At 71.2% G+C, this 56699-nt stretch carries 55 protein-coding genes and 2 pseudogenes (2 of these 57 running past the window's edge); 30 read left to right on the top strand and 27 right to left on the bottom strand.

Annotated features, from left to right (window positions below; all coding sequences use genetic code 11):
- From ND450_RS16175 to ND450_RS16165, 3 genes are all read right to left on the bottom strand, one after another.
- A protein-coding gene (locus ND450_RS16175) for a protein kinase (RefSeq protein WP_253326945.1) crosses the window boundary here: on the bottom strand, positions 1-2021 show its 5' portion. It extends 988 nt beyond the left edge of the window; only the first 2021 of its 3009 coding nucleotides appear in the window; it begins with the start codon at positions 2019-2021; its stop codon lies beyond the left edge, outside the window.
- 194 nt (positions 2022-2215) lie between these two features.
- Positions 2216-2839, bottom strand: a complete 624-nt coding sequence (locus ND450_RS16170) for a flavodoxin family protein (RefSeq protein WP_253326944.1) — start codon at positions 2837-2839, stop codon at positions 2216-2218.
- Positions 2840-2917: 78 nt separating this feature from the next.
- Entirely contained in the window at positions 2918-3817 is a 900-nt protein-coding gene (locus tag ND450_RS16165) for an NAD-dependent epimerase/dehydratase family protein (protein ID WP_253326943.1), read from the bottom strand.
- Positions 3818-3995: 178 nt separating this feature from the next.
- On the opposite strand from ND450_RS16165, the gene ND450_RS16160 reads away from it, so the two are divergent.
- The 3 genes from ND450_RS16160 to ND450_RS16150 are packed head-to-tail and all read left to right on the top strand — an operon-like array spanning position 3996 to position 6070.
- A complete protein-coding gene (locus tag ND450_RS16160) occupies positions 3996-4760 on the top strand; it encodes an SDR family oxidoreductase (RefSeq protein WP_253326942.1) in 765 nt (254 codons plus the stop codon).
- Positions 4761-4805: 45 nt separating this feature from the next.
- Positions 4806-5432, top strand: coding sequence for a TetR/AcrR family transcriptional regulator (locus ND450_RS16155; protein ID WP_253326941.1), 627 nt, complete (start codon positions 4806-4808; stop codon positions 5430-5432).
- Positions 5429-6070, top strand: a complete 642-nt coding sequence (locus ND450_RS16150; RefSeq protein WP_253326940.1) for a DUF998 domain-containing protein — start codon at positions 5429-5431, stop codon at positions 6068-6070. Before ND450_RS16155 ends, ND450_RS16150 begins: the two co-directional genes overlap by 4 nt.
- 240 nt (positions 6071-6310) lie before the next feature.
- Here ND450_RS16150 and ND450_RS16145 read toward each other — a convergent pair whose 3' ends face one another.
- Entirely contained in the window at positions 6311-7150 is an 840-nt protein-coding gene (locus ND450_RS16145; RefSeq protein WP_253326939.1) for a DeoR/GlpR family DNA-binding transcription regulator, read from the bottom strand.
- A gap of 221 nt (positions 7151-7371) precedes the next feature.
- Here ND450_RS16145 and ND450_RS16140 point away from each other — a divergent pair, with 221 nt between their 5' ends.
- The 5 genes from ND450_RS16140 to ND450_RS16120 are packed head-to-tail and all read left to right on the top strand — an operon-like array spanning position 7372 to position 12142.
- A complete protein-coding gene (locus ND450_RS16140; RefSeq protein ID WP_253326938.1) occupies positions 7372-8493 on the top strand; it encodes an SIS domain-containing protein in 1122 nt (373 codons plus the stop codon).
- A 1-nt stretch (position 8494) separates the two neighbouring features.
- Positions 8495-9466, top strand: coding sequence for an N-acetylglucosamine kinase (locus ND450_RS16135; protein ID WP_253326937.1), 972 nt, complete (start codon positions 8495-8497; stop codon positions 9464-9466).
- The gene (locus ND450_RS16130) at positions 9463-10380 is read left to right on the top strand and encodes a DMT family transporter (RefSeq protein WP_253326936.1); all 918 of its coding nucleotides are present in this window, start codon (positions 9463-9465) and stop codon (positions 10378-10380) included. The genes ND450_RS16135 and ND450_RS16130 overlap by 4 nt, the downstream gene beginning before the upstream one ends.
- Entirely contained in the window at positions 10377-11297 is a 921-nt protein-coding gene (locus ND450_RS16125) for a 1-phosphofructokinase family hexose kinase (RefSeq protein WP_253326935.1), read from the top strand. Before ND450_RS16130 ends, ND450_RS16125 begins: the two co-directional genes overlap by 4 nt.
- The gene (locus ND450_RS16120) at positions 11294-12142 is read left to right on the top strand and encodes a class II fructose-bisphosphate aldolase (RefSeq protein ID WP_253326934.1); all 849 of its coding nucleotides are present in this window, start codon (positions 11294-11296) and stop codon (positions 12140-12142) included. The genes ND450_RS16125 and ND450_RS16120 overlap by 4 nt, the downstream gene beginning before the upstream one ends.
- 50 nt (positions 12143-12192) lie before the next feature.
- On the opposite strand, the gene ND450_RS16115 is transcribed toward ND450_RS16120, so the two are convergent.
- The 3 genes from ND450_RS16115 to ND450_RS16105 all read right to left on the bottom strand — a co-directional run bounded on the left by ND450_RS16115 (position 12193) and on the right by ND450_RS16105 (position 14038).
- Complete coding sequence (locus tag ND450_RS16115; RefSeq protein ID WP_253326933.1) at positions 12193-12492, bottom strand: hypothetical protein; 300 nt, start codon at positions 12490-12492, stop codon at positions 12193-12195.
- 92 nt (positions 12493-12584) lie between these two features.
- Positions 12585-13400, bottom strand: coding sequence for a hypothetical protein (locus tag ND450_RS16110; RefSeq protein WP_253326932.1), 816 nt, complete (start codon positions 13398-13400; stop codon positions 12585-12587).
- The gene (locus ND450_RS16105; RefSeq protein ID WP_253326931.1) at positions 13397-14038 is read right to left on the bottom strand and encodes a hypothetical protein; all 642 of its coding nucleotides are present in this window, start codon (positions 14036-14038) and stop codon (positions 13397-13399) included. The genes ND450_RS16110 and ND450_RS16105 overlap by 4 nt, the downstream gene beginning before the upstream one ends.
- A gap of 373 nt (positions 14039-14411) precedes the next feature.
- On the opposite strand from ND450_RS16105, the gene ND450_RS16100 reads away from it, so the two are divergent.
- Positions 14412-15062 carry an NAD(P)H-binding protein gene (locus ND450_RS16100; RefSeq protein WP_253326930.1) on the top strand — a complete coding sequence of 217 codons (651 nt, stop codon included), beginning with the start codon at positions 14412-14414 and terminating at the stop codon, positions 15060-15062.
- Positions 15063-15252: 190 nt separating this feature from the next.
- On the opposite strand, the gene ND450_RS16095 is transcribed toward ND450_RS16100, so the two are convergent.
- On the bottom strand, positions 15253-16104 hold the full coding sequence (locus ND450_RS16095) for a helix-turn-helix transcriptional regulator (protein ID WP_253326929.1): 852 nt from the start codon (positions 16102-16104) through the stop codon (positions 15253-15255).
- Between the two features lie 103 nt (positions 16105-16207).
- Here ND450_RS16095 and ND450_RS16090 point away from each other — a divergent pair, with 103 nt between their 5' ends.
- From ND450_RS16090 to ND450_RS16080, 3 genes are all read left to right on the top strand, one after another.
- A complete protein-coding gene (locus ND450_RS16090) occupies positions 16208-16375 on the top strand; it encodes a hypothetical protein (RefSeq protein ID WP_253326928.1) in 168 nt (55 codons plus the stop codon).
- Complete coding sequence (locus tag ND450_RS16085; RefSeq protein ID WP_253326927.1) at positions 16357-17316, top strand: endo alpha-1,4 polygalactosaminidase; 960 nt, start codon at positions 16357-16359, stop codon at positions 17314-17316. Before ND450_RS16090 ends, ND450_RS16085 begins: the two co-directional genes overlap by 19 nt.
- Positions 17317-17512: 196 nt before the next feature.
- Positions 17513-18589, top strand: a complete 1077-nt coding sequence (locus ND450_RS16080) for a BtrH N-terminal domain-containing protein (RefSeq protein ID WP_253326926.1) — start codon at positions 17513-17515, stop codon at positions 18587-18589.
- Between the two features lie 6 nt (positions 18590-18595).
- Here ND450_RS16080 and ND450_RS16075 read toward each other — a convergent pair whose 3' ends face one another.
- A complete protein-coding gene (locus tag ND450_RS16075; protein WP_089911606.1) occupies positions 18596-19264 on the bottom strand; it encodes a response regulator transcription factor in 669 nt (222 codons plus the stop codon).
- Positions 19261-20436 (bottom strand): sensor histidine kinase, encoded by a 1176-nt coding sequence (locus tag ND450_RS16070; RefSeq protein WP_253326925.1) that lies wholly within the window; start codon positions 20434-20436, stop codon positions 19261-19263. Before ND450_RS16070 ends, ND450_RS16075 begins: the two co-directional genes overlap by 4 nt.
- Positions 20437-20591: 155 nt before the next feature.
- Here ND450_RS16070 and ND450_RS16065 point away from each other — a divergent pair, with 155 nt between their 5' ends.
- Entirely contained in the window at positions 20592-21521 is a 930-nt protein-coding gene (locus tag ND450_RS16065) for an ABC transporter ATP-binding protein (RefSeq protein WP_253326924.1), read from the top strand.
- Entirely contained in the window at positions 21521-22360 is an 840-nt protein-coding gene (locus ND450_RS16060) for an ABC transporter permease (RefSeq protein ID WP_253326923.1), read from the top strand. Before ND450_RS16065 ends, ND450_RS16060 begins: the two co-directional genes overlap by 1 nt.
- Before the next feature lie 81 nt (positions 22361-22441).
- Here ND450_RS16060 and ND450_RS16055 read toward each other — a convergent pair whose 3' ends face one another.
- Positions 22442-23041, bottom strand: coding sequence for a hypothetical protein (locus tag ND450_RS16055; protein ID WP_253326922.1), 600 nt, complete (start codon positions 23039-23041; stop codon positions 22442-22444).
- Positions 23042-23090: 49 nt separating this feature from the next.
- Positions 23091-23813, bottom strand: a pseudogene (locus ND450_RS46050) (ABC transporter substrate-binding protein); the annotation flags it as partial.
- 467 nt (positions 23814-24280) lie between these two features.
- On the opposite strand from ND450_RS46050, the gene ND450_RS16040 reads away from it, so the two are divergent.
- The 3 genes from ND450_RS16040 (at position 24281) to ND450_RS16030 (ending at position 26770) form a co-directional block, all read left to right on the top strand.
- Positions 24281-25120, top strand: coding sequence for an oxidoreductase (locus tag ND450_RS16040; protein ID WP_253326919.1), 840 nt, complete (start codon positions 24281-24283; stop codon positions 25118-25120).
- Positions 25121-25365: 245 nt separating this feature from the next.
- Entirely contained in the window at positions 25366-25923 is a 558-nt protein-coding gene (locus ND450_RS16035; RefSeq protein ID WP_253326918.1) for a snapalysin family zinc-dependent metalloprotease, read from the top strand.
- A gap of 328 nt (positions 25924-26251) precedes the next feature.
- Positions 26252-26770: a hypothetical protein gene (locus tag ND450_RS16030; protein ID WP_253326917.1), complete on the top strand. Its 519-nt coding sequence runs from the start codon at positions 26252-26254 to the stop codon at positions 26768-26770.
- A 6-nt stretch (positions 26771-26776) separates the two neighbouring features.
- On the opposite strand, the gene ND450_RS16025 is transcribed toward ND450_RS16030, so the two are convergent.
- From ND450_RS16025 to ND450_RS16010, 4 genes are all read right to left on the bottom strand, one after another.
- Positions 26777-27079, bottom strand: coding sequence for a DUF3099 domain-containing protein (locus ND450_RS16025; RefSeq protein ID WP_253326916.1), 303 nt, complete (start codon positions 27077-27079; stop codon positions 26777-26779).
- Between the two features lie 20 nt (positions 27080-27099).
- Positions 27100-27966, bottom strand: coding sequence for a MerR family transcriptional regulator (locus ND450_RS16020; RefSeq protein ID WP_253326915.1), 867 nt, complete (start codon positions 27964-27966; stop codon positions 27100-27102).
- Positions 27963-28256 carry a WhiB family transcriptional regulator gene (locus ND450_RS16015; RefSeq protein WP_089912587.1) on the bottom strand — a complete coding sequence of 98 codons (294 nt, stop codon included), beginning with the start codon at positions 28254-28256 and terminating at the stop codon, positions 27963-27965. The genes ND450_RS16020 and ND450_RS16015 overlap by 4 nt, the downstream gene beginning before the upstream one ends.
- A gap of 109 nt (positions 28257-28365) precedes the next feature.
- Complete coding sequence (locus tag ND450_RS16010; protein WP_253326914.1) at positions 28366-28815, bottom strand: MarR family winged helix-turn-helix transcriptional regulator; 450 nt, start codon at positions 28813-28815, stop codon at positions 28366-28368.
- Positions 28816-28886: 71 nt separating this feature from the next.
- On the opposite strand from ND450_RS16010, the gene ND450_RS16005 reads away from it, so the two are divergent.
- Positions 28887-30149 carry an FAD-dependent monooxygenase gene (locus ND450_RS16005; protein ID WP_253326913.1) on the top strand — a complete coding sequence of 421 codons (1263 nt, stop codon included), beginning with the start codon at positions 28887-28889 and terminating at the stop codon, positions 30147-30149.
- A gap of 18 nt (positions 30150-30167) precedes the next feature.
- Here ND450_RS16005 and ND450_RS16000 read toward each other — a convergent pair whose 3' ends face one another.
- The 5 genes from ND450_RS16000 to ND450_RS15980 all read right to left on the bottom strand — a co-directional run bounded on the left by ND450_RS16000 (position 30168) and on the right by ND450_RS15980 (position 33428).
- Positions 30168-30860 carry an anti-sigma factor gene (locus tag ND450_RS16000; RefSeq protein WP_253326912.1) on the bottom strand — a complete coding sequence of 231 codons (693 nt, stop codon included), beginning with the start codon at positions 30858-30860 and terminating at the stop codon, positions 30168-30170.
- On the bottom strand, positions 30847-31434 hold the full coding sequence (locus ND450_RS15995; RefSeq protein WP_253326911.1) for an RNA polymerase sigma factor: 588 nt from the start codon (positions 31432-31434) through the stop codon (positions 30847-30849). Before ND450_RS15995 ends, ND450_RS16000 begins: the two co-directional genes overlap by 14 nt.
- A gap of 37 nt (positions 31435-31471) precedes the next feature.
- Complete coding sequence (locus tag ND450_RS15990; RefSeq protein WP_253326910.1) at positions 31472-31639, bottom strand: hypothetical protein; 168 nt, start codon at positions 31637-31639, stop codon at positions 31472-31474.
- A 143-nt stretch (positions 31640-31782) separates the two neighbouring features.
- On the bottom strand, positions 31783-32280 hold the full coding sequence (locus ND450_RS15985) for a hypothetical protein (protein WP_253326909.1): 498 nt from the start codon (positions 32278-32280) through the stop codon (positions 31783-31785).
- Between the two features lie 209 nt (positions 32281-32489).
- Entirely contained in the window at positions 32490-33428 is a 939-nt protein-coding gene (locus ND450_RS15980) for a LysR family transcriptional regulator (RefSeq protein WP_253326908.1), read from the bottom strand.
- A gap of 187 nt (positions 33429-33615) precedes the next feature.
- On the opposite strand from ND450_RS15980, the gene ND450_RS15975 reads away from it, so the two are divergent.
- The 4 genes from ND450_RS15975 (at position 33616) to ND450_RS15960 (ending at position 36779) form a co-directional block, all read left to right on the top strand.
- Entirely contained in the window at positions 33616-34428 is an 813-nt protein-coding gene (locus tag ND450_RS15975) for a DUF4397 domain-containing protein (RefSeq protein ID WP_253326907.1), read from the top strand.
- The gene (locus tag ND450_RS15970) at positions 34425-35069 is read left to right on the top strand and encodes a class F sortase (RefSeq protein WP_253326906.1); all 645 of its coding nucleotides are present in this window, start codon (positions 34425-34427) and stop codon (positions 35067-35069) included. Before ND450_RS15975 ends, ND450_RS15970 begins: the two co-directional genes overlap by 4 nt.
- Positions 35070-35323: 254 nt before the next feature.
- Positions 35324-35551 carry a hypothetical protein gene (locus tag ND450_RS15965; protein WP_253326905.1) on the top strand — a complete coding sequence of 76 codons (228 nt, stop codon included), beginning with the start codon at positions 35324-35326 and terminating at the stop codon, positions 35549-35551.
- A 457-nt stretch (positions 35552-36008) separates the two neighbouring features.
- The gene (locus ND450_RS15960; protein ID WP_253326904.1) at positions 36009-36779 is read left to right on the top strand and encodes a twin-arginine translocation pathway signal protein; all 771 of its coding nucleotides are present in this window, start codon (positions 36009-36011) and stop codon (positions 36777-36779) included.
- A 498-nt stretch (positions 36780-37277) separates the two neighbouring features.
- Here the strand turns inward: ND450_RS15960 and ND450_RS15955 are convergent.
- Positions 37278-37471, bottom strand: a pseudogene (locus ND450_RS15955) (IS1380 family transposase); the annotation flags it as partial.
- 286 nt (positions 37472-37757) lie between these two features.
- Here ND450_RS15955 and ND450_RS15950 point away from each other — a divergent pair.
- The 5 genes from ND450_RS15950 to ND450_RS15930 all read left to right on the top strand — a co-directional run bounded on the left by ND450_RS15950 (position 37758) and on the right by ND450_RS15930 (position 41126).
- Positions 37758-37958: a hypothetical protein gene (locus tag ND450_RS15950; protein ID WP_253326903.1), complete on the top strand. Its 201-nt coding sequence runs from the start codon at positions 37758-37760 to the stop codon at positions 37956-37958.
- A gap of 233 nt (positions 37959-38191) precedes the next feature.
- The gene (locus ND450_RS15945; RefSeq protein ID WP_253326902.1) at positions 38192-38890 is read left to right on the top strand and encodes an SAM-dependent methyltransferase; all 699 of its coding nucleotides are present in this window, start codon (positions 38192-38194) and stop codon (positions 38888-38890) included.
- Positions 38891-39451: 561 nt separating this feature from the next.
- Positions 39452-39970, top strand: coding sequence for a hypothetical protein (locus ND450_RS15940; RefSeq protein ID WP_253326901.1), 519 nt, complete (start codon positions 39452-39454; stop codon positions 39968-39970).
- A gap of 3 nt (positions 39971-39973) precedes the next feature.
- Positions 39974-40582: a TetR/AcrR family transcriptional regulator gene (locus ND450_RS15935; RefSeq protein WP_253326900.1), complete on the top strand. Its 609-nt coding sequence runs from the start codon at positions 39974-39976 to the stop codon at positions 40580-40582.
- A 184-nt stretch (positions 40583-40766) separates the two neighbouring features.
- Positions 40767-41126, top strand: a complete 360-nt coding sequence (locus tag ND450_RS15930; protein ID WP_253326899.1) for an STAS domain-containing protein — start codon at positions 40767-40769, stop codon at positions 41124-41126.
- Between the two features lie 140 nt (positions 41127-41266).
- Here the strand turns inward: ND450_RS15930 and ND450_RS15925 are convergent, their stop codons facing one another.
- The 5 genes from ND450_RS15925 to ND450_RS15905 all read right to left on the bottom strand — a co-directional run bounded on the left by ND450_RS15925 (position 41267) and on the right by ND450_RS15905 (position 48508).
- Entirely contained in the window at positions 41267-42361 is a 1095-nt protein-coding gene (locus ND450_RS15925) for a trypsin-like serine protease (RefSeq protein WP_253326898.1), read from the bottom strand.
- Between the two features lie 219 nt (positions 42362-42580).
- Positions 42581-42826, bottom strand: coding sequence for a hypothetical protein (locus ND450_RS15920; protein WP_253326897.1), 246 nt, complete (start codon positions 42824-42826; stop codon positions 42581-42583).
- 414 nt (positions 42827-43240) lie between these two features.
- Positions 43241-45511, bottom strand: coding sequence for an NB-ARC domain-containing protein (locus tag ND450_RS15915; protein WP_253326896.1), 2271 nt, complete (start codon positions 45509-45511; stop codon positions 43241-43243).
- A 76-nt stretch (positions 45512-45587) separates the two neighbouring features.
- Positions 45588-47870 carry an NB-ARC domain-containing protein gene (locus ND450_RS15910; RefSeq protein WP_253326895.1) on the bottom strand — a complete coding sequence of 761 codons (2283 nt, stop codon included), beginning with the start codon at positions 47868-47870 and terminating at the stop codon, positions 45588-45590.
- Positions 47871-48241: 371 nt separating this feature from the next.
- Positions 48242-48508 carry a DUF2625 family protein gene (locus tag ND450_RS15905; RefSeq protein ID WP_253326894.1) on the bottom strand — a complete coding sequence of 89 codons (267 nt, stop codon included), beginning with the start codon at positions 48506-48508 and terminating at the stop codon, positions 48242-48244.
- Between the two features lie 65 nt (positions 48509-48573).
- Here ND450_RS15905 and ND450_RS15900 point away from each other — a divergent pair, with 65 nt between their 5' ends.
- The 3 genes from ND450_RS15900 to ND450_RS15890 form a co-directional block, all read left to right on the top strand.
- Positions 48574-48741, top strand: a complete 168-nt coding sequence (locus tag ND450_RS15900; RefSeq protein WP_253326893.1) for a hypothetical protein — start codon at positions 48574-48576, stop codon at positions 48739-48741.
- A 251-nt stretch (positions 48742-48992) separates the two neighbouring features.
- A complete protein-coding gene (locus ND450_RS15895) occupies positions 48993-51230 on the top strand; it encodes an NB-ARC domain-containing protein (RefSeq protein ID WP_253326892.1) in 2238 nt (745 codons plus the stop codon).
- Positions 51231-51445: 215 nt separating this feature from the next.
- Positions 51446-56699, top strand: the 5' end (the start) of a protein-coding gene (locus ND450_RS15890; RefSeq protein ID WP_253326891.1) for a hypothetical protein. Its footprint extends 29960 nt past the window's final position; 5254 of the gene's 35214 nt are visible here — the first part of the coding sequence; its start codon is at positions 51446-51448; its stop codon lies off the right edge, out of view.

Here is a 56699-nt window from a genome sequence, read left to right as displayed (position 1 = left end):
GGCTCGCCCTCCTTGCGGTCCACGGGGGACAGCGCGCCCGCCGGGTAGCCGGAGTTGTAGGCCAGCATGGAACTCTCGTCGACGGTGAGCGCGGAGACGTAGGAGAGCCCCTGCCCCTGGCGTTCGGCGGTGCGCAGGTTGCGCAGGAAGTGCAGGCTGGTTTCGCCGTAGTGCACGATCGACTGCTCGATGCTCTGGACGAACCTCTGCGCGTTGACGTTGTCGACGTCGCCGTCCTCGAGCGGTCCGGTCGAATCGATGTTGGCGCGGAACGCGTGGAACGCGCCGATGGTCGCGTTGAGACCGGAGGTCGAGTAGTTGGGGTTCGTCTTCCCCAGCCGGAACGGGCCCCAGTCCTTCCCGTACCGCGCCCACCCCTGCGGGTCGGCCGCCAGGTCCGCGAGCGTCCTCCAGCTGACGTCCCTGGTGCTCGGCCAGCCGAGCGTCTCCGCCATGGGCTTCGGCATGGCGACCACCAGCGGTGACGTCACGACGGGTCCGCGGCTCTGCGCCTGCAGCGCGGCGAGCGCGTTCGAGCCGGGTGCGGCGCGGTCGCGGGCGATGTCGAGCCATTCGCTGGAGGCCGGGGACCAGACGTCGGGACGCGGGCCGTCCGACTCGGTCCACCCGCGCGCCAGCGTGTTCGCGGCGGTGCCGGAGTTCAGCTCGGTGATCCGGACTTTGACGCAGTGCCCGTCGGCCGACCGCGTGCCGTACTTGTCGGCGAACTCCTTGAACAGCTCGCTCTTGTCCGCGGACACTCCGATGTGGACGGTCGTGTCCGGTGGTGTGGAGCACGAAGCCAGTGCGGTGACCTCGGGGCTGGGGACGAGGAACGGCACGACGACGAACGCCAGCAACGCGACGACCGCCGCGAGCGCGGTCCACCGCGTCCTGACCTGACGCCACCACGGCACCGGGGGAGCCGACGCCTGGTCACGCGCGACCGCCATCGCCGCACCGAGCTCCGCGGCCCGGGCGCGGACCTCCGCGGGCGCGTCGCCGGCGAACGGCGTGCACACCTCGATGATCTCGTCCAGCGACGGGCGACGCGCCGGATCCTTGTCCAGGCACCGCCGCAGCAGCGCGACGAGTGCGCTGTCCCACCCCGCCAGCCCGCTCAGGTCCGGTTCGTCGGCCAGGATCCTGCGCACCGTGTCATCCGGGTCGTTGCCGAACGGCGGCGTGCCCGTGGCCGCGTGGACCAGCAACGCCCCCAACGAGAACACGTCGCTCGCCGCGGTGACCTCCTCGGTGCCGCGGGCCTGCTCGGGCGACATGAACGCGACGGTCCCGACGGCGCCGTGCCGGGTGAGGCCGGCGTCCTCCCGGTTCTTCGCGATGCCGAGGTCGATGATCCACAGGTCCTCGACGCCCAGCAGCACGTTGGCGGGCTTGAGGTCCCGGTGCACCAGGCCCTTGGCGTGGATGAGCCGCAGCTTCCGCGCCACCGCGGCCGCGAGCCACGCCACCGCCGCGGGCCGCCACGGGCCGGTGACCAGCTCCTGCAACGACCGGCTCGGCAGGTACTCGGTCGCGAACCACGGCCGCTCGGCGTCGGCGTTGGAGTCGAGCAGTGTCGGGAACTCGCCGCCCGCGGCCCTGCCGACCTCGTCCACGGACCGGATCTCGCGCCGGAACCGCTCCCGGCTCACCGGGTTCGCGGCCACCTCGGCGCCCATCACCTTGACGACCACGAGCTGCCCGAGCCGTCCGCTGGCGCCGAGGAACACGTTGCCCGTGGCGCCGGACCCCACCCGGCCGAGCAGGGTGTACTCGCCGATCTCGCGGGGATCACCGGTGTGCAGCGGGTCGAGCTCCAGGGCGTCGAGGAGCTTCCCGGCGTCCGGACCGGGCTTCGGCAGCACGAACCACAGACTCGTCAGCGCGACGAGCGCGCTGATGACGCTGGCCCACTTGTCGGCCCGGTCGAGCCCTTGCAGGGAAAGGAAGACGACGAGGGACACGGCCGCCACGAACGTGGCACCGGCCACGACGCGGCGTTTCGGCAAGTCGCGCAAGGAGAACCATCCCACCTGGAACTCGGGGAGGCGTGGACGCGGCGTCCCCGCACCACTCCGCACTGTTCGTTCGGTCCGAATCGACCAGGTGGTAGATCGCCTGACCGCTCCGGTCGCGTTACAGCGCACAGGTGGGGTGGAATTGTTTCTGCGCAACAGAAAGCCCACGCCGGAGCGTGGGCTTTCGCGCTGTGTCAGGACACGGGAGGGTACTGCTCGGCCCGCAGCAGCCGGGCGAGGTGCGCGGCGTTGCGGGCCGCCGTCGCGGTGGTGGACTTCACGGCGTCGGGCGTCTCGTCGAGGTCGTTGTAGTCGACGGTCTGCATCGCCTGGCCGTTCCAGTACGTGCACCCCTGCGCCGGGATGGAGAAACCGGTGTCGTTGAGGGCCTGGAAGAGGTCCGCGACGATCTTGTGGGCACCGTCCTCGTTGCCGACCACGGCGGCGAGGACGACCTTGCCGAACATCGCGGGGCGTCCCTCGTCGTCGGTCTCCGACAGCGAGGCGTCCAGGCGTTCGAGGACGCGGTGGGCGACGCTGGAGGCGTGACCCATCCAGGTCGGCGTGGCGATGATGAGGATGTCGGCCTCGCCGATGGAACGGCGCAGCGCGGGCCACTCGTCGCCATCGCCCATGTCCGCCTCGACGCCGGGTTTGACGTCGTGGTCGACGACCCGGACGACCTCGCCGACGACGTCGTGGTTCTTGAGCTCGTCGAGGAGCTGGTGCGCGATGAGGTCGCTGCTGGACGGGGCGGGGGACGGCTTCAGGCTGCAGACCAGAGCCACGGCGCGCAAGGACACGGTGAACCTCCACATGTTGCGTGCGCGCCGTGCTCGGGACCGCAGGGGCGCACTGTTGAGGGGACCCCGTTCCGGCCGCGGCCAAACCTGTCCTCAGTGGACGCGCAGGTCCTGCCGGATCCAGGCGGTGACGGAGGAGTGCCGCGGCTTCCAGCCGAGCTCCCGCGCCCTGGTGGCGCGCACCCGGCTGTTCGCGCCCAGCGCGTAGCGCGCGAAACCCTCGCCCCACACGCGTGCCGCCTCCTCCAGCGGCCACGGTTGCACCGCGCCCAGGCCCAGCCGGTCCGCGATCGCGGCACCGATCTCCGCGAACGACGCTTCACCGTTCTCCACGAAGTAGAACCCGCGGGCGGCGGGGTCGGTCAGCGCGGCGGAGTACAGCGCGGCCAGGTCGTCGACGTGCACGGTGGACCAGGTGTTGAGGCCCCGGCCGACCACGCGGACGACGCCGCCGGCGCGGGCCTGCGCGACGAGCGGCACCAGCAGGACCGTGTCGGGATGAGGTGCGCGGCCGGTGCCGTAGACGAGCGAGTTGCACAGCACGACGGACCGCACGCCGTCCGCGGTGACGACGTCGGTGTCGAGCGCGAACCGCGCCTGCCGGACGGGGTGGGAGCTCGCGACGACCTCGTGCGCGTCGTCGTGCACGGTGGGGGAGAGCGCCTCGCCCTGCGCGTCGTCGGCGATCAGGCTGGTGCCACTGGTGTGCACGAACGGCTTGCCGGAGCCGCGCAGGCCGCGCAGCAGGGCCTCCACCGCGCCCCGGTGGTCGCTGTTCGCCGCGTTGACCACGCCCTCGGCTCGGTGCGCCTCGGCCGTGAGCAGGCCGGCGTCGTCGAGGTCACCGGGCACGGGGGTGATCCCGGCCCGCCGCAGCAGGGCCGCGTGGTCCGGGTTGCGCAGGAGGCCACGCACCTCGTGCCCCTCGGCGACGAGCCGTTCGCCGACGACGCCTCCGATGAAGCCGGTCGCGCCGGTGAGGAAGACCTTCATGCTCCGGAAACTAGCCGCGAGCACCACCGGCGGCCGAGGAACGTTGCCGATCCGGCAATCCGCCGCCGGTTCCGAACTGTCGGGCAGCATCGCGAAGTGACCGTCTGAGAGGGGGTCCTGACAGGACCCCGGAAGATCAGGGACCTGGGACACCGGCCCTCCGCGGCGAAGACTGGCCATGTCAGCGAATGACATGGAGGAACTTCTCGTGGACCTGTCCAACCGCACCGTTTTCATCGCCGGCGGCACGTCCGGCATCGGCAGGGAGCTGGCCCGGCACCTGACCGCCGCGGGCAGCACCGTCGCCGTGGGCGGACGCAGCGCCGGGGACGGCGAGTTCGCCCTCGACGTGACCGACGGCGCGTCGGTCGAGGCCGCCCGCGACGCCGTGCTCGCCCGCTTCCCCGACCTGGACACCGTGGTGACCATGTCCGGGGTCATGCTGCTCGAGGACCTGCGCGACCCTGCGCACTTCGAAGCCGCGCAGCGCACCATCGACACCAACCTGACCGGCACGATCCGGGTCGTCGACGCCTTCACCCCGCACCTCGTCGGGCGCGGTGCGGGGACCATCGTCACCGTGACGTCGGGGATCGCGTTCCTGCCGTTCCCGCCGATGCCCACCTACGCCGCGTCCAAGGCCGCCGTGCACGCCTACTCCGAGGCCCTGCGCGCCCAGTTGGACGGGACGGGCGTCGACGTCGTCGAACTCGTGCCCCCGGCCGTGGCCAGCGCCGGGCAGGAGAAGGTCAACCCGCGGGCGGTGCCGGTGCACGACTACGTCACCGACGTCGTGAAGCTGCTGTCCCAGGAACCCACGCCGAAGGAAGTCCTGGTCGAGCAGGTCCTGATGCACCGCTGGGCGGAACGCGACGGGACCTACGACGAGCTTGTCGCCCAGCGCGCCCGGGCCCTGTCGATGCTCCCGGCCCGGCGCGCCTGAGCTGAATGGTCTACATTCCAATCAATCGATTGGTTGGAGTGGGCGTTGAGCGAGCAGTGGGACAAGGGCAGGCTGGCGACCGCGGCCGTCGTCCTGCCCGAGGGGACGACACCGACGGGCACGCAGGGCCGCGTGCTGCACGCCGCTCTCGGGCTGTTCGCCGAACGCGGGTTCCACGGCACCTCGATCCGCGAGATCGGCGCGGCCGCGGGCATCAACTCGGCGACCCTCTACGGCTACTACAGCTCCAAGGAACTGGTGCTGGCCGAACTCGTGCTGGTCGGGCACCGCGAGCTGCACCGGCGGCTTCTCGAGGCCGTCGACGGCCTCACCGACCCGGTCGAGAAGCTCACCGCGCTCGTGCGCACGCACGTGTTCGCCCACACCGACTTCCCGCTGCTGGCCGTGGTGACCAACAGCGAGCTGCACGTGCTCTCCGCCGAACTCGCCGCGCCCTCGCTCGCCCTGCGCGCCGCGTCGGAGCAGCTGCTGCTGGACGTGCTGGCGGACGGCGCGTTCGACGTCCCCGACGCACGCCTGGCGGCACGGGCGATCGGCGGCATGGGGCAGCGCGTCGGCAACTGGTTCGGCCCCGGCCAGGACCACACGCGAGAGCAGGTGGCCGACGCCTTCGTGCTGTTCGCGCTGCGCCTGGCCGGAGTCCGGGCGTGACCGGGCGGGCCCGCCTCGGCGCGGTGCTGTGGGTGCTGGTCGCGCAGTACTTCCTGTTGTTGTTCGTCGTCGAGGCGCGGTGGGAGGTCCCGTACAGCTGGGTGCGCAACGCGATCAGCGACCTGGGCGCGGCCACCTGCTTCCAGTCGGAGCAGGTCGAGCGCTGGGTGTGTTCACCGTGGCACGTCGTCTCGGGCGTGTCCTGGACGGTCGCCGGGCTGTGCCTGGCCGGGGGAGCCCTGCTGGTCAGGCCGCTGTTCCCGGACGTGCGGACGGCCCGCACCGGGCTCGCGCTCCTCGTCGTGACCGGGCTGGCGCTGACCGTCGTCGGCCTGAACCCCGAGGACACCAGCGCCACCCTGCACGTCGCCGGCGCGGTCGTCGCCATCCCGGTGGGCGAGGTCGCGATGCTGCTGACCGGGATCGCGCTGGCGGGCACCGACCGGTGGCGCGTCCTCGGTCGCGTGGGCATCGTCGCCGCCGTGGTGGCGATGGTCGCCCTCGTGCTGATGGTGGCCCAGGTCGGTGGTCCGGCGCTGTTCGGCCTGTGGGAACGCATCGCCGCGTTCCCGGTGCTGCTGTGGGCGGTCGCGTGCGGCGTGGCGTTGCCGGCGCGGCCCGCGGGGCGGTGCGCGTGACCTTCTCACCCTTGGCGGCGCGGATGATGGGACCGAGGACCGTGCCGTTCATGGCCCACGTCCAGGTGACCGGGCCGTCTGGGAACCGCGTCTCGCCCTCCTGGACGGCGAGGTCGAGCCCCTGATGTCGCCGGAGTCCGTTGTGGATGGTGCGAGCGGCGGGATCGCCGTCCTCGTGGTGAAGTCGACCTCGCCGGCAGTGTCGAGCCGACTCGGGACTCGTCCGGCCGGGCGGCTGAGTCACCCGTCCTTCGCGGTCGTCACCTCGACCACGGTGACGCGCACGCCCGCCGCCCGGATCGCCGCCACGGCCGCGGGATCGGCGGACAGGTCGGTGATCACCTCGTGCACGTCCTGGACGTCGGCGATGCGGGCGAGCGTGGCCTTGCCGAGCTTGCTGCCGTCGGCCATCACGATCACCCGCTGGGCGCGGCCCAGCATCGCGCGGTTGGTGCGCGCCTCGTTCTCGTCGTGCGTGGTGATGCCCGCCGCGGCGTCGATGCCGTCGACGCCGATGAACGCGGTGCCGATGCTGATCGACGCCAGCACGTGCTCCGCCCAGGGGCCCACCAGCTCGTAGGAACGCGGCCGGGCGACGCCGCCGACCACGACGAGCTTGTGCCTGGGGTGCATCGCCATCTCCATCGCGATGTTCAGCGCGTTCGTCACCACGGTCAGGTCCGCCCTGCCGGGCAGCTGCTTCGCGAGCTCGGTGGTCGTGGACCCACCGGTCAGGGCGATGACGTGCGGTCCGGACGGCAGCAGGCGCACCGCCTCGCGCACGATGGCCCGTTTCGCGTCACGGGACCGGCCTCCCCGGTACCGCACCGGCACCTCGTCGATCGCGCCGTGGGGTTTGGCCCCTCCGTGGGTCCGGATCAGCAGCCGTTGCTCCTCCAGCTGCGCCAGGTCGCGCCGCAGCGTCGCGGACGAGACACCGAGCCGCGTGCCGAGTTCACCGACCTGCAGAGAACCTGTTTCGCGGAGCGCTCGCAGTATTTCGGACATGCGTTCGGCCCGCGTCGTGAGCCTTTTCCGCGTGCGGCCCTTGGGTGCGGAGGAATCCGTGGGATCGGCCATGCAGCGGAGCCTACGACAGATCATTCCGGTGAGCGATTGTTCACGCGCAGCTTCCTCCGATGATCGTCCTGAACAGGGACGACGCGGCGAAGCGCTCACTCCGTTTGTTCATTTGAGCGCCGAACCTTGCCCCTCGCGCAGCGCCGGACGTACGAATGCACCACTCGGGGAATGCGCTCCGGAATGCGTTTCGAAGTGCGCCGGTAATCGGAAGGCGACACATGACTGTGACCGGGCTCGGCGACAGCTGGACCGCGCGGGAGATCTGGCAGCAACCCACCACCTGGCGGGCGGTGCGGGACGTGGTCGAGCAGGCCCGGCCGCGGATCGGGGAACTCCTCGGCGCTGCGCTGGCCGCGAACCCCAGGATCGTGCTGACCGGCGCCGGCACCTCGGCGTTCATCGGCGAGGTCGTGGCACCCGCTCTCGCGCGGCACCTCGGCAGGCAGGTCGACGCCATCGCGACCACGGAGATCGTCGCCGACCCGCGCTCGGTCGTCGTCGACGAACGCCCGGTGCTGCTGGTCTCCTTCGCGCGCAGCGGCAACAGCCCCGAATCGCTCGCGGCGGCGGAACTCCTGCACCGGCTCACGCCCGTGCGCCACCTGGTGATCACCTGTGATCCGCGGGGGAGGCTCGCCCAGCGGTGGTCCGGCGACGGGAACGCCGTCGTGGTCGCGCTGCCGGACGAGGTCAACGACCGCGGCTTCGCGATGACGTCGTCGTTCACCGGCATGGCGCTGGCGGCGCTGCTGGTCTTCGGTCTCGACGTCGACGTGGAAGCGCTGGTGCGGGCGGGAACCGCGGTCCTCGGCGAGGCGGCGGAACGGGCGTCGGCGATCGCCGGTGCGAAGCCGGGTCGCCTGGTGTACCTGGGTTCCGGCCCGTTGCGGGGACTGGCACGGGAGGCCGCGCTCAAGTCCCTCGAACTGACCCGAGGCCAGGTCGTCGGGATCGCCGAGTCGTCGCTGGGCTTCCGGCACGGCCCGAAGTCGGTCCTCGACGACCGCACGATCGCCGTCGTCTTCCTCTCCCCGGAACCGCATGCGCGCTCCTACGACGTCGACATCGCGCGAGAGCTGGTGGTGGCCCTCGGTCCCGAGCGCGTGGTCGTGGTGGGCGCGGCGGGCCCGGACGAGTGCGGGGGAGCGCAGGTGTGGCCGGTGCCGGCCACCGGGTCGCCGTCCGCGTGGGCCCTGGTGGCCGTGATCGCGGCCCAGACCACGGCGCTCGCGTGCTCTCTGGCGCTGGACCTGACGCCGGACAACCCGTTCCCCGGCGGCGAGGTCAACCGGGTCGTGCAGGGCGTGGTCATCCACGAGTTCCCGGAGGGAGTGGGCTGAGATGTTCCTGGGTGTCGACGGTGGAGGTACCAAGACGGCGTTCTGCCTGGTCGATCCGGACGCCCGGGTCGTCGCCGAGGCGCGCACCGCAAGCGTCTACTACCTGAGCGAGGGCATCGGGATCGTGGAACCCCTGCTGCGGCAGGGGATCGACGAGGTCTGCGCCACCGCCGGCATCCCGGTGGACGGCATCACCTTCGCGTTCTTCGGACTGCCCGCGTACGGGGAGATCAGCGCCGACGTGCCGGTGCTCGACGCGCTGCCCGCGAAGGTCCTCGGCACCGCGGACTACCGGTGCGGCAACGACATGATCTGCGGCTGGGCCGGGTCGCTCGGCGGCGTCGACGGCATCAACGTCGTCGCGGGCACCGGCTCGATCGCGTACGGCGAGAACGCCGGCAGGCAGTGGCGCGGTGGCGGCTGGAGCGAGCTGTTCGGCGACGAGGGCTCCGGCTACTGGGTCGCCGTCAACGGCCTCAACGCCTTCAGCCGCATGGTCGACGGACGGATGCCCGCCGGTCCGCTCGTCGAGGAGATGCGTGCAGCGCTGGAACTCTCCGCCGACTTCGACGCCATCGACGTCGTGGTCAACCGGTGGCACGGAGACCGCGGCAAGATCGCGAACCTGAGCAAGGTCGTCGTCCGGGCGGCGGACGCGGGGGACGCCGTCGCCGCGGACGTCCTCCGGCGAGCGGGCCAGGAGCTCGCACTCCTCGTCGACGTAGGCCGCGAGGCGCTGGAGTTCGAGGCCTCGCAACAGGTCCCGGTGTCGTACTCGGGTGGCATGTTCGGCTCGGCGCAGGTGCTGGCGGCGTTCCGCGAGTCGCTCACCCACGACTTCGACCTGCGCGCACCACTGCTGGAACCGCACGTCGGTGCCGCGCTCCACGCGGCACGCCTGCACGGACACCTCCTGCGGGCAGAGCACGTCCACACAGCCGCAGCGCTCTCCCCCGTGAGGAGCCGAAGATGACCGGACCAGGCGTGTCCACCTCCCTCCGCCCGACCAGCTGGATCCCGTACGCGGGGCTGCTGGTGCTGTTCTGGGGCGTCTGGGGAGCCTTCTCCGCCCTGCCCACCAAGCTCTACGCCTACCCCGACCCGATGATCTACGTCGTGTGGGCGTTCACGATGCTCATCCCGGCGTGGTTCTCGTTGCGCGGCAAGAGGTTCGACCGCAGCAGGACGGCCGCCGGGTACGGCCTGCTGATCGGGCTCACCGGCGCGGGCGGCCAGCTGGTGCTGTTCAAGGCGCTCACGATCGGACCCGCGTACGTGATCTTCCCCATCGTCGCGCTGTCCCCGGCGATCACCGTCCTGATGGCGTTCGGCCTGTTGCGCGAACGGCTCGGCGCCCTGTCCTGGACGGGCGTGGTGCTCGCTTTGGTCGCGGTGGTGCTGTTCTCCGTGTCCACCGGGGAGGCCGGTGACAGCGGGTGGGTCTACCTGCTGCTCGCGGTCCTGGTCTGCGTGGCCTGGGGCGTGCAGGCGTACTACATGCGCAAGGCGGCGGTGGCCGGGGTCGACGACGCCTCGACGTTCGGCTGGATGACCATCAGCGGCCTCGCGTTGATCCCGGTGGCGCTGCTCATGATGGGCGGCCTCCCGCTGGACTTCCCCTGGCAGGCTCCCGCCCTCACCGCCGGGACGCAGGTCCTGAACGCCGTCGGCGCGCTGTTCCTCGTGATGGCCATGAGCCGCGGCAAGGCCTCGATCGTCGCACCGGTCACCAACGCGCTGGCACCTGTGCTGACGATCGTGCTCTCGCTCATCGTGTTCGGCGCGCAGCCCAGCGCGTTCCAGATCGCGGGCATCGTCCTGGCACTCGTCGGCTCGACGTTGATGGTCTACCGAGCCGAGAAGAGCAGCGAAGCGGTTCCGGCGTGACCGACCGGATCATCACCGTCACGCTCAACCCCGCCATCGACGTGACCTACCGGGTGGACGCCCTGAGGGTCGGGGAGACGGTCCGCGTGCCGCAGGTGCGGTCGCGGGCCGGCGGCAAGGGCGTGAACGTCGCGGCCGTGGTGAACGCGTTGGGAGGAAACGGCTTCGCGCTCGCGCTCACCATGACCGCGGAACCCGACGAGTTCCGCACGGGCCTGGAGGAGCTGGGAATCGCTCACCGGCTCGTGCCCGCGCTGGCGTCGGTGCGGCGAACAGTGGCGGTGGTGGCCGAGGACGGCACCACGACCATGTTGCAGGAGAACGGTGCCCCGGCCTGCGATGGCGCGGAAGCGGTGATCACCGGCGCACTGCAAGACGAACTGGAAGCCGGAGCGGGAGCCGTGGTCATCTCCGGCAGTGTGCCGCACGGCCTGCACCCGGCAGTTCCCGCCCGTCTGGCCCGGTTGTGCGCGGAGTTCGGCGTGCCGGTCATCACCGACGTGTCGGGACCGGCCCTCCGCGCGGCCGCGGACAGCGGAGCGGTGCTGATGCCCAACTCCGACGAACTGGCCGAACTCGTCGGCGGTGCAAGGACTCTGCACGACCTGGTGGCAGGGGGAGCGCCCGCCGTGGTGGCGACGGCGGGCGCGGACGGTGCGGTCGCGGCGACCGCGGACGGCACCTGGCAGGCCCGCCCGGCGGAGGTCGTCACCGGCAACCCGACCGGCGCCGGGGACGCGGCCGCCGCCGCGCTGGCACTGCACCTCGCGGCGGGGCGCGACGTCGACTGGCCCGCCGCGCTCGCCGACGTGGTCGCCACGTCCGCGAGCGCGGTGCTGCGGCCGGTGGCGGGCGAGATCGACCTGGGGGCCAGAACCCGCTGGATTGCTCTGACGACGGTGAAGGAGACACGGTGAACTGGACGACGTTGCTCGGCGACCTGCGCGAGGAGCGGCGCGCGGTGGGGGCGTTCAACGCGATCCTGATCGAGCACGCCGAGGCCATCGTGGCCGGCGCGGAGCACAGCGGACTCCCGGTGATCCTGCAGATCTCGCAGAACGCCGTGCGCTACCACGGTTCCCTGGCACCGTTCGCGCTCGCGTGCCTGCGGCTCGCCGAGGACACCTCCGTGCCCGTGCTCGTCCACCTCGACCACGTGGAGGACGAGGACCTGATCCGCGAAGGGCTCGACCTCGGCATCACCTCGGTCATGTTCGACGCGTCCAAGCTGCCCTACACCGAGAACGTCGACCGGACCCGCGCCGTCGTGGAACGCTGCCACGCCACCGGATGCCTCGTCGAAGCGGAACTGGGCGAGGTCGGCGGCAAGGACGGCGCCCACGCGCCGGGAGTGCGCACCGACCCGGCCGAAGCGGCGGCGTTCGCAGCGGCGACCGGCGTCGACACGCTCGCCGTGGCGGTCGGTTCGTCACACGCCATGACGGACCGCAGCGCCGTGCTCGACGAGGACCTGATCGCGGCGCTCACCGACGCGGTTCCCGTGCCGTTGGTGCTGCACGGCTCGTCCGGTGTGTCCGACGACGGCCTGCGCGGAGCGGTGACCAGCGGGATCGTCAAGGTCAACGTCGGCACGCGCCTCAACCAGGTGCTGACCGAGGCGGTGCGCGCGGTGCTCGACGAGCGGGAGCTCCTGACCGACCCGCGCCGCTACCTCGCGCCCGGCCGCGACGCCGTGCGCGACGAGGTGGCGAGGCTGCTCACCGTGCTGGCCGGAGCGGACTCCACGAGCGCGGTGCGCTGAGGGGGTGCGGGTGATGGCCGGCGCTGGTGTTCGTGAGCCGGCGAAGGCTTCTACGCCGAACAGGTCGTGGTGCCCGCGGCGAGCGTGGTGGCGGCGCCGCGGGGATCTCGCTCACCGCGGCGTCCACCGTGCCGATGAACGCGCTGACCGCTTGGCTGGCGCTGGCCCGAGGAGCGTACCTCGGGGTCGCCGTGGCCGCCGGCGGCCACGCGGTCCAGCTCGCCCTGTCGGACGGGCTCACTGTTCTCGCCGACGCCGCACCATGCGATCGGGACCTCGCCGCCGCTGCCGGGGTGCTGACTCCGCGCGTGCACGCCGTGCTCCGGCCGGACCAGGCCGCGCACGCGCATCGGCTTCTCGCGGCCGGGGCTTGCGCGGCCGTCTGGTCCTGGACTTCTCCTGACGACCGACGAGCAGGCCTGCGGCCGGTACGGCGATCTCCTCACGCCGGCGGGTCGGTGATCCCGTCGCCGAGCCGGGCGGTGTACTCCCGGTGGTAGTCGTTGGGGTTGTTCCGCAGCACGGTGCCGTCGGGCATGAACTTGGCCCAGCCGGTGGCGGCCGTCGTGCGCAGCTCGAACGCCCTGACGGTGGTCGGATCGTCCCCGTCCGGGGTGAACTGGAGCTGCCACCGGACGTCGTCGCGATCGGTGACGGCGGCCAGGACGAGTCTCCTGTTCCCGCCGGCGGCGATCGGGATCTGGATGCCCGTCGCGGTCCGGTCCTGTCTGACAAGGCGCAGGCAGGCGGGTTCGGCGTCGAGCAGCACCTCGATCTCCGGCTTGAGCTGCATGGTGTCGTCGGTCAGCACGACGTCACCGGTCGCGGGCGGCTGCCGCTCCAGCACGTGGGGCCGGATCCAGACCTCCGCGGCCTCGGTTCCGGTCCAGGTCATGTCCAGGACCACCCGGTGCTTGCTGGGCGCCACGTGGTCGGAACGACGCGACACCGAGGGCGGCGGGGTCAGCAGCCAGTTCCGCGTCTCGACGCGAGCCCGCACCACCAGATCGCCCACTTCCACCACGTGCTCCCCGACCGGCCCGGAGGCCTGCGGCCGGAACCACACGCGAACACCGCGTCCCCGCGAAGGCGCGGGGACGAGCTTCGGCGGGGTGCGGTTCGCCCGATCGCGGCTGAACCACGCGACGGCGGCGACGACCAGGGTCGCTCCGATCCAGGCGGGCGGCGATGACGCCGCTCCGGTGACCAGCACACCGGCGATCACCACCAGGGCCGTGACCAGCACACGCGTGATCATTCGGTACCTCCGTCGAGTCCAGGCGGGAGCGGTGTGGTGCGGAACGGCTCGCCGTCACGGCCGATCCGTTCGGTGCCCGACCGCGCGCCGAGGCGCCAGTCCAGCTCCAGCCACCACCGGACCTCGCTGGTGGTGGTCAGCGCGGTCACCGCGAACAGTTCCGGGCCGCCGGCGGTGACCTTGTACGGAAACGGGGCCGCGGCGCCGTCGACGGGCCGCGGTACGGGTTCGCGCTGGTCCAGGTCGACCACGAACTTGCGCGGTTCGAGCACGTCCGCCGCGGCGGACGCCAGGTCCGGGCCGGGCGGGCTCCGCCGCTCGACCACGACGCGCAGGTCTCGCAGCACCACGGCCTGGCTGCTGCGGGTCTGCACCAGCACCGCCACCTGATGTCCGCTCACAGGGACGTGCTCACCGGTGGACCGCTCGAACACCGCGTCCTTGGCGGGCACTTCGACGGTGACCACGAGCGGGTTGGTGATGTGCTGGTACGCCGCAGCTGTCCCGGACTTGAGCGAGTCCTTGAGCAACCCGGCCGCGATCGCCCCCGCTCCGGCTGCGAGCCACCCCCACCCGGTCCCGGCCGCCGCGGCGATTCCGACACCGGCGCCGGCGACCGCCACGACGAACCCGGACACGACGGCGATCCGCCCGCGTCTTGACCGAGGCACCACTGAACGCATGACTTCCCTTCGGACTCACGACCGGTGGTCATGGCGAGCAGGAGCGCGACAACGCCGAGTCTGCGAGATCAACCCCGGTCAGGGCGCGCAGCGGCCTGCGCCGGACGTCGCCCACCCCCCTCGGCGACATCTTGCCGAGTCCGCGGACGACTGCGGTGCACGTGCGGCCTGCTTCACCCGAACGCCTCAAACCGATCCGCCCGTTGCGCCGCATCGGCGCGCGGCGCAACGCCCGTGCGAACGCGATGAGTGCTGCTCCGGTGGTGTTGGTGCGGCCCGCGGCTCAGCTCGGCGATCATCGAGCGGAGGAGGGCCTTTGATCGTCGTCATGGCTGCGTCCGGTGCGCTGGCGCGCCTGATCGTCGAGCGGCTGGCACCGCGCACCGAGGTGGTCGCGGCCGTCCGCGACCCGGCCCGCGCGCCGGAGGGTGTTGCCGTGCGGTACGGGGACTACGACTACCGGGCCAGTCTGCTGGCGGCCTTCGACGGCGCCGCCGAAGTGCTGCTCATCTCCTCACCCGAACTGGACGCGGCGAAGCGCGTGACGCAGCACCGCAACGCCGTCGACGCCGCCCGTGAGGCCCGCGTGGGCGCGACCGTCCACACCAGCTTCCTGGGTGCCGACACCACGGCGACGGGGCTCACCGAGGCTCACCACGCGACCGAGTGGGCCCTCCGGGACAGCGAAGTGCCGCACGCGGTGCTGCGGAACCCGTTCTGCAGCGAGGCGTTCGTGCCGGGGATCATCGACGGTGAACTGACGGGCAGCGCGGGCGGCCGCGGGCTGAACACCGCGTCCCGCACCGACCTCGCGGACGCCGCAGCCGAGGTGCTCCTCGACGGCGAGCACCTCGGCAGGGCCTTCGACCTCACCGGTCCTCTGTGGACGCACTCCGGGGTCGCCCGCGTTCGTCGCCTGCACGCCCTGGGTTCAGGGGTGCTGACGTCGGGACCCGGTAGGTTCGACGTGCCGACGTGACGGTCTCCGGGAGACCGCGATCAGCACCGACAACGTCACCGCCTGCGCGATCAGGACGAGCACGAACAGCGACCGGCTGCGGTAGCGGTCCACGAGCCGGCCGCCGACCGGGGTGCCGGGAACACCACCGACCGTGCCAGCCGCGAACAGGGCGAGGTCGTGCCTGCCGGGGGCTGTGGCGTCGAGGTGATCACCGTGCCGGCGAACGTGAAGTCCCTGAACGCGCCGAGCCGAGCGCCGAGCCCAGCAACGCGAGCTTCTCGGCGTGCTCCGAACCGGCGTCGGGGTGGTAGACGACCAGCATGATCCCGTCGGTGCCGGCGACGAGGTACTTCTCCCGGTTGAGGGTGATCTCCCCGAGCTGGGGGTGGGTGAACCGGACCGTGCCGCTCATCCGCGGACGCACGTCGTGTCGGGCCCAGAGCCGCTGGAACAGCGGGCTCGCCAGGGTGAGCTCGCCGACGAGCTCGATGAACCTCGGGTCGTCGGTGTCGGTGCCGACGGCCTGGCGGAACCCCGCGATCAGGTAGGCGGCGGCCAGCTCCCAGTCCTGGAACATCTCCTTCTCCTCGGGGTCGAGGAACACGTCCCGCAACCGGTTGGCCCCCGCGGTCAGCCGGGGCGACAGGGCCGTCGCCAACGGGTTCGCGGCGAGCACGTCGAGGTAGCGGCCCTCGACGAACGCCGGGAACGGCAGCACCGAGAGCAGGTTGGCCGTACCGGTGGGAACGACCTCCCGTCGCGCCCGCCTGCGCTTGCGGGGCTTCTCGGCGACGAGCCCGACCAGGTACTCGCGCGCGTCGTCGTCGAGCTGCAGCACGGTGGCCAGGGACTCCAGCACCTGCACCGACGGGTGGCGGTCGCGTCCGCGTTCGAGGCGCAGGTAGTAGTCGGCGCTGATGCCCGCGAGCATCGCCACCTCCTCGCGGCGCAGCCCGGGGACCCGCCGGACCCCGTGCACCGGGATGCCCGCCCCCTCGGGCGTGACGAGCTCGCGCCGGGCCCGCAGGAAGGCGCCGAGCAGGTTCGGGTCGTCGGTCATGCCTCCACCGTAAGGCGGTCCGGGGGATCGTGAGGGGCCCTGTCACTCCCCCCGGTCGACAAGGGTTCTGGCTGGGCGTCGCGATGCTGCCCGTGGCCGTGACGTGGCTGCCGCGCACGTGCTCGCGATGACCGCCCCCGGTGCGGCCGGCCGGCGGATCGTGGTCGCGAGTGGACAGTCGATCGCGTTGAACGTGGGCGCGCTGCTGAAGGCCGACGTCAACGCCGCGGCGCAGTGCGTGCTCCCAGGACGTTGCCCGACTTCGTGGTGAAGCTCGCCGCGTGGTTCGCCCCGGAGGACCGGTCGGTGGCCGCCGGCCGGAGCATGGTGGAGCAGGAACTCGTCCCGCGGCGGTGTGATGGAATGGACCAGGTGAGTGCCTCCGTTCGCCCGGCCTGGGCGGTCCTGGTGTCGATCGCGCTGCTGGCCGGGTGTTCGGGTCAGGAGGCCGCCCCGGCGCCGACCGCGCCCCGCGCCGACGTGGCGCTGCCGCCCTCACCCGCCGTGCTCGACTACCAGCTGGCCGCGGCCTACCCGCCCTCCGCGGGCGTCACGCTGGTCGCGCGCGACAGCACCGCCTCGCCGGCACCGGGTGTGCACAACGTCTGCTACGTCAACGGTTTCCAGACGCAGCCGCAGGACCGCGAGCTGTGGCTGACCCAGCGCGGGCACCTGGTGCTGAAGGACTCGGGCGGCGAGCCCGTGATCGACCCGGACTGGCCCGACGAGCTCCTCGTGGACACCTCGTCACCGTCCAACCGGGACGAACTGGCGAGGCTGGTCGGCGAGTCGATCACCCGCTGCGCCGACCGCGGCTTCCAGTCCGTCGAGATCGACAACCTGGACTCTTACTCCCGCTCCGGCGACCGCCTCACCGCCGAGCACAACCTCGCGTTCGCGGCACTGCTCAGCGCGCGGGCGCACGACCGCGGCCTGCCGATCGGCCAGAAGAACTCGGCGGAGATCAGCAGGCGCGCCCACGACGAGGTCGGGTTCGACTTCGCCGTCACCGAGGAGTGCCACGCCTTCAACGAGTGCTCGACCTACACCGACGTCTACGGCGCGCATGTGATGGACGTGGAGTACACCGACAACCTGCGCGGCACGTTCGCCGAGGTGTGCGCGGACCCGGCGACGCCGAGGACGACCACCCTGCGCGACCGCATGCTCGTCGGGCCGGAGAACCCGGATCACGTCTTCCAGCACTGCTGACCCGAGGTTAGGATGGCCACCGGCGTGTTCCACGCCCAACCTCCTGACCGGGTGCCCACGCCATCCGGCCACAGCGGAGGCAAAGGGGACCTGTGCGCCTCGGGACGCCCTCCTCGTCATGCCTGGAACCAAGGCTGTCGTGACATCGGGGCGCGTGGGGTTCGGATGTCGGACGCGACGGCCGAGGAGTTCGGTGATGACGTCACGCAAGCAGTTCAAGGCGCAGGTGCGGGCCCGCATGGCCAAGACCGGTGAGCGCTACACGACCGCGTTCGCCCACCTGAGCGGTGCCTCGCCGGACGGCGGCTGGGTGCTGCGCGGAGGCACGGACCCCGACGCGGCGGGACTGAACGCCATGCTCGCCGCCCGCGGCATCACCGGCCTGAACGAGGCGCTGGTGTTCGGCATCGGCGGCGGGATCGGCGCCGGCTACATCCTGTGGGAGTTCAAGCAGCACAACAGCCGCCACGTCACGATCGGCTTCACCAACACGTGGCAGTACGTCACCCGCCGCAGCGAGAAGGTCCTCGAACGCCTCGGCATCGCCCACGAGTGGCACCGTTCGGCGCCCAAGGCGGCCCAGGCGTGGCTGACCGCGCGCCTCGACGCCGGCGACGCCGTCATGGTGTGGCCCGACCGCTACCAGATCGGCTACTGGGACCTCCCCGAGGAGCTCGACGGCCACGGCGGCCACCCGGTCGTCGTCTACCGCGCCGCGGGGAACCAGGTCTACCTCGACGACCGCAACCAGGTCCCGCTCACCGTCGCGCGCGAGGACCTGGACCGGGCCGTGGCCCGCGTCGGCACCTGGAAGAACCAGGCACTCGTGATCACCGACTCCGACCGGGCGCCCGACGTCGAAGCCGCGGTGAGCGAAGGCCTGCGGGACGTCGTCGAGCACCTGTCGGCCAAGTCGGACTCGTTCTCCCTGCCGGCGTGGCGCAAGTGGTCGCGCATGATGACCGACACCAGGGCCGCCAAGGCGTGGCCGAAGGTCTTCGCCGACGGACAGGGCCTCGACCACGCGCTGCAGAGCGTGCGCGAGGGAGTGGACGGCCGCTACGGCGTCACCGGCGGCAACCTGCGGCCGTTGTTCGCGGACTTCCTCGAGCAGGCCGGGCATTCCGGGCTCGCGCCGCGGTGGCGGGAGATCGGCGCGATGTGGACCGCGCTGGGGGAGATGACCGAGTTCCCGGCCATGGGCGCGCAGCTCGCGGAGCTGCACGCGGCGGAGACCGACGCGATCGCGCGGTTGAAGGCCACCCTGCGCTGAGGCCCGTCAGGGCGCCGGGTCACCGGGCCGGACCAGGCCGTTGTGGTAGGCGATGACGACGAGCTGAGCACGGTCCCGCGCCCCCAGCTTGGTCATGGCCCGGTTGACGTGGGTCTTGGCGGTCAGCGGCGACAGCACCAGGCGCTGCGCTATGTCCTCGTTGGACAGTCCGTGGGCGACGAGGACGACGATCTGGCGCTCGCGGTCGGTGAGGTCGGCCAGCGCCGGCAGCGGCACGGGCTCGGGCTGGTTCAGGACGTGCTGGACGAGGCCCCTGGTGGCCTTCGGGGACAGCAGGGCGTCCCCGGAGGCCACGACCCGGACGGCGTGGATCAGCTCGTCGGGGCCCGCGTTCTTGCCGAGGAACCCGCTGGCGCCGGCGCGCACCGCGTGCAGCACGTTCTCGTCGTTCTCGAACGTGGTCAGCACGAGGACGCGCACGCCGGCGAGGTCGTCGTCGGCGGCGATGCGGCGGGTGGCCTCGATGCCGTCGACCTCGGGCATGCGGATGTCCATGAGCACCACGTCCGCGCGGGTGGCGCGGGCGAGGTGCACGGCGTCGCGCCCGTTCACCGCCTCGCCCACGACCTCCAGGTCCGGTTCGGCGTTGAGGATCATCTTGTAGCCGGCGCGGATGAGGGCCTGGTCGTCGGCGAGCAGCACCCGGATGGTCATGTGGTGGCCTTCTGCGTCGGGGCGGGGAGTTCGGCGTGGACCGCGAAGCGCCCGTCCGGCCGGGCGGTCGCGTCGAGGGTGCCGCCCGCGGTGGCCGCGCGTTCGGTCATGCCGAGGATGCCGTAGCCCGAGGTGACCGGCGCGCGATCCACGGCGATGGCGTTGACGACGTCGAGGACGAGGGAGTCTTCGGTGTAGGTGATGGTGACGCAGGCCGTTCCGGTGCCGTACTTGTGCGCGTTGGTCAGCGCCTCCTGCAGGATCCGGTAGGCCGCGAGGTCGACGACCGCGGGCAGGTCCCTCGCCTCGCCGGCCTGCCTGCGCTCCACCGTGAGGCCGGTGGCGGCGAGCGAGTCGATCATGGTGGTGAGCGCGGCCAGCCCGCGGACGGGTTCCCTGTCGTGGTCGTTGTTCTCCCGCAGCACCCCGACGATCGAGGCCAGTTCGCTCAGGACGGTGCCGCAGGCGTCGCGGATGTGGGTGAGGGCCCGGCGGGCCTGGTCCGGGTGGCGGACGAGGACGTGGCTCGCCGCTCCGGCCTGGACGTTGATCACCGCGATGTGGTGGGCGACCACGTCGTGCAGGTCCCGCGCGATGCGCACCCGTTCCTCGGCGACGCGGCGGGCGGCCTCCTCCTCACGGGTGTGCTCCGCGCGGCGGGCCCGTTCCTCGACCTCGGCCACGTAGGCGCGGCGGCTGCGGACGGCGTCCCCCGCGGCGGCGGCCGCGGCGATCCCGGCGAGCACGGCGAAGCTCCGGGGCGACCACGGGGACGACGTGTCCACGAAGGTGTCGACGACGTAGAGGCCGACGGCGATCGGGGCGGCCAGCAGCACCCCGGAACGGCGGCCGGTGGCGGCGGTCGTGGTGTAGGTGAGCACTCCGAGGGTCACGACCAGCACGGGCTGCAGCACACCCGTGGCCAGGACCATCGCCAGCGCGGCGACGGCGGTGCCGACCAGGTTCAGCGCGGGGCGCAGGCGGCGGGTGGACACCGCCACCACGACGACGGCCAGTGCCACGACGTCCCGCGTGGTGAGGGCCCCGTCGGTCTGGCCGCGCATCCCGCTGAGCTCACCGGCGACGCCGCCCGCCACGACGACGCACGTGAGAGCGATGTCGCGGAGCACGGGGTGGCTCGCCACCCACCTCCAGACCGACATCCGCGTCATGACGATCAAACTAGACGCCCCGGCGGCCCGGAGGCATCTCGCCGCCGTCGTACCGCGAACCGGGTGCCGTACCACGAACGCAGTACGGGCGAGTGTCCTATGTGTCCACGGCCGTACGACGCGCACGAGCCCGTGTCCGGAGCATCGTTCTCGGCATGATCGAGCTGCGGCACCTCACGAAGACCTACGGCACCAAAGTGGCCGTGGACGGCATCACCGCCACCATCCGGCCCGGAGTCGTCACGGGCTTCCTCGGCCCCAACGGCGCCGGCAAGTCCACGACCATGCGCATGATCGTCGGCCTCGACCGGCCGACCTCCGGCACGGCGCTCGTCAACGGCCACCCCTACGCCACCTCCCGGGCACCGCTCGCCGAGGTGGGCGCGCTGCTCGACGCCAAGGCGGTCGACACCGGCCGCAGCGCCCGCAACCACCTCCTCGCGCTCGGCGCCACCGTCGGCATCGGCCGCCGCCGGGTCGACGAGGTGCTCGGCCAGGTCGGGCTGACCGAGGTGGCGCACAAGGCGGCCGGGTCGTTCTCGCTCGGCATGGGCCAGCGCCTCGGCATCGCCGCCGCACTGCTCGCCGACCCGGCCGTGCTGCTGCTCGACGAACCCGTCAACGGCCTCGACCTCGACGGCATCCAGTGGATCCGCGACCTGCTCACGGAACTCGCGGGGGAGGGGCGCACCGTGCTGCTCTCCTCGCACCTGATGAGCGAGATGCAACTGGTCGCCGACCACCTGCTGGTCATCGGCCAGGGACGGATCCTGGCCGACTCGTCGATCGCGGACTTCATCGAGGAGTCCCCCGGAGGCAACGCGGTCGTCGTCGTCTCGCCGGACGCCGGCAGGCTCGCGGCACTGCTCGCCGGGGACGGCATCTCGCTGACGACCCGCGAGCCGGGCCGGTTCGAGGTGCGCGGCACGACCTCGGCCGCGATCGGCGACCTGGCCGCGGAACACGGGCTGCGCGTCCACGAACTGACCCCCGTCACCGCCTCGCTCGAGTCCGCCTACCTCGAACTCACGCGCGACAGCGTCGAGTACACCGCCACCGTCCCCACGCACGAACTGGCAGCCTGATGACCACCACCCTCCCCGCACCCGCGACCCGAATCCGCCCCCAGACGCTCACCAGAGCCGTCCACTCCGAATGGATCAAAACCCGCAGCCTGCGCAGCACCTGGGTGGGCATGGCCGCGGTCGCCGTGGTCATGATCGGCTTCGGGGCGATCGCCTCCGCGGTTTCCACCGGCTCCGTCGCGCCCCCCGGCCCGGGCGGCTCCGACGGAGGCGGCCCGTTCGGCGGTGGCGGACCCCTCGCGACCGTCCTCACCGGCTCCACGTTCGCCGTGCTCCTGATCGGCGTCCTGGGCAGCCTCGCCGGCGCCCGCGAGTACGGCTCCCGCATGATCACCGCGTCCGTGGTGTCCGTCCCCCGCCGCTGGCAGGTGGTGGTGGCCAAGGCCGTCGCCCTGTCCGCCGCCGTGGTCCCCACCGCGCTGATCGCCGTTCTGGGCTCCTACGCGGTGGGCACGGCCATCTTCTCCGCGAACGACGCCCCGACCGCCTCGCTCACCGACGACGACGTCCTCACCACGTTGTTCGGCATGGTCGGCTACATCACCGCGATCGCCCTGATCGGCCTGGGCCTGGGCATCCTGCTGCGCAGCGTCGCGGGCAGCATCGGCGCGGTCGTCGGCGGCATCCTGATCCTGCCCACCATCGCCGGCGCGCTGCTGCCCGACAGCTGGGACACGATCCTGCGCTTCCTGCCGAGTTCCGCCGCCTCCGCGTTCACCGCGGTGGCCGCCGCGGGCGACAGCAAGCTGGGTGCCGCAGCAGGTGTCACGGTTCTGGCCGGCTGGGTCGCCGCCGCTCTCGTCGCCGCGGTGGTCAGCCTGAGCCGCCGGGACGTGTGAGGCCTGCGGGCCGGCTGGGAGGGTGCGCCTTCCCGGCCGGTCACGAGCGTGTTGCCGGTCGTCGCCGTGCTCCCCCTGCGCTCACTTCGCCGACCTGACCAGCCGCAACCAGTTGTCCCCCACCAGGAACGTGTCGACCTGCGGGTCGAAGACGAACTCGTCGCGCAGCGCGATGCCGGTCTGCGGCTCGAACAGCGGGACGTAACCCAGTTGCTCGGCGTTGAGCGCCATCAGCGACCTCAGCTGTGCGAACCGCGCCTCCGCGCTGCTCGGCGCACCGATCTGGTCGACGACCTGGCGCACCTCGTCGGGGTGGAAGTTGGCGGTGTTGAAGCCGTTCGGCCTCGCCGAGTCCTCGTCGAACAACACCGACGCCAGCTCGCCCGCGTAGGGGGTGCCGCCCCCGGCGCGGATGATCTGGATGCCCAGGTCCTGGTGCGCGTAGATCTGTGCCACCCACTGCTGGCGCGGCATCGGCTTCGGGGTGAGCCTGATGCCGATCCCGGCCAGGTTGCGGGCGAGGTCCTCCAGGGTGAGCTGGGCCCACGGCTCGTCCGAGGCGTAGGGCGCGTCGACGGTGAACCCGTTGGGGTGTCTGGACTTCTTGAGCTCCGCCGCGGCCTTGCCCAGGTCGAACTCGGGCAGCGCGATCGACTCGGTGAGCTCGGCGGCGGTCCTCACCGACCGTCGCGGTCAGCTGCGCGGTCGTGAACGGGCTGGCGGCCAGGTCGGCCCGGCCACCGAAAGCGGGCACCAGCAACCCCTTCCGGTCGACCGAGTGCGCGATCGCGCGGCGCACGTGCTCGTCGTCGAACGGGGCCGTGGCCGTGTCCAGCGACAGGTACGTCGTGGTCGTGCTCCGCACGAACTGGGCGCGCACACCGCGGAGCTGTTCCCACTGCTGGGCGTGCTGCACCGGGAAGTCGATGGTGCCGTCCACCTCACCGGCCTGCACGGCGCGCCGCAGGGCCTCCGGGTCGGCGATGGGCTTGATCTCCGCGGAGACGACCTTCGGCTTCGCACCCCAGTACTGCTCGTTGCGGCGCAGCGCGACGCCGCCGGCCGAGGAGAACGACTCGACCGTGTACGCGCCTGAACCCATGCCCGGCCTGGCACCGGTGCCGAGCTCCTTGCCCGCGGCCTCCACATAGGACTTCTGCTGCACGAACCACGCCAGCGCGGGCGTGTACTGGAACGCGGCGTCCGGGTGGCTCAACCGGACGGTCACCTCGCTCGGCCCGCTCACCTCCACCGCCTTCACCGCCGCGAGCAGCTGCGCGGACTCCGAGGCGGTGGCCGGGTCGAGCTGCCGCGCCAGCGAGAACCGGACGTCCTGGGCGGTCACCGGCTCGCCGTTCCAGAACTTCACGCCCTGGCGGATCCGGTAGACGTAGGTGTGGGAGTCGGGGCTGGACCACGACTCCGCGAGCCCGGACTTGAGATTGCCCTTCATGTCGAGCGTGAGCACGGAGTCGAAGAGGGCCGCGATGGCCAGGTAGGACGTGCCGTCGAGGCTGTGCGCGATGTCGAGCGAGCGAGGTCCGGCGGCCACCGCCCACGTCGGCTTCGGGATGTCCGCGTCGTGCGCGACCGCGGACCGGTCGCTTTCCGCCGCACCGGAACAGCCCGTGAGCGCGGTGGAGACGGCGAGCCACGTCGCCGTGGTGCGGCTGAGGTTCCAGAGAACGCCCTTTGGCAGGTCGAAGGTGCTTTTGGCACGTGATCGCCGCAGCGTAGGAACTCGAACACGCGAAATCTTCGTGCGGAACAACGAAAGAACTCCGGCCGGCTTGTGTCGGCGGACCGTCCTCGACGGAGCACCGGCGCGGCAATGGGGGTGCACTGCACCCACGCCCGGCAGGCCGAACCTCATTACGGTCGTTCACACAGGCCCAACCGAACCACGGAGGAGACACGAGCATGACGCCGCGCAGATGGCTCATCACGGGATGCTCGGCCGGACTCGGCCGGGTCCTCGCCGAGGCGGTGCTGGACCGCGGTGACCAGGCCGTGGTCACCGCGCGCGACCCGCGGTCGCTGGAGGACCTCGTCGCCGCCCACCCCGGGACGTGCCGGGCGGTCGCGCTCGACGTCACGCGGGAAGGAGACGCCGCGGCCGCGATCTCGGTGGCGGAACAGGAGTTCGGCGGACTGGACGTGCTGGTCAACAACGCGGGCCAGGGCATGGTGGGTGCGATCGAGGAGGGTTCTCCCGAGGAGTACCGGCCGCTGTTCGAGACCAACGTCTTCGGCGTGATCGAGACGACCAGGGCCGCGCTGCCCGCCCTGCGGAAGGCGGGCGGCGGGCGGATCGTCATGATGTCCTCGGGTGCGGGGATCGCCGGGAGCGCCGGCAGCGGTTACTACAACGCCACCAAGTTCGCCGTCGAGGGCCTGTCCGAGGCGCTCGCGCAGGAGGTCGCCCCGTTCGGGATCGCGACGATCATCGTGGAGCCCGGCCCGTTCCGCACGGAGTTCCTCGGCCGCTCCATGCGGATGGCCGCGGCAGAGATGCCGGAGTACGCCGGCACGGCCGGGGGCCGCCGCCGCTACCGCGCCGAGCACGACGGACGGCAGCCGGGCGACCCGCGCAAGGCGATCGACGTCCTGCTGCGGGCGGTCGACGCCGAGCACCCGCCACTGCACCTCCCGCTCGGTGCAGGGGTCTACGCCGCCGCCAGGAGGAAGTTCGCGGGCTTCCTCCAGACGATGGACGAGTGGGAGCCGCTCGCCTCCAGGACGGCCTTCGAGGACGCCTGAACCGTCCTCGTACGCCTGGACCGGTATTGCGACAATGCACGAGCAGTGCGACACGCATCGTGACGAACATTCGCCCTCTTCCCGCGTGTTCGCCGCATTCGCCCGAATAGCGGGCGAAGTCAACGGTCAAGAGCGTTCGCCCGCTTCACGCCAATGGCGGGCGAATGGACGCGAACACCTTCCTTACGTTGAGTTGGCGGAACCGGAAAGTTCCATTCTTCGCACCCTGCAAGCGAGGAGAAATCATGTTCAGGAAAGCCGTCCTGGCCGTCGCGCTCGCCGCGGCCACGACCGTCGTCGCACCCCTGACCGGCCACGCGTCGGCCGGCGCCCCGCCCACCGCGGCGGCGGTCAACGTCTACTACGACACCAGCAGCGCACCCACGTTCGCGAGTGCCATTCGGCAGGGCGCGGCGAACTGGAATGCGCGGGTGTCCAACGTGAAACTGGTAGAGAACCGCAGCGCGGCCACTCTGCGCTACCGCGAGGGCAACGACCCGCGCGGTTCGTACGCCTCGACCAACGGCCACGGCAGCGGCACGATCTTCATCGATTACACGCAGGCGCGGCAGTACTACGTCACCCGCATCACCGCCCACGAGACCGGGCACGCCCTCGGTCTGCCCGACCACTACAGCGGCCCGTGCTCGGAGCTGATGTCGGGTGGTGGTCCGGGCACGTCGTGCACCGTCGCCTCGCCGAACGCCACCGAGGCGGCCCGGGTCAACTCCCTGTGGGCCAACGGGTTCGCCGGCACCTACGAGTGGAAGGTGATCTACGAGCAGGTCCCCGTCCACTCCTGAGCGCGCACGACCGCGAGGCCCGGGTCTCCAGTGGACCCGGGCCTCGCCCGTGCGCCGGGGAGTGGGCTTGCGGAGCGCGGTGGACGCTGCACATCACTCCATCGTGCGACCGCGGCCGCTGCTGATCACATTCGGTCGCCGCACGTGGCTCCTGCGTCGACTTGATGCCGCTCTCCGAGTGGTGGAGCGCCTCAGCGATCGAATCCGGTTGCTACACAGCGCTTCCGCGATCAGGCGTCAGGTCGCCCGGTTCGGGGACGTCTTCGCGGCAAGATCTACCATCGGCTGCGGCCAGACGGGTCGTCGAGCAGGAAGGTCCACACCGCACATGATCTCAGATCGGGACGACCTGCTGGCGGACGTTGTGTCGTCGAGCGCAACCACCACCCACACCGGTCCGCAACCGGACGGCGCGACCTGGGCGCGAGCGGCCATCGGCGCGATCAACCGGCGCGACCACGCGAACGCGATCGTCGCGGTGCGGATGGTGATGCAGGACGAGGCGTCCCGGATGGCCGCGCTGGACGTGCTCACCTCGGTGCTGGTGCACGGCCTCCCGATGGGCGGTCTCAGGCCGGACGCGCGCGTCCCGATCGGGATGACGGTGCTGAAGGAGGAACACCACTGCGCCAAAGCGGTCGAGCACGCCGCAAGCCTCCTGACCGCGGTGGCGAACAGCGACGTCGGCCTCGCCGGACCGGCGCTCGAAGCTCTTGCGGGCGACCACGGCTTCGACATCCTCATCGTCCTGGTCCGCGAGGCAGCGGCACGTCTCGAGCACTTCGTCGGCGTGGACGGCGACACCGCCGACGCCTACTACCTCGTGACCGGAGGCGGGCAGCTCTGATCCCCTCTACGGGTGCCGGTCGCCGCTGGTGATGGCGCGGCGGAACGGTCGCGGGCGCCGCGGTGTCTCCGCCTTGCGCGGAGGCCGGTCGTTGGCGATGAGGACGGCCATCCACGGCAGCGGAACCGACAGCAGGATCAGGGCGAGCGCCAGCCACCAGATCTTCGCGAACACCACGGCGAGCACGATGCACGGGATGCGCAGGCTCATCATGACGGCGTACCGGCGCCGTCTGGCCGCGAGCTGCTCCTGGTGGGACGGTGCCGCCGAAGTGATCAGCACGGGTTGGTCGCCGCGGTGCGGGTTCACAGTTCGACCTCCGCTCTCGCTCAGGGGGAAGTGCGGGCGAGCACCAGTTCGACGGCCTCCGTCAGCGACTCGGGCCGCTGCACGAACGAGGGCAGCGGTACCCCGGCCCAGCCCGGTCCCGCGACTGCGAGCAATGAATCAGAGTGCGCGTGCAGCTCGTCCAGGGGAACCGCTGCCGTCAGATCGGCGCGATGGGCCCAGATCAGCGTGACGCCCGGCCGCAGAGCGGCGACAGCGTCGCACAACGCGCGAGGAGGCACCCGAGCGCCGAGACTGCGCCACGGGCAGTCCTGTTCGGACAGCGCGGCTCCGAGGGCTTCCAGGGCCAGGACGTGTTGTTCCTCCGGTGCGGTCGACAGCAGTGCCGCAGGCGGGCCGGGCACGGTCGACCGCGGAACGCCTCGCATGGCCTGCAGAACGCTCGCGCTGGCCAGGTGCTCGATCTCGACCCCGCTGCCGCGGGTGGCGATCATGTCACCGATGTCGGTCAGGCAGGGGACGAACACCGAGTCCCACGCCGCGACGACGCCGTGGTCGGCGATGAGCTTGCCGGCCACGTCGAGCATCGACGACTCGTCGAGCCGGTTCGCGGAGGTGACGAACGCGAGCCGAGCAGTCCGCGCGCTGTCGTCGTCCAACGGCGACCGCGCCCGGAACGGTCCGCCATCGCGTTGCCGGCGGGCGAGTTCGGCCGCGGCCGCCGGTGTGACTCCCCGGGCGGTCAGCGCCATCATCCGCCGGATGAGCTCCACATCGGCGTCCTCGTAACGACGATGACCGCCTTCGCTGCGCTGCGAAGGACCCATGCCGTAACGCTGGTCCCACGTTCTGAGCGTGGTCGGTGCGATTCCCAGCATCGCCGCCACCGCGCGAGGCGTGTAGGTCACGGCCGCCTTCGGCGGGACTGCGCGGTGAGCATCGCCCGCAGTTCGCTTTCCCCCAGACCACCCCAGATGCCGAAGGTCTCCTGGACCTGGAGCGCGTGTTCGCGGCACTTCTGCATCACGGGGCACCTCTGGCAGATCGCCTTCGCCGCCGCTTCGCGTGCCTCTCGTGCGCTGCCCCGCTCGTTGGGTTTGTGGAAGAAGTAGGTGCTGTCCATGCCTCGGCACAGACCGGACAGCTGCCAGTCCCACGACTCGGTCACGGGCTGGGGCAGGCGGGAGAGCTCGGGCACGGTGCACGACCTTCGCTGACAGATGATCACGATGCGCTGGCTCCAAGGATAAATTCGACTCAGAAACGACGCAACTCGGGGTCGAGATCCCCGGGGCAGTGCGGTCCGGTCACGTCTCAGGCTGGTGCTGCTCGATCGTCGCGCGCACGACGCCGAGGTAGCGGGCGACCACGTCGAGCTCGTCGGCGGTGAAGCCGGACGTCGCGGTGAGCAGCGCGGTGTTGACCGAACCGAAGAACTCCCTGCCCTCGCTGAGCGCCGAGGTCGTGATCCGGAGGACGAGTCGCCGGCGGTCGGACGGGTCGGGAACGCGCTCGAGGTGGCCCGCCGCCACCAGGCGGTCGACCAGTGTCGTCGTGGCCGCGGTGGTGACGCGGAGCTGGCGCGCGAGCTGCGAGGGCCCGATGTCGTCCCCTGCGGCGCCGGCGTCCATGACCATCGCGAGTGCGGTCGCGTCGGTCCGGTTCAGGCCTGTGGCCTGGGCGAACGCATCGCCCAGGCGGGTGGTGACCGCTGCCACGGCCCGCACCTGGTCCAGCACTTCCTGGTGCAGGGACACGCCATCTCCCGTCATGCAGGCCCGGCCGGACCTAGTTAGATTTCCTAGTAGTCAATCTACGGGAGTTTTCGATGGTCGAACCACAAGAGGTCACCGAGGCGGAGTGCGTCGTCGTGGGCGGTGGTCCGGCCGGCGTCGTCCTGGCGTACCTGCTCGCCCGCGCCGGGCTGCGCGTCGTGCTGCTGGAAGCGCAGGCGGACTTCAACCGCAGGTTCCGCGGCGACACGCTCGCCCCGTCCGTGCTCGACTACCTCGACCAGCTCGGACTGGCGGACGAGATCCTGAACACCATCCCGCACACCAGGGCCCGAGCCTTCCAGTGGCACACGCCGAAGAAGACCTACACGATCGCCCGTTACGACAAGACCAGCGCGAAGCACCCCTACTACGCCCTGATCCCGCAGGCGTTGTTCCTGCCGCACATGGTGAAGCTGGCGGCGGTGTATCCGGGCTTCGAGGTGCGCATGCGAGCCAAGGTGAACCAGTTGCTCCGCGACGACACCGGCAGGGTGTGCGGAGTCCGGCACACCGGTGAAGGCGGGCAACGCGAAGTGCGCGCCCGCCTGGTCATCGCCGCTGACGGGCGCAACTCGAAGGTCCGCGTCCTCGCGGGCGCCCAGACGATCCAGCTCGGGGCGAGCCTCGACCTGCTGTGGCGCGAATTTCCCCGCCGCGACGGCGATCCGGCGCTGTCCGGCCTGCAGCTGTTCGGACATCCGCTCGGCACGATCGCCGTGCTCAACCAGGTCGACCACTGGCAGATCGGGTTCACCATCGAGGCGGGGTCGTTCCCGCGCCTGCGGGAAGGCGGTGCCGGCCCCGTCGTCGCCGCGCTGCGGACGAGCCTGCCCTGGCTCGGCGACCGGGTCGACGCCATCGCCGATCCGGCGGAGTTCACCCTGTTGCCCGTCCGCATCACGAAGGTCGACCGGTGGTACCGCCCGGGAGTCCTGCTCATCGGCGATGCGGCGCACGTCATCTCACCGGTCGGCGGCAACGGCATCAACTTCGCGATCTGCGATGCCGCGGAGACGGCGAACCGGATCGCGGGCGTGCTGCTCGAAGGCGGACCCGACGCCGAACTGGACGCGGCCTGCGCGGAGGTCGAGGCGCGCAGGAGGCCCCCGGTGCAGGCCGAGCAGGAACGTCAGGTGCGCATCGAACGCGGCAGCGCCGCGCGCGTCCGTCGCGGCCTCGCCAGTCCGGCGCCCGTGCTGCGGCTCGTCGCCGCGGTGAAACCTCTCGCCACCTTCTTCGGTTCGCTCAACGCCAAGGGGCTGATGGCGCCGGCCGCCCCTTCGGACGTCATCCTCCGGCGCCAAACCGAGGTGTGAAGCCGCGCGTGACGGCGGTCAGCCCAACTCACCCCGCAGCACGCTGACGCCGTGTTCCTGTTGCCCCAGTCGCTGAGCGGACACGTCGACCACCTTGAACCGGGTCAGGTCGACCTCCGCCGGAACCGGCAGCTCGACCTCGCCACCCGTCAGCACGCCGAGAGGGATCATCGTGTCGACGCCGTCGTAAAGCCACACCTGGTAAAGCCCTTGCGGTGCGGGCATTCCGGCGACGGCGACCCGCATCACCGCGTGGTCTCCGGCACGGACCACGCGCACGGTGCCCTGGGCGTCGCCGGGAGCCGTGCCGAACCGGGACAGCTGTGCTCGTGCCAGCAGTTGTTCCGCCGCCACCGGTGTGCTCGTGGCGGCTCTGTCCACGACGACCGCAGAGGCCGCGCCGATGGCCGCGGCCGCGGCGGCGACCGCGAGCAACGCCCGGACCCGGCGACGTGGCCGCTGCGGTGGGACCGCGACGACGGTCGTGTTCCGCCGGTCGACCTCGGCGGTGATGCGGTCCCAGACGGCCTCCGACGGCATGGGCAGGTCGAGTTCGACGTGGCTTTCCCTGCCCAGGGCCACCACTTCACGAAGCGACGCCAGTTCCGCACGGCACGGGGCACAGCCGCGAACGTGGTCCGAAGTGGACCTGTCGGTGGGTTGCTCGCCCAGGGCGACGAGCGTGAGCTGATCGGGGTCAGCGTGCGACACCGTCCACCTCCCACCGCTTCCTCAGCCTGGCCACACCGCGGCGCAGGTGGCTCTTCACCGTGCCCAGCGGCAGGCTGGTCACCGAAGCGATCTGTTCGTGCGTGAGATCATCGTAGAACGCCAGGAACAGGACGCGTTGTTGCTGGAGCGGGAGCTCGCCGATCGCCTCGAGCACGATCATGCGGTCCACGATCCGTTCGGGTCGCACGGCCTCGTCGGACATGGTTTCGGTGCTGCTGCTCCGAAGCGCTCTCACGGTGTTCGTCTGGCGGCTTCGCGTCCTGAGCTGGTCGAGGCTCCGGCTGCGCGCGATGGTGAGCAGCCAGACGAGCAGGCTTCCCCTCGCCGGGTCGAAGCTCCCCCTGGTGCGCCACGCCGTCACGAAGGTCGTCTGGACGATGTCCTCCGCGTCGGCGTGCGTCCCGAGGGTGGCCGCCGCGACCCGCAGCACCGCCGGGGCGTAGCGGTCGTAGACGGCGCGAAGCGCACCGTCGTCACCGGCGACGAAGGACTTGGCCACATCGTCGGCGGTGTCACCTGTGTCGTTCACGGCCGTGACCACCGCGGGCACCATCGGACCACCTGACCTGATCCAGAGCCTGCCGGCGGGCTCAGCGGAGTACGGGGTCGCCGACGATGGCGAAGCTGATCGCGGACCCGTTGGTGCGCGCGAGGAACGGCTTGACCTTCACGCCCAGCGAGGTGAGCACGGCCGCGGCCGCACCGCCGGCGACTGCGATGCCGAACGCCGGTGCGGCGGCGATCAGTCGGTTGCGCATCGAAGCACTCCTCAACTCGTCCGTGGCTGGATGAGTCGGGTACGACCGGCGTGGCCGCCGCGGATGCACCTCGCGCCGAGAAAGCCGCGCTCGTTCTGCGGGTGGTGTGTGCCGTTCTGGCGGCACACACCACCGGGGTCACCTCACCACTGGCAGTGCAGGTGCGTGGCATGGCCCGCGTCACCGGGGCCGAGCACCAGGACCGCGCCGTTGTTGCGGCAGCTCTGCATGACCCCCTGGTAGTACGGGTTGGACGAGCTGACGGAACTGCCGTTGATGCTCGCGACGTCGAACGCGACGCCCTGGTAGTGCTTCGACCCCGCGCTGTGCGAACCGCCGGCGATCTCGCTCAGGGTCAGGCGGTAGGCGGATCCGACGTAGTAGAGCCCGTTGAGCATGGAGTTCGCCAGGCAGACCGAACCACCGGGGGCCGTGCCGTAGCTGCTGCGCTGGGCGGCGAGACCCGACGCGGCCTGGTTGATGTTCTTCAGCGCCGTCGCGTTGTCCGCCACGCCGCTCTCGTGGTAGTTCCAGAACGAGGTGCGGCCCTGGTTGATGACCGACAACGCGGTCGCGGAAGGGCAAGGTCCTGCGGAGGCCGAGCCGGGCAGCGCGACCACCACCACCGCGGCCGTGGTCACTCCGGTGACGAATGCGAAAATCCTTCGCGCGAAATTCATGGTGCGAGCCTTTCGTTCGAGAACAATGTCGAAAGGCTAACAATTCGAACTGGTGCTCTGAAGCGTCGAATTTAAACATATCGCCGTGTGAACACCATTGGCGCTATGTCGCGATGTGCGATTTGTGATGCCCTGAAGGAATATGTCGAGATCACAAAGGATTTCGTGTGTCAGAAATGCGGCATCGCGGTCGGGTTCTCCTCCAGCCAGTGGAGGTACTGCGGCATGACCGGGGCCAGGGCCGCGTGCCTGCGCTGGTGCTCGTCGACCAGGGACCTGATCAGGGACGTGGACACGGAGGCCTCGCGCCACACGCAGATCTTGCGTTCCGCCGGCCCGTCCGCCAGTGGCCGGACGTCGACGCGGTAGCCGTAGAACGCACCGCACAGGGGACTGGCCAGCCCGATTCCGGTCCCGGTCTCGACAGCGGGGAACAGCGTTTCCACGTCACCCCAGAGACGCACCTCCGGCATCGCGGAGACTTTGCGCAGCGCCCGTCCGATGATGGTGCGCAGCGTTCCGCCGGAGGGCATCAGCCACGGCTCGCCCGCCAGATCAGCGAGCCGGAGGACGTCACGCCCGCTGAACGAGTGGTCCCGCGGCATGGCGACCCACAGGGGCGTTTCCAGGACCACCGCCATGCGCAACCCGGGCGCCGGCCGATAAGGGGCCACCGGATCGTCGACCAGAAGGGCGAGGTCGACGGTGCCGGCCTCCACGAGCGCTTTCACGACCGTGTCCTGATCGCGCGTGACGTGCACCTGCCACCCGGCTTCGAGCAGGAACTCGGTCGTCAGCGCCGGGTTGAGCGAGGCGGCCATCCTCAGCTCACCGCCCGTGGTCCCGCGGAGTTCGTCGAGCTCGGCGATCATGTCGTCGACCGCGGTGATCACCCGGCCGGCGTGCTTGACCACGACGAGTCCGGCGGGGGTGAGCGTGACGCCGTCGACGGAACGGTCGACCAGTGCCATCCCGAGGGCCTTCTCCATCCGGGCCACCTGCCTCGACAGGGACGGCTGGCCGACGCCGAGCCTCGCCGCCGCCCTGCGGAAACTGCCCTCGATCCGCAGCACGTCGAGCGCGCGCAGGTGGCGGACGTTGAACTCCACGACAGGTCACCTCATCGGCCGCACGGAACGTGGTCTCGAGCGGTGATCGCCCGCCTGGTCGTCCCGATGGTGCCCTGGCCGCTGTGCGCGGGCAAGGTCGTCCGGCGGAGTTCCGGCCGGGGTGCATCCGAACCGGGGGACGCCGTCGTATCTCCCGCATCCCCGGTTCCCCGGACTTGGAGTGAAGATGAGGCACATCGCGTTGCGCGTCACCGCCGCCGTGCTGTCGGCCGTGGCCATGTCGTTCGGTGTCACGCTGCCCGCGGGCGCGGCCGAGGACTCGATGGTCACGGTGGTGCACGGCATCCCCGGCCAGCCGGTCGACGTCTACGTCAACGGCAAGAAGACGCTGGACAACTTCGCACCGGCGACCGTCGCCGGTCCGCTGACCCTGCCTGCCGCGACCTACGACATCGCGCTCACCAAACCGGGTGAGGCCGTCGACAAGGCCATCCTGCGCAACAACGCGCTCGCCGTGCCGGGCGGCCAGGACGTGAGCCTGGCAGCGCACCTGGACGCCTCCGGCAAACCCGCGCTGACCGCGTTCGTCAACGACAGGTCGAAGCTGGCGGCGGGCCAGGCGAGATTGATCGTCCGGCACACCGCCGCCGCACCCGCGGTGGACGTGCGCGCCGGTGGGAAGCCCGTGTTCTCCGGGCTCACCAACCCGAAGGAGAACAAGGCCGACCTGCCCGCCGGCACGGTGAACGCCGACGTCGTGCTCGCCGGCACGACGACTGTCGCGATCGGACCGAAGGACCTCGTGCTCAAAGCCGGTGCGGCGACCATCGTGTACGCCATCGGATCGGCGGAGGCGAAGTCGCTGACCTTCGCGGCCCAGACGATCGACGGCCTGGGCGGCGCGCCGAGCGGGATGCCCGCCGGTGGGGGCGGCACGGCCGGTTCCGGCCTGACGCCGTGGGGCCTGGCGCTGGCGGGCCTCGTCGCGGCAGCGGTCGTCGTGGTGGCCCGGCGTCGTCCGGCGGCTGAGCCCAGGTGACCCGCGCTGGTGTGCTCGCGTTGGTGGTCTCCGTCGTTCTCGGGCTGGGCGCGGTGTGGCTGTTCACCCGCGGTGAGCGCGACTTCGGCGCGGAGGTGGTCCGGGAGATGGCCACCGCGAGCACGACCAGTCCCCAGGCGGTCGCCGGCGCCCCGGTGCCGACCCGGCCCGCGGACCTGCCGGTGCAGCGGCAGGACGTCCCGCCGACGTCGCTGTCCGTACCGGGGATCGGCCTGACGGCCCGGGTCGTGCCCACCGGCGTCGACGACAACGCGGAATTCGCGGTACCGCCCAGCGTCGACGTCGTCGGGTGGTACGAGTTCGGCGTCGGACTCGACTCGCCCGCGGGCTCGCTGGTCATCGGTGGTCACGTCGACAGCGCGACGGACGGGCCGGGCGCGTTCTACCGGCTTCGTGAACTGGACAAGGGTGACGAGGTCGCTCTGACGGGGCAGGACGGACGAGTGAGGAGGTATCGGGTCGTGGCGCGTGAGCAGTACCCGAAGAAGGATCTCGACCTCGGCCCCTACTTCACCTCGACCGGTGCGCCTCGACTGACGCTTTTCACCTGCGGCGGGGAGTTCGACCGCGCCACGAGGTCCTATGTGGACAACGTGGTGGTGACCGCGGAACCCGTCTGACCCGGAGACCGGCAGCGCGATCGCCGCCGCCGGTTCGGGAGATGATGGTGCGGGCGTGGCAGCGCAATGCCACGCCCGCGCTCCACAATGGAGTTTCGTCTCCCTGTCGCCGGCGGAGTTGTGCACCACCACCTGGATCCGGTGTCAGGGATGGAAGGAACGGTGAGATCGCCCCAACGGACACCGGCAACGGATCAGGAGGGTCACGCGTGTCCGATCACCGGAGTCCGAGGCGCGCACGGGCTCCGGGAGTGGTGGGAATCCGACCGGCGTTGCCGTTGCCCGCCGGAGGACTCGTGCCGGTACCGGCCGGCGGTGCCGGCGCGCTGTCGACATCGCGCTGCACCTCGTCGGGAACAGGGCTGCTGCCGCAGTTCACGATGACCGCCGTGGCCGGCGTCGACCACATCAACACCGACGACCTCGCGGGGTTGCGGGCGTTCCTCCTGGCGAACGACCCGGCTGAGCGGGCCAGGGGCTGATGACACGAGCGCAGGGTTCCGCCGGATCGGCGGAACCCTGCCCGCCGCGCAGTCGTCCAGAACACTGGACCACCCGCGGACTCCACTCGGATGAGGCTGGGTCGCATCAACCGGAATGGCGAGGTGGACGTCGCCGCCGAGTTGTTCTGTCCGCGATCCGCTTCCGGTCGACGAGAATGACCGATTCCGCCGTCGGGAGTAACAGCGAAATGAAGACGAAAACCGGGAACAGGCCGGACCACGTGGATTGCTCCATGTGCAATGACCTGCGGTTCCGGTGATCGGCCTATCAGTTCCGCGAACAGTAATTCGTGATGGCCGCAGACGGGTGAAACTTCTCGACAGTGATTCTGGCGGTCTTGGACAGTTCCACCGTGCGAGGTCCCCTGCAGCCACTCACGACATGCATTCCGTTCCCACCACGCACAGCGAACGGTATGCCCGGAAGGAACACCCCATGCACGACGACGATGAGCCGGTAGGCCGTGTGCTCGGCCGGCGGCAGGCGCTGATCCTGCTCGGCGCCGCGGGCGCGACGCTCACGGTCGCGGGATCTCCCGCGGCCGGCGCCAGCCGAACCGCCGGCGGATCCGAGGTCTGCGGACCGGCGCTGAACTGCGTGGTCAAGCCGGAACAGATGGAAGGTCCCTACTTCGTCGACAGGATGCTCAACCGGTCCGACATCCGAACCGACCCGGCCACCGGTCAGCCGTCGCCCGGAACGGCGCTGATGCTCAACTTCACCGTCCAGTCGGTCCGTCCAGGACAGTGCACCCCCCTGCCCGACGCCGTAGTGGACGTCTGGCAGTGCGACGCGTTCGGGCTCTACTCGGACATCCCGTCACAGGGAAGTTCCGGTCGCCGTTTCCTGCGCGGTTACCAGAACACCAATGCGGATGGGAAGGCCCAGTTCATCACCATCCTGCCCGGCTGGTACACCGGCAGGACCCTCCACATCCACATCAAGATCCGGACGACCGGCACCAACGGCCTTCCGTACGAGTTCACGTCTCAGCTGTACTTCACAACCGCGTTCGGCGCGGCATACCTCCGGACCCAGCCGTACGCGCGCAAAGGCCCGGCGGACACCACCAACAACAGGGACTCCATCTACCTGAGGGGTGGTGCCCAGATGCTGCTGAACCCGACCAGCACCGGTGCCGGTTACAGCGCGGACTTCGCGATCGGTCTCGACCTGTCCAACACCCAGGTCGGCCGCCCCGACTGATCGGGACGTTCGCTCGATGCGATCTGCGCCGCGGCGAAAACCGCTGCGGTGCCGATCGTTCAGCCGTTGTGCCGAGTGGTGACGGCCTCCGTCCTGCTCGGTGTGCCGCTCAGGAGTCCGTGTCCACAACGACATCGGCACCAGCCTGCGTTCCGCGCAAGTCCGGCTGGACTGGTGCTCCAGCCGGACTTCGTGATCTCGGCTGCTGAAGGTGCCGGAAGACGAGCGCGGCCACCACCGGTGGTCGACGGCTCGCACGTCCGCATCACCCGGTCGACGCGACTGACCGATGAGGTCCCACCGGTACGCGGCGAACGCGACCGGATCGCGGGGTGGGCCGACGGTCCTATGTGGATGCTCCGAGGCCGAATCGATCGTGCCTCGTACAACTGTTCCCGCGGCAGTTGAGCATTCGCACTCGCAGCAGACATCGGCGTGCAAGGCGGAGGTCCCAGCAGATCCCGGCCGCGCCCATCGATCGACGTAGCCCGTGCCGAAGGCCGGTTCGGACCTCACAGCCGCGACATCGGCCAGGCAGTTACCGCCCAACGCGACCGCTATCGCGAGGTCGCAAAGGATCTTTCCTGGGGTGTGGATCGCGGTCGGCGCCCCAACGCTGACGACCACGCCTGGTCCAGCCCGACTCTCCCCGCTGTCGTGACCGGCAACGCCGCACCCGCCTGCGGCACCACTGCGGTTCCCGTGGTGCCGACGGTCGACGACGGATGGTCTGCTGGGACGTCCGCCTGCCTGGTTCTGCTGCTGCTCGGTTCCACCTGCACCTGCAAACCGGCAGGCCCGGGCTCGCTTTGCCGGCCGCCACCGATTACGGGCACACATCGGTCACCGGCCCGCTCGGCCGAGGCTGGACTTCGCCACCGCGACCGGTGCCGTGGCAGAGGTGGTCGTTCAGCAGATGCCGTCACCTCGGGCGCCGCGTCCGGTCGAGGTGCGACCTGGTCGGACGGCCTGCGCAGGGTGAGGCTGCTGCTGGGGGACAGGGAACGCACTGTTGCGATCGGGTCGGTCGACGTCCGGTTCGGTGACGACCAGGCGGCACCTGTCACGATCGTTGCCACCAAAGGGGAGCCGCTCGCGGACACGAGCAGGCTCAAGGCGCGTGAGGCAAGGAACGGCACTCTCCGACTGACGGAGCGAGGCGTGCTCGCGGGCCTGTGACAGGACTCTCGTAGCTGCACGAGGGTCGCAGAGAAGCCGGATTCGAGCAGAGGGGCCGGGTTCGAGCAGGATGGCTCTCACCCGCTCAGATGCTCGCTCAGGCCGATCCGTGCCGAAATCGTTGACCGAACGCGCAGGTTGCTGGATGCGAAGTCGTTTGCCGACGTACGTTCGCTCTTCGGACGCGGTGGGCAAGTGGTCGTGCCGGAGAGGAAGCGGTGGACGGAGAGGGAATGGACGGTTCATCACCGAGGACGCTGAGAAGTTCGGTCGTTGTGCCTCTCTCGTCACTCGAAGTCGGTTTCTTCGAGGACGCGATGCTGATGATGCTCAGGCGTGGGATTCGCCAGTTCTTGGACGTGGGATCCCGTGCACCGGAGAAGAATGGTGTGCACAGCCTCGCTTCATACCTCTACCCCGAATCGGTGGTCGTCCGCGTCGGCGATGGCTTGTTCCCCGGTGGCAGGAGGAGGGAGCCGCCGACCGCGAGTATCGGATCCGTGCACCTGCTGCGTGCACGAGTGACCGAAGTGGACGAAGCGCTCGCGGAGTGTTTCACCGCCCGCTGGCTGGACCGGGAACGACCGGTGGGCGTGATCGCCGTGGGAGCGGCCGACAGGAACGCCCCTTGGAGCTCACCGGCGCCGATGATGGCTCGCTGCAACGCTTTGCTGGGTGCCGAAAGCATGGTCGCCGCGACTCGTCGCTTGCTGGGCCCTTGGGGAACGGGCCGTGCTGGATCCACCGACATCGAGGAACTGTCGGAGATGTTCGACGGACTCGACCTGGTGAAGCCGGGATTGGTGCGGTTACCGCACTGCTGGCCGGGATCTGCTGGTCGGGCCTGGGCCCACAGCGCGGTGAGTGATCAGGGAGTGCTGGCGGGGATCGCGTTGAAACCGGCAGGCCGCGCGTCGTTCCATTCGCGGTGAGGTAGTCGGTCGGCGACTACCTCGATGAGTCCGTCGACGGCGGCGAGGTCGGCTTTCGACGATGCTCGTGCCTGGTGTTCAGATCGTCGAGCGGGGCACCTCGGGCTCGGTCATCAATTCCATCCGCGCCAGCGGTGAACGCCGTCGGCGGTGCCGGCCACCGTCATCCCGCTCACCTCTTCCGCGAGCCCGCGATCCGCAGGTTCCACCACCGTGATCGTGCTGGCGTGCTCGACCAGGTCGCCGGGACTCGTCGTGGAGCCGTGCGAGCACCGAGTCGCCCAAGCCGGGTGGCCAGTAGGAAGCCGGGATCTGCGGTACGTCGGCGCCGGGCTGGGAGAAGGACTCCCTCATCGCGGCCGGCAGGTGGCGGAGAACCAGCGGGTTTCCGCCCGTGGCCGCGTAGTACGCGTTGACGAGTCCAGGTTCTGGCCCGGGCCGAGCTCCGACTCATGCGTCCGATGACGGCCGTCGTGCCGCTGGTCTACGCGGTCAAGCACGCCATCGGCGCCGTCGTGGACCTCGAGTCGGTGCTCGCCGCCGCGGTCGGTATGAGCGCCGGTGTGCTGTTCGTCCGCCGTGCTGTTCGCCGCGCTGGGCCTGGTGCTCGTCGCCGTCGCCGAGAACGCCGATCACGTCCTGTGGCTGGCGGCGGCCCTGCTCCCGCTGGGACTGGGCATCGGCGTGGCGATGACGCTCACCACCGACGCCGTGGTCTCCGCGGTGCCGTCCGAACGCGCCGGCGCCGCCTCGGCCATCTCGGAGACGGCCTTCGAGCTCGGCGGAGCGCTCGGCATCGCGCTGCTCGGCTCGACGGTGACCCTGGTCTACCGGGCGTCGCTGGACCTGCCCGCCGACCTGCCCGGTCCCGCCCGCGCCGCCGTGCAGGACTCCCTGGCCGCCGCGGTCAACACCACCGGCTCCGGTGTCGTCGCGGCGGCGCGGGAGGCGTTCACGACCGCCATGCAGGTCACGTCCGTCGCCGCCGCCGCGATCACCGTGATCGCCGCCCTCATCGCCTGGTACACGATCCCCTCCGGTAGGAAGGGCGGCACCACCACGACCCCGACCGAGGAGTAGTCCATGCCGCGTGTAGCCGGGCGCACCCCCGAGGACACCCGCCGCGCGCTGCTGGACGCCGCCGGCGCGTGCATCCGCGCCCGCGGCACCTCCGCCACGCTCGACCACATCGCCAGGGACGCGGGCGTGTCCAAGGGCGGTCTCCTGCACCACTTCGCCACCAAGGACGACCTGGTGCGGGCCCTGGCCCAGGACCTGTTCGACCGGTTCCGCGCCGACGTCGTCGCCGCCGTGGACCCCGACGACACCGCGCCGGGGCGTCTCACCCGCGCCTACATCCGGGTGAGCGCGGCGTTCTCCCGCGACCCCGGCATGTTCCGCGACCTCGTCCCCCTGCTCAGCCACCTGGCGACCATCCCGGAGATCACCGACCTCGCCCGCGAGGACACCCTGCGCTGGCACGACGACCTCGCCGACGACGGCCTCCCGCCCCACGTCACCGCGCTGATCACGGCCGCGGCCGACGGCATCAGCGCCGTGCCCACCTGGCACCACCACCCGGACCGGCAGCCGCTCACCGACCTGGAAGCCCTCCTGGTCGGCCTCACCACACCCGGACCCGCCTGGGACCACCTCGTCCGGCTGCCGGTAGACGGGGATGATCGGCGATGACCGCTGGTCAGGGCCCCTGGGGCTGACCGGGACCGGTGGGTCGCGCGGGATTCGGTCGCGACACCCCGTCACGCGGCTGCCGTGTGGGGTGGAATTCCGCTACGTAGGATCGGCGGGAGGAGTGACCGCGGAACTGTGGACGAGGTGTTCAGTGACATCGGGTGAGTCGGCGTCGACGGCAGGCATGAAAACGAGTGAGCAGGACGGCGTCCTCGTCGCGGTGATCACCGGCGAACTCGACATGGTCAGCGTCGACGCGGTCGGGACGGCCCTGTTCGACCACCTCGGCACCGCCTCCACCGGCCTCGTCGTGGAGCTGGCCGTGGACTTCATGGGCTCGTCGGCGTTGTCGATGATGCTGAAGCTGTCCGGGCAGGCGCAGAACAAGGGCGTGGGCTTCGCGATCGTCGCCGTGCAGGCCGCGGCCGCGCGCCCGCTGATGGCCAGCGCGCTGGGGCAGGTGCTGCCGGTGGCCGACTCGGTGGACGAGGCCGTGCAGATCGCCAGGAAGCAGAAGGAAGCGGCCGGGCAACCCGGTCGGTGATCCTGGCAGCGCGCAGGGGGTGAACGGTCGGTGCGGCCGGCGCTGACGACGCGGTGCCGGCCGGCGACCCGCCCTGCGCGGAGCCCGTGCGGCCGCGTCCACACAGGACACGGCCGCCCGGTTCCGTGCCCGAGGGCCGGTCACACCACCTCGGAGTAGAGCTCCACGGTGCCACCCTTCGTCTTGGCGGTCATGACGCACATCAGGGCCTGGGCCGCGAGTTCCTCGCTGACCTCCAGCTTCGGACCGGTCTCGTCCTCGATCCGGTAGAAGGCGGAGGGCTTCCCGTTCGAGTCCCAGTCGGCCGAGTACCACTTGCGTTCGACGGACTCCGGCTTGCCGACGGTCCACCTGGGAGCGTCGTACGTGAGCATCGAGCCCGGCTTCTTGTCGCCCTGGACGGTGACCTGGCCGTCGGGCATCGGCGCGAACGCCGGCCTCGGTGAGGTGAGCTGGTCGCGCAGCGCGCCCACGTCGGCGAAACCGGCGGCGATGCCGCGTTCGCAGCCCTTGCCGAGGATCTCGCCCGCGAAGCTGGTGATTACGACGAGCTCGGGCCTGCGGTTCACGGTGGCGACCAGGGGGCCACCGCTGTCACCGGGGCAGATGCCCGTGTCGGCGTCTTGCGCGCACAGCACGCTGGCGCCGTCGACCCGATGATCGAGCTGCTCGTCGCACGGACCGTCCTCAATGGTCTTGAACTCGCCGCGCTTGAGCTGGTCGCCCAGGCTCGCCTCGGGGTTCTGCGGGTCGATCGGCGCGGTCAGGCCGTGCCCGAACGCCGTCACGGGTGTGCCGGCGGCCGGGGACTTCTTCGCGATCCGCAACGGCGTCACGTCCTTCACCGGCTCGGCGAGCACGACGACGGCGATGTCGTTCGCCGGCGCGGCCTTCTCGAAATCCCACGGTGCCTCCTCCGCGGGCAGCGTGCGGTACCCGCCGTGGATCGCGTACACCTTGACCTCGAGCTTGCGGCCGGGATCCGTGGACAACGTGCCACCGCCCAGGTACAGCTCCTTGTGGCTGGGGTTCACGGTGTCGAGGCAGTGCCCGGCGGTGGCCACCCGGTCGGGCGCGATGAGAGCACCGCCGCACTGGGCCCGTTGGTGCAGGGGCCGTTCGCCCTTGTTCGCGATGGTCACCATCCACGGTGCGTCCGAGGCTGCCGCCTGCTCGCCACCGGACACCGCGGCCGCCGGTGCCGCAGTCAGCGCGCCGACGCCTACCGAGAGCATGCACGTCGCCATTCTCCTGGAAACCACCGAGTTCCTCCTGGGGATCGACACGACCGGTGATGACACCGAAAGGCCCAGTCGATCATCAGCCTTTGGCGGTATTTCGCTGGCAGGATGCACCGGTTCCGGCGGTTTACCTGCCGCTCGCGCCGTCCATCCGCAAGGCGTTGCGCGAAGCTGGCCAGCTGCTCGCGGGGGCCGGTCGGCGCGGTGCGACGGTCAGCTCCAGCGGAACCGGTCGACGAGGGCGGCACCAGCCGGCACCTGGGGCAGCGCGGCGAACACGCCCATGCCCAGCGCGGCGCCGACCACGTTGACGAACAGGTAGTTCACGTCGGTCAGGTGACCGCCGCCCAGCAGGTTGCCGGTGAAGAACTGGGGCAGCTCGATCGCCAGGTTGAACACCGCCACCACGGCCGGCACGCGCCACCACGAGGCTTTCGCGAGCAGCGGCGGCACGATCACCCGTCAGGCGCGAAGACCACGATGTTCTGCACGGCTTCCTCGACGCCGTAGATGTGGATGTGTCCGAAGTAGACCTTCCAATGCGGTTCACGCTCAGGCATGTCCAGGAAGATCGGGAACACGGTGTTCGCCACGACTCTCGTGACGTACACGCAGAGCACGAGCGCGACGGCAGCGCGGGGTGTCGTGAGCCGGTCGTGGCGGCGCAGGTGTCACAGCAGGAGCAGGAAGACGACCGCTGCCAAGGGGATGACCACCGGGAGCACCGGTACCTCGCGAAACACTTCGCTCCACTTCCTTCAGCGCACCGCGGCGCACGATTTCACCGACGTGGGACGAGACTGCCCTGCTGACGCCTGTACGGCGACATGTCTGCCCGTGCAGGTCAACGTTGCCCTTGTCGAACGGCACAGCTCACTGGGCGGTGCCGGGGTCGGGCAGGAGCGCCAGCTCTGCTTCCGTGGTCTCCCGCTGCGCGCGGTTGCCCAGGGCGTCGAGCTTCCCGAGCGCGAACGTCAGGCAGGCCCGAGCCTGTTCGACCTCACCAGCGCGGCGCCGCGCGACCCCTTCGCTGAGCGCCAGCTCCCCCTCGGTGCGGTAGCTCATCTGGAGCGCACCGATCGTCCTCGCGCCGTGGTAGCTGTCCGCCGCTTCCTTCCAGCGGCCCAACGCCGACAGGCAGTCGCCCATGAGCATCAGCAGCAACGCCACCATCCGGTCCAGCGTCTCCTGATTGGTTTGGTCGCGGTTCTGCCTCGTCTGGTCGAGTGTGGACGCGAACTGCTCCAACGCGTCGGCGAACCTGCCTGCTGCCAGCAGGCAGACGGCCAGGCCGAGAGACGTCCAGACCCTGTGCTGGAAGTAGTCGAATTCCCCGGACCCCTCATAGGCGAAGGTGATGTGTTCGAGCGCTTCCGTGAACTCGCCGAGGTGTGCGAGCACCAGTCCGATGGTCGATTTGGCGGACATGACGATCCGGCGGTGTCCGATCTCCTCCGCAACCGCCACCGCTTCCCGCAACGTTGTGAGCGCGAGCTTCTGCTCGTCGGTGCAGCGGTGCTGCGTCGCGCCGAGCAGGTTCAGCATCTCGGCCTCACCGCGCCGGTCGCGGAGTGCCCTGGCGGCATGCAGGCCGAACTCGAAGACCTCGTTCCAGCGGTGCTTCTGCTCGCGACCGATGGCGTAGCAGTGGATCGAGACCGCGAAGTCGAGCACCTGGCGGTGCCGGCCGAGTGCCGCGGCCTCCCGTTGCACCGCCGACCAGTTCGAGGCCTCGCGGTCGAGCCACTCGGCCGCCTCCTCGTATGAGCGGAACGGGCAGTCCCGCGGCACCTCCAGCACGTCCGGGAAGAACAGCCGGCCCGCCGTGGACGCCAGGTCCAGGACGTGCGTGGCGAAGGCGTCGCGCAGCTCGTCGCGCACGTCCTGTGGTTCTTCCTCAAGCCGGCGTTCGCGCGCGAAGATGCGGATCAGGTCGTGGAACTGGAAGCGCACCGACTCGGTCGTGATGGTCAGCAGGGACACCTCGACGAGCTCGTCCAGCACCAAACCGACCTCGGCCACCGGCACACCGGTCGCCACAGCGGCGAGATCGTCGTCGAAGTGCACGCCGGGAACGACGGCCAGCCGGCGGAACACCGACCGGGCCCGCGGCGACAATGCCTGGTACGACGTCGAGAACGCCGTCCGCAGGTCCGCGTCGCCCATCGAGAGCGAGTCCAGCAGCCTCCGCTCGTCCCGCAGCGCACCCGCCAGCGCGGCGGCCGATCGCCCGTCGTGCCCGACAGCGAGACGGGTGCACACCATCCGCACCGCTAGCGGCAGGTTCCCGCACAGCGCCACCAGCTCCCGCACGGCCTCGGGTTCCTCGCGCACCACCTGCTCGCCGGCGACGGCCGCGACCAGCTCCACGGCACCGTCCTGCGTCAGCGTGTCCAGCAGCACCCAGCGCGCCGACTCCAGCCCCGCGAGCACGCGCCGGCAGGTCACGATCGTCAGGCACCCCTCGCTCATCGTCAGCAACGGCCTGATCTGGCCTTCGTCGGAGGCGTTGTCCAGCAGCACGAGCACCCGCCGACTGCGCAACACCTTGCGGAACAGCGAACTGCGTTCCTCGAGCGTCACGGGCATCCGCCCCGGCGGCACGTCCAGTGAGGCCAGCATCTGTTCCAGCGCCGCGGCGGGGCTGAGCGGGTGGTCGTCGACACCGCGCAGGTCCAGCGCGAGGCAGCCGTCCGGGAAGGAGTAGAGCAGCTCGTTCGCCGCCGCCACCGCCAGCGACGTCTTTCCGATCCCTGGCGGTCCCGCGATCACGACGACACCACCGGTCTCGGCCTCCCGGGACAGCCGCAGGAGCTCCTGCTGCCGTCCGACGAAGCCGGGCACGGCGGGCAGGCGGCGCAACGCCGCACCTGTGACGGCCCCCGTCGAGCGGCGACGCCCCTGCCTCGCCAGGGAGAGGAAAGACTGCCGGGCGTCCCCCGTGAGACCCAGCGCGTCGGCGAGCAGTTCCGTCGACCGCTGCTGCGGGGCATTCGCCCGGCCGCGTTCCAGCTCGCGCAGCGCCCGGACGCTCATCCCGGAGGTGAGCGCCAGACCCGCCTGCGACAGACCTGCCGCCGTCCGCAGGCTCAGGAGGACCTCACCGAACGTCGATCCGGATGTCACGGTGTGGAAGGCGCTCATGCCCTCAATCTCATCTATCTCGGTCCGGAAGGGCAAACCGATGTGGAATACCGAACAGCGGGCATTCGGGTGAAAGTCACCCGATCGTCGTGATCTCCTCCGCCGGCAACAGGGCGAGCTCCGCCTCCACCGGCGCGCGGTCGGCGGGGTCGTCGCAGAGGTCGAGCGCGAGCGTGAGGCACTCGCGTGCGCGCCCGAGGTCGCCCGCCTGGCGCCACGCCGTGCCCTCGCACACCAGCAGTTCCACCCGGCTGCGGTAGGTCGGCCGGTCCGTCCCGAACAGCCTGATGACCTCGTGGTACTGCTCGGCGGCCTCCTGCCAGCGGCCCAGGCCTGCGAGGCAGTCGGCGATGTTCATCCGCACCAGCGTCGTCGTCTTGGCGGCCACCTCCGGGTTCGTCTCGCCGATCCGCTCGACGACCTCCGCGAGCAGCGGCGTGAGAACGGTGAGCGCCTCGGCGAAGCGGCCCGTCGCGACGCGGATGCCGCCGCTTCCGATGTGCATCCAGAACCGGGTCTCGAAGAAGTCGTAGGGGTCCGACATGCCGAACGCGAGGTCCGCGTGCCGCACCGCCTCCTCGGGTTCGCCGAGGAACACCAGCGGCCACCCGACCGCCGAGTGCGCGATCATGGCGCCCCAGGTGTGGTCGATCTCCTCGGCGAGGGCCACCGTCTCCAGCAGAACGGTCCGCGCCCGTGCGCTGTCGCCCAGGCTCCAGTGGAACGACATCCCGTACTGGGCGAGCAGGTTGACCTCCGCCCTGCGGTCTCCCAGCTCCCTGGCGGCCCGCACGCCGCAGCCGAACACGTCGGTCCAGGGGTACATCGGCTCGCGCCCGTGCGCGTAGTTGTACAGCGCCCAGGTGCAGTCGACCACCTCGCGGTACCGGCGGGCCTCCGTCGCCCCGCGCACCACCGGGACCCAGTTGGTGGACTCCTGCTCCAACCACTCCTTCGCCTCGTCCTGCGAGCGGAACGGGCTGTCCTGCGGCACGTCGGTCACCTTGGCGAGGAACAGCCTCGAGGCGTCGGTGGTCTTGCGCAGCACGTGGGTGAGCAGGTCGTCGTGCAGCCGGGCGCGGACGTCCCGCGGTTCCTCCGCCGCCAGGCGTTCCCGGGCGAACAACCGGAGGAGGTCGTGGAACTGCAGCCGCATCCGTGCGGTCGTCACGGTGAGCAGCGATGCTTCGACCAACTCGTCCAGCTGCGCCTCGACCTCCTCCTGCGTGACCCCGGCGACGACCGCCGCGAGTTCCTCGCTGAAGTGGGCTCCGGGGATGAGGGCGAGCCTGCGGAACACCTCCTGCGCCGCGGGGCTGAGCCTGCGCAGCGACAGCTCGAAGGCCGGCCTGAGCCGCAGGTCGCCCGCCGCGAGCGAGTCGAGCCGCCGGCGTTCGTCGCGCAGCTGGCCCGCCAGGTAGGGCAGCGACCAGTGCCGGCGGGTCGCCAGGCGGTTGCCGACGATCCGCACCGCCAGCGGGAGGTGGCCGCACAGGCCCACCACCTCCTTGGCGGCGGCGGGGTCGGCCAGTACGACCTCCTCGCCCACGATGGTGGCCAGGAGGTCGACGGCGCCCTGCTCGGGCAGCACGTCGAGCACCAGGCGCTGTACCGGGGCCCGGTCAGCGGCGTCCAGGTCCGGGAGCGAACGTCGGCAAGTGACGATCGTGAAGCTGCGGTCGGAGTCGGCCAGCAGCGGCAGGACCTGGGCCTCGTCCGCGGCGTTGTCCAGCACGACCAGGATGCGCCGGTCCCGCATCAGGGTGCGGAAGAGCGAGCTCCGTTCGGTGCTGCCCGGCGGGATGCGGCCGGCGGGCACGCCGAGAGCGGTGAGCATCCGCTCCAGCGCGAACCCCGGCTGGACGGGATGGTCGTCCACGCCGCGCAGGTCGACCGCCAGGCACCCGTCCGGGAAGTGCGCTTTGAGGCTGTCCGCGGTGGCCACGGCGAGCGAGGTCTTGCCAACGCCGGGAGGCCCGACCACGACCGTGGTGCCCCCTGCCCGCGCGGCGCGGGACAGCCGGCCGAGCTCGTCGTCCCTGCCGATCAGCGCGGGCACGGCGGGCAGGCCGTACAGCATCGTCCTGGTGCCCGACGTGCTGGACCTGCGCCTGCCCTCCCTGGCCAGCAGGAGGAACGACTCGCGTTCGTCACCGGTCAGCCCGAGTGCGGTGGCCAGCAGCTCGGTGGACTTCTGCTGGGCGGCCGCCGCCCGTCCGTGCTCCAGCTCGCGCAGCGTGCGCACGCTCAACCCGGAGGCGAGCGCCAGCTCCCGCTGCGACAGTCCGGCCGAGGTGCGGTACCTCAGCAGACAGTGGCCGAAGGACGGACCAGGTGGTTCTTCGCGCGGCTCAGTCACGCCGCTCATTCAACCTCGCGGCGTGCAGGGTACAAGGGGGCAACGCCCGCCGATCGCGAGGGCGGGTCGTCAGCGCGTCCGACGTTCTATTCGTCCGGAATGGACAGTGGGATCCGGGAGTGTCAGGATCGTGCACTGTGCAGCGGTGACAGGTGAGGAGTCGTTCTCGGTTCGACCGTCCCCGGTGGGCCGGGGTGGGGGAGACCGAGCCTGGTGCGGGACGCCACGTGCTCGTCGAGGACTTCCCGCAGGGGAGCCGGTGTGCGGACTGGCGCCGCGATGTCCTCCCCGGCCTTCGCCGGCCAGGGGACCGGGTGCACCACCGGTCCCTGCCGCGGACCCGGCCCCGCGACGTCGTCGCGCCACGTCGGTTACAGCACGTCGCGGTACCGCCCGGCCGCGCCGCCGTTGACGATCCAGTTCAGCCAGCGGTCGTGGTCCATCTCCGTGGTCGGCCAGGTGAGGGTGCCGGGGCAGAAGCAGACCACGTCGTCCGGGCGCCCCGGCCTGCCGTGCGACCGGGGCTGCGGGCCGTTGAGTGCGAACACGCCTCCCGGCACGTCGTGCGCGAGCACCAGGCCGGCCGGTGGTGGACCGTCCGGCTCGTGCAGGCCGTTCACCTCGGCGATGCCGGGCACGCCCTCCGGGCCCCTCCCGATCCGGTGTGGACGCGCACCGGCCGTCGTGCAGCAGGATGCCGCCGGTGTTGAGAACGATCGCGCCCAGCCGCGACTCCGCTGCGATTCGCGGCCGGCGCAGCGCCGCCCGGCACGTGCGCGGATCGGGCCGCGGCATCGTGGCCTGGGCCAGGCTGCGGCGCACGTCGGCGGCCAGTCACTCCCACACGGCGTTCCGCACGTCGATGGGTTAAGCGATGTCGTTCACGAGCCTTTCCCGTTCTCGGCTCCTGCGGTGTGCTCCCGCGTCGTCGCGGTGGTGCTGGTTCCGGCCTGGGCGGGGGGGTCTTGGTTCAACCACGGGGACGGATTCGGTCCGGCCGGACCGCAGATCATGTTCGTTCGCCTGTTTCCCAGACCGCGCCACGCATCCATTCGGGTGACCAGCGTTCCTCTATTCCTTCACAATAAACTGATAATACCTATTATCAGTTATATTAGTCGGGTGGTCGAGTCGGAGTGCTGGTCGACTTTCGGTGAGCTGTTGCTGGGGCACCGGCGTGCCGCCGGACTGAGTCAGCAGGGTCTGGCGGAACGGTCGGGCATCAGCGTGCGGGCGCTGCGGGAGTTGGAGCAGGGCCGGGCTCGTGCGGCGCAGCGGCGATCGGCCGAGGTGCTCGCGGACGCCTTCGGACTGGGTGGCGCGCAGCGGGAGGAGTTCCTGCGGATCGCGGAAGAGGGGCGCAGGCGGCGGTCCTCGTCGTCGGTCGCCAGTATCGCCGAGCTGCCACCAATGCCCGTGGACCGGGTGGGACGGGGGCGGGAGCTGTCCCGGCTGCAGGAGTGCATCCGCACGAGTCCGTCGGTGGCGATGGTCGGCCAGCCCGGTGTCGGCAAGACGGTGCTGGCGGCGTCGGCGGCGCACCACCTGCGCGACGAGTTCCCAGACGGGTGCCTGGCGGTGGACCTGCGCGGCGTCGACGAGCAGCCGCTGCCCGTGCAGATCGTGTTCGACCGGTTGTTGCGGGCGCTGGGCGTGGCGGCGAGCGACGTGCCGACGGCCGTGACCGAGCAGTCCGGCCAGTACCGGGCGGTGCTGCAGAACCGGAAAGTGCTGGTGCTGCTGGACAACGCGGCCTCCGAGGTGCAGGTCCGGCCGCTGCTCACAGCCTCTCCTGGGTGCCGGACGCTGGTGACGTGCCGCCGCATGCTGGCCGGTCTGGAGGGTGTGCGGTGGGTGCACCTCGACCCGTTCGACGACGTGGACGCGGAGGCGTTGCTGGAGGCCGTCGTCGGTGAGGGCCGGGTGCGGGCCGAGCCGGGTGTGGTGGGTGAGCTGATCGAGTTGTGCGGGAACCTGCCCCTGGCGTTGCGGATCGCGGGCAACCGGCTGGCGAGCCGGCCGCACTGGTCGTTGCGGTACCTCGTGGAGCAGCTGCGCGACGAGCGGACGAGGTTGTCGTCGTTGTCCGCGGGAGACCTGCAGGTGCGGTCGGCGTTCGAGGTGTCGTACCGGGGGTTGTCGCCTGAGGGCCGGATGTTCTTCCGGCGGCTCGCGGCGCTGCCGGGTGCGGACTTCGGGGTGGAGCTGGCGCAGGTGGCCGGGGGTGTGACGGAGCGGGAGGCGTTCGGTCTGCTCGACGAGCTGGTGGACGCGAGCATGGTGCTGGCCGGTCCGGCGGAGGGCCGGTTCCGCTTCCACGACCTGTTGCGGTTGTTCGCCCGCGAGCGCTGGGAGACCGAGGACGACGAGGCCGATCGCTCCGCGACCGCGGAGGCGGTGCTGGAGCACCTGCTGGGCATGGCGATCGCGGCGGGGGAGCGGTTCTCGCCGGAGGAGCTCGCGAACGAGGTGTTCGACTCGCTGGACGAGGCGCGCACGTGGCTGGAGCAGGAGCGGTCAGGCTGGCTGGCCGCGTTCCGCGAGGCGGCGCGGACCGGGTGGCACCGCGAGGTCGTGATACTCGCGCGGGCGATGCACTGGTACGCCGACGACGACCGGTACGGGGTGGACTGGGTCGAGGTCTTCGGCGCCGGGGTCGCCGCGGCCCGGACACTGCGCGACGTGTCCGCGGAGGCGCGGCAGCGCAACCTGCTCGGGCGGGCCCTGGTGACGGCCCGGGACTGCGCGGGCGCGGTGGAGCAGCACCGGATCGCCCTGCGCTGCGCCGACGAGGTCGGCGACCCGGTGGAGCGGGTGTGGGCGCTGGCGCACCTGACCGCGCAGGAGTCCCTGCTGGGCGACCGCAAGAACAGCTTGGAGCACGCGCGGCAGGCCGTCGAGCTGTCCGCGCCGTTCCCGTTCTGGTCGGTGCGGATGACGGTGCGCTTCCAGTTCGGTGTGCTGTTGCTGCTCGACGGCCGGCCCGAGGACGCGCTCGTGGTGCTGGAGGACCTGCGGCAGGACGCGGTGCGGCACAGCCGCGACGGCGAGGTGGCGTTGCCCCGCACCAGGTTGCTGGCGATGAGCATCGAGGGTGTGGCCCGGTGCCTGCACGCGGTGCGGCAGTGCTGCCGTTCGGCGGCGATGTTCGCCGAGGCGCGTGGCCTCTACGAGAAGGTGGGTGCCTCGATGCACGCGGCGCGCGCCGCCTTCCAGGAAGGGCGTTGCCGCCTCGACTCCGGTGAGGACCAGGTCGCGGACACCCTGTTCCGGTGCGCGCTGGCCACGTTCGACGAGCTGTCGCGGCCGGAGCAGCGGGCCGAGGTCGAGGTGGAGCTCGCCCGCATCTCCGCGCGCTGACCTCGTTCCGGGGTTCGGCGGGATGCGTTGGGGTGCGTTGAGGCAGGAAAGATTTCCTTTGTGGTTCCCGGTTGGGCCGTTCGTGTTGATCCTGCCGCCGGGGAGTGGCTGGATTGCGGAACGATCGCGGTCCGATCGAGTTCGTTCGGCGCACTCGATGACCAGGGAGGTGCCGTCGCGGCGGGCGAGCTGAGCGGCAGTTCGGAGTGGACTGAATGGACATCAAGTTCGATCCGACCTTCGACTGGCTGTGGATCCTCGTGGCGGGTCAGAAGGCCCCGAGGATCGACGTCGCGGCCACCCGTGCGCTCGCGCAGAACTGGGTCGAGAGCGGCCGCACCCTCGGCGAGATGGCCAACGGTGTCCTCGACCTGATCGGCAGCGTCGAGAACGCGATCGGCGGACGGGTGGGCCGCGCTTTCCGCGACCGCGTGACGAGCGTCGTGAACTCGGTCCCGAGCATCGTCGCGATGGCCAACAACCAGTCGGCCAGCCTGCTGAAGCTCGCGCTGAGCGTCGAACAGGCCGTCTACACGATGCTCATCGAGATCGCGTTCTTCGCGGCCTCGATCCTGTGGGCACTCGCGAGCCCGTTCACCGCGCCGCTGGTGCCCGCCTTCATCACCGCGGCCAGGACCGCCGTCCAGGAGATCAGCGCGCAGCTGCACTGGGTGATCCGGCTGATCATGGAGGGCGTCGAGGAGGGCATCGACGAGATCGTCCAGGACGCCATCGCCCAGATCGCCCAGTTCGCGGAGGGCAACCGCTTCGAGTGGGACGTCCAGAGCACCATCATCGGCGGCCTCGCCGGAGCCGGTGCCGGCGTCATCGCGGGCGGCATGCACACCGGCATGCGGGCGTGGAAGCCCAAGGCCGAGGACACCGTGCTGTTCCACGGCACCAGCGAGGCGACCGCCGACGTCGTGGTCGGCGCCGCCACCACGGGAATCCTCGGCGGCAGCATGGACGACCTGTGGACCGGCGCGGTCGGCGGCATGTTCAGCGGTGCCACGCAGAAGAAGGCCAGCGACGCGGGTGACGCCATCGAGGACCACCTGAGGAACACCGGGTACATCACGTCGCCGCCGATCGGGGAGATCGGGCGGCCGGATGCGCCGGATGCGCCGGATGTGCCTGGTGGTGGGGTTGGTGCCGGCGGAAGCGGTGAGCCCGAGGCGAGGGTTGGTGAGGACGGCTCGGTCGGTGCCGCGGGGCGTGATGGGGAGGACTCGGCCGGTGCCGGAGGGCGCGCTGGGGGCGGTGATGTGCCGGGTGCTGGGGCGTCTGGCGGTGGGGTGCCCGGTGTCGGCGTGCCTGGTGCCGGTGTACACGGCGCTCGTGAGGGTGATGCTGGTCGAGGCGGTGCTGATGCGGGCGGTCAGGGGGACAGCGTGGCTCCGCAGGCCGGGGGCACGGCTGGTTCGCCGTCGGGTGCGGGCGTCGTCGGTGGTGGCGCGAACCCCGGCCAGGGCACAGGCGGACGTCCGGGAGCGATCGGCGGTGTGCCGGGCGGTGGCGTTCCCGGCGCGGTGCCGGGGAGTTCGGCTGGGAACACCGGCGGGTCGGGTGGCCGGCAGGTTCCGGGAGGACAGCAGAACACAGGCGGGCAACAGGTTTCTGGTGGCGGGCAGACGACTTCCGTACCGCCCGTTGTGGAAGCGCCCCAGTCGCCGGGTGCGCAGTCGCCGGGTGCGCAGTCGCCGGGTGCGCAGTCGCCGGGTGCGCAGTCGCCGGGTGCGCAGTCGCCGGGTGCGCAGTCGCCGGGTGCGCAGTCGCCGGGTGCGCAGTCGCCGGGTGCGCAGTCGCCGGGTGCGCAGTCGCCGGGTGCGCAGACGCCGGGTGCGCAGACGCCGGGTGCGCAGTCGCCGGGTGCGCAGACGCCGGGTGCGCAGACGCCGGGCTCGCAGACGCCGGGCTCGCAGACGCCGGGCTCGCAGACGCCGGGCTCGCAGACGCCGGGCTCGCAGACGCCGGGCTCGCAGACGCCGGGCTCGCAGACGCCGGGCTCGCAGACGCCGGGCTCGCAGACGCCGGGCTCGCAGACGCCGGGCTCGCAGACGCCGGGCTCGCAGACGCCGGGCTCGCAGACGCCGGGCTCGCAGACGCCGGGCTCGCAGACGCCGGGCTCGCAGACGCCGGGCTCGCAGACGCCGGGCTCGCAGACGCCGGGCTCGCAGACGCCGGGCTCGCAGACGCCGGGCTCGCAGACGCCGGGCTCGCAGACGCCGGGCTCGCAGACGCCGGGCTCGCAGACGCCGGGCTCGCAGACGCCGGGCTCGCAGACGCCGGGCTCGCAGACGCCGGGCTCGCAGACGCCGGGCTCGCAGACGCCGGGCTCGCAGACGCCGGGCTCGCAGACGCCGGGCTCGCAGACGCCGGGCTCGCAGACGCCGGGCTCGCAGACGCCGGGCTCGCAGACGCCGGGCTCGCAGACGCCGGGCTCGCAGACGCCGGGCTCGCAGACGCCGGGCTCGCAGACGCCGGGCTCGCAGACGCCGGGCTCGCAGACGCCGGGCTCGCAGACGCCGGGCTCGCAGACGCCGGGCTCGCAGACGCCGGGCTCGCAGACGCCGGGCTCGCAGACGCCGGGCTCGCAGACGCCGGGCTCGCAGACGCCGGGCTCGCAGACGCCGGGCTCGCAGACGCCGGGCTCGCAGACGCCGGGCTCGCAGACGCCGGGCTCGCAGACGCCGGGCTCGCAGACGCCGGGCTCGCAGACGCCGGGCTCGCAGACGCCGGGCTCGCAGACGCCGGGCTCGCAGACGCCGGGCTCGCAGACGCCGGGCTCGCAGACGCCGGGCTCGCAGACGCCGGGCTCGCAGACGCCGGGCTCGCAGACGCCGGGCTCGCAGACGCCGGGCTCGCAGACGCCGGGCTCGCAGCCTAGTGGGGTGCAGCCGGGTGGTCTCCCGCCTTCGTCGCAGGGTGGGGACGTTGCACCTGTGGACGCTCCGCGTTTGGACTCGCCGGCGTTGAGCCCGCAGGACCCAGGCGGGGTTCGGTTGGAGGTTCCTCCGCCGGGGGCCGTGCAGTCGCAGCTGCCGCCGGCCGTGTCGGACGAAGCGCGCACCGATGTCGGTGTTGTGGGCGAAGAACGGAATGAGCCCAGTGCGCCGCAGCCTCAGGCACCGCAGTCCCAGACGCCCCAGGCCGAGCCTGGGCAGTCCCGGACACCACAACCTCAGCCGGGTCAGGCTCAGCCGGGTCAGGCTCAGGCACCGCAACCCCAGCCAGGTCAGCCCCAGACCGGGCAGCCCCTGGGCCGACCTGGCCGGGACGACGTCGTGGGGCCGCTCTCGTCCTCGTCGGTCGAAACACCCGCACCCCAGCACGTGCCGGTGACGCCGGACGCGGTCCCGGTGGTCGAGGCGCCGAGCGAGATCGGAGTGGACCGCGGGACGACGGAGTTCCAGAGCTCGCAGCCGGAGTTCTCCCACACACCGACGCCGCATGCGGCCGAGGTGGACCACGACACCGACCGCGAGTCCGACACCGAATCCGTCTTCGACGACGCTCGAACAGACAACTCCGATGTGGAGTCCGTGTTCGAGCCGGAAATGGAAACGCAGCCGGAGCCAGAAAGGCAGCCAGAGCCCGAAACGCAGCCGGCCCCCACCACGCCCGCACAGCAGTACCGCCGTGACGCGTTGGAACAAGCCCCCGCCCACCAACGGGGAACCGTCCGAGGCCTGCCCGGCCAGCCGGAGTCGCACCGGTCGGCGTTCGAGGTGCGCAGAGCGGTGCAGGACGGTGTGTGGACGACGGAGCTGACGGTCGTCGTGGACATCGATCCCGAGGGCCGTTTCGGCGAGGAGGTGCGGCGGGAGGCGTTGCGGGACGCCCAGGCCGGGGTCGACCAGTACCTCAACGGGCCGGACCTGCGCACGGACAACGGGGACCTGCTGCGGTTCCGGGTCGTTCCACACGACGGGAGCTCATCGGTGGTGCACCACGTGGTGCACCTGGACCCCGAGCACGAGGTGGACCAGACGCACTGGACGCCGGGGCAGGGGCCGTTGGCCTCCGCGCACGAGGTCGGCCACATGTTCGGGCTTGTGGACGAAACCGGTGGCGCGAACCGGCCTACGGTCGAGGGCACGCTGATGGGGCGGCACCAGCGGACCGGGCCGGACGGCGTGCCGCGGGCGGTCACGAAGGTCGAGGTGCCCTCGCGGTACCTGTCCGTGCTGTCGCGGGTGATCGGGCCGGTCGACCTGCTCGCCGACGTCCCACGTGGAAGGGTCACGGCCGACCTGCCGATGGATGCGGTGGAGCCGCGGCTGTACCGGGGCACGGAGGAGAAGGGGCCGGGCGGGCGCCGGGTGCGGTTCGCCCTGCCCGGCGAGGAACAGGGCGGTGACCGGAAACCGGAGGAGCACGCACCCGACCCGGAGTCGGCGGAACAACGGCTGCGCGACAGCCTCCCGCAGTACCTCCGGGACAGCCGCGCGCTCGGTGCCGCCCAGCAGATCGACGTGCTCCGCGGGGACGACGGAGCGCGCATCGAGATCGAGCAGGCCCTGAGGCGTCTCGCACCTGACGTGAAGCAGTGGGACGGTGCCGCCGAGCTGTCCGAGGCGATCGAGCACGCGGTCGCCGGCGCGTTCCAGGAGACCGGGAGCCGCCCCACCGTCAAGGGTGACGACCGGTTCTACAGCTTGGAGATCAAGGCCACGGCGCACTGGGACCGCGTGGTGGTCCTCGGTGAGGCCGAGAACAAGCAGGTCGCCTCGTCCAAGACCAAGACGTCGTCCTCCGTCGAGGAGGACGGCACGCGGCAGAACAACCTCTCGCCGCCCCTGCAGTTCACCGGTCTGCCCGGTGTCGTGGTGCAGGTCATGCCCACGATCCCCGCCGCGCCCGTCGAACAGGTGAGCAGCGAGCAGAAGAAGGAGCTGGGCAGGTCGACGAAGGTCGAGCACACCCCGGCGGTGAAGGCCGACGTCCCGGTCACCCTGTCGTTCCGGCTCTTCGACGGGGACGGCCGCAGTGCGCGGTCACCGGAGGGGGAGCGGGAGGTCGAGGTCGGCGGCCGAGTGACCCTGACGGTGCCGACCGACCTCCCGACGAAGGACGACGCGGGCCGCGCGGTGCTCCAGGAGGAGACCGGGTCGCGGATCGGTGACGTCGTCGGAGCGGACATCGCCCCGGTCACGAGGGCGGACCGCGACCGGCTCGTCGCCGGCGACCCGCTGTGGCAGGAGAAGCAGGGGGACGAGACGACCCGCCTGCCGGAGCTGACCGGCCTGCCGCGCGGCGTCGCCACCGAGTCGGCCGTGGTCAACAACCCCGGCACGGTCACCTTCGCCGACCAGGTCCTGTCCCGCCTGCAGCCGCGCTTCGCGAAGGCGACCGCGCTCGGTTCGGACGGCCGTGAGGTCGTCGAGGAGTTCTTCAGCGAGAGCACCATCGCGGAGAACCTGCCGAAGATGGCCGTCTACGACGGCGAAGCCGAGCCGGAGACGGGGT

It is taken from the genome of Lentzea sp. HUAS12, assembly GCF_024125735.1.
Classification (GTDB): domain Bacteria; phylum Actinomycetota; class Actinomycetes; order Mycobacteriales; family Pseudonocardiaceae; genus Lentzea; species Lentzea albida.
This window is presented reverse-complemented; position numbering and strand designations above follow the sequence as displayed.

Excerpts from the sequence above, each read along its gene's own strand:
- ND450_RS16170 (WP_253326944.1), bottom strand. The coding sequence starts at position 2,839 with ATGTGGAGGTTCACCGTGTCCTTGCGCGCCGTGGCTCTGGTCTGCAGC.
- ND450_RS16165 (WP_253326943.1), bottom strand. The coding sequence starts at position 3,817 with ATGAAGGTCTTCCTCACCGGCGCGACCGGCTTCATCGGAGGCGTCGTC.
- ND450_RS16160 (WP_253326942.1), top strand. The coding sequence starts at position 3,996 with ATGTCAGCGAATGACATGGAGGAACTTCTCGTGGACCTGTCCAACCGC.
- ND450_RS16145 (WP_253326939.1), bottom strand. The coding sequence starts at position 7,150 with ATGGCCGATCCCACGGATTCCTCCGCACCCAAGGGCCGCACGCGGAAA.
- ND450_RS16140 (WP_253326938.1), top strand. The coding sequence starts at position 7,372 with ATGACTGTGACCGGGCTCGGCGACAGCTGGACCGCGCGGGAGATCTGG.
- ND450_RS16135 (WP_253326937.1), top strand. The coding sequence starts at position 8,495 with ATGTTCCTGGGTGTCGACGGTGGAGGTACCAAGACGGCGTTCTGCCTG.
- ND450_RS16130 (WP_253326936.1), top strand. The coding sequence starts at position 9,463 with ATGACCGGACCAGGCGTGTCCACCTCCCTCCGCCCGACCAGCTGGATC.
- ND450_RS16115 (WP_253326933.1), bottom strand. The coding sequence starts at position 12,492 with ATGCGCGTGCGCGGCCTGGTCCGGCCGGAGCACGGCGTGCACGCGCGG.
- ND450_RS16110 (WP_253326932.1), bottom strand. The coding sequence starts at position 13,400 with ATGATCACGCGTGTGCTGGTCACGGCCCTGGTGGTGATCGCCGGTGTG.
- ND450_RS16100 (WP_253326930.1), top strand. The coding sequence starts at position 14,412 with ATGGCTGCGTCCGGTGCGCTGGCGCGCCTGATCGTCGAGCGGCTGGCA.
- ND450_RS16095 (WP_253326929.1), bottom strand. The coding sequence starts at position 16,104 with ATGACCGACGACCCGAACCTGCTCGGCGCCTTCCTGCGGGCCCGGCGC.
- ND450_RS16080 (WP_253326926.1), top strand. The coding sequence starts at position 17,513 with ATGACGTCACGCAAGCAGTTCAAGGCGCAGGTGCGGGCCCGCATGGCC.
- ND450_RS16075 (WP_089911606.1), bottom strand. The coding sequence starts at position 19,264 with ATGACCATCCGGGTGCTGCTCGCCGACGACCAGGCCCTCATCCGCGCC.
- ND450_RS16070 (WP_253326925.1), bottom strand. The coding sequence starts at position 20,436 with ATGACGCGGATGTCGGTCTGGAGGTGGGTGGCGAGCCACCCCGTGCTC.
- ND450_RS16065 (WP_253326924.1), top strand. The coding sequence starts at position 20,592 with ATGATCGAGCTGCGGCACCTCACGAAGACCTACGGCACCAAAGTGGCC.
- ND450_RS16060 (WP_253326923.1), top strand. The coding sequence starts at position 21,521 with ATGACCACCACCCTCCCCGCACCCGCGACCCGAATCCGCCCCCAGACG.
- ND450_RS16040 (WP_253326919.1), top strand. The coding sequence starts at position 24,281 with ATGACGCCGCGCAGATGGCTCATCACGGGATGCTCGGCCGGACTCGGC.
- ND450_RS16035 (WP_253326918.1), top strand. The coding sequence starts at position 25,366 with ATGTTCAGGAAAGCCGTCCTGGCCGTCGCGCTCGCCGCGGCCACGACC.
- ND450_RS16030 (WP_253326917.1), top strand. The coding sequence starts at position 26,252 with ATGATCTCAGATCGGGACGACCTGCTGGCGGACGTTGTGTCGTCGAGC.
- ND450_RS16005 (WP_253326913.1), top strand. The coding sequence starts at position 28,887 with ATGGTCGAACCACAAGAGGTCACCGAGGCGGAGTGCGTCGTCGTGGGC.
- ND450_RS15995 (WP_253326911.1), bottom strand. The coding sequence starts at position 31,434 with ATGGTGCCCGCGGTGGTCACGGCCGTGAACGACACAGGTGACACCGCC.
- ND450_RS15990 (WP_253326910.1), bottom strand. The coding sequence starts at position 31,639 with ATGCGCAACCGACTGATCGCCGCCGCACCGGCGTTCGGCATCGCAGTC.
- ND450_RS15975 (WP_253326907.1), top strand. The coding sequence starts at position 33,616 with ATGAGGCACATCGCGTTGCGCGTCACCGCCGCCGTGCTGTCGGCCGTG.
- ND450_RS15960 (WP_253326904.1), top strand. The coding sequence starts at position 36,009 with ATGCACGACGACGATGAGCCGGTAGGCCGTGTGCTCGGCCGGCGGCAG.
- ND450_RS15945 (WP_253326902.1), top strand. The coding sequence starts at position 38,192 with ATGGACGGTTCATCACCGAGGACGCTGAGAAGTTCGGTCGTTGTGCCT.
- ND450_RS15935 (WP_253326900.1), top strand. The coding sequence starts at position 39,974 with ATGCCGCGTGTAGCCGGGCGCACCCCCGAGGACACCCGCCGCGCGCTG.
- ND450_RS15930 (WP_253326899.1), top strand. The coding sequence starts at position 40,767 with ATGAAAACGAGTGAGCAGGACGGCGTCCTCGTCGCGGTGATCACCGGC.
- ND450_RS15925 (WP_253326898.1), bottom strand. The coding sequence starts at position 42,361 with ATGCTCTCGGTAGGCGTCGGCGCGCTGACTGCGGCACCGGCGGCCGCG.
- ND450_RS15915 (WP_253326896.1), bottom strand. The coding sequence starts at position 45,511 with ATGAGCGCCTTCCACACCGTGACATCCGGATCGACGTTCGGTGAGGTC.